The sequence below is a fragment of the Turicimonas muris genome, from assembly GCF_002221595.1.
Taxonomy (GTDB): Bacteria; Pseudomonadota; Gammaproteobacteria; order Burkholderiales; family Burkholderiaceae_F; genus Turicimonas; species Turicimonas muris.
This window is the reverse complement of the sequence record NZ_NHMP01000001.1, coordinates 686,752-735,968: the sequence shown is the minus strand read 5'-3', so window position 1 is coordinate 735,968 and position 49,217 is coordinate 686,752. Positions and strand designations below refer to the sequence as shown.

Below are 49,217 nucleotides of genomic sequence, written 5' to 3'. Positions count from 1 at the left end.
TTTGCTATCTGCTTCTTTCAGCCTGTACATCACTGCACACACCTTGCAGATTCGCTAGCTCTTCCCACTAGCGGGCGAGCTCGGGACTTTCACCCTTTAGATTGCACTCATGCCGAGCACACAAAAAGTCGGCGTTCAATTTAAACCCGGTATTTACCAGATCTACGGCGGTCTCTGGCCGCGCTGCAGAAATCCGGTCGGTCAAAGCGGCGGTGATTATATTAAAGCCTGTACACAGTATGCCAAGAAGATTGGCCTGCCAATCCTAACTTCTCATAAGGTCACTTCGATTATTCGTGAAAAACCTGACTCCGGCCGAGTCCTTGGTGTGGAAGTTGACTTAGGGAATGGTAAAAAAGAATACTGGAAAGCTAACAAAGGTGTAGTTGCAGCTGCCGGCGGCTTTGCAGCAAATCCGGAAATGTGCGCTTTCTTTGATCCGAGATTAACAAAGCTGAATACAACAAATCAACCCGGTTCAACCGGCGAAGTCCTTAAAGCAATTCAAGGCATCAATGGTTTAGCGGTCGGAATGGACTACATCCAGTGTATCCCTTGGACCGCACCGGGGTACAAGCACACCGCCGACATCTTCCAGGCTATCGAATACACTGTCTTCCTCAATAAAGAAGGAAAACGTTACGTTGCTGAAGATGCTCGCCGAGACGTGATCAGAGATGCAACTTTGGCCCAAACAGATCAAACCGTTTTTCCGGTCTGCGACGCAGATGGTTTCGACAAGAACAATGAGTATTACAACGAGATGAATCACCGCGCATTAGAAAACGGTACTCTTTTCAAAGCCGATACTATCGAAGAACTGGCTAAGCTTATTAACTTGCCTCCGAAGGAAATGGCTCAGACCATTAAGGAATACAATGAAATGGTTGATTCCAAGAAAGATCCTCTCGGCAGAAGCGAGTTAATGCTGAGCCACAAGATTGTAAAAGCACCGTTCTACGCAGGTCCTATCGGCATGTGCAGACACCACACTATGGGCGGCGCCAAGATTAACACTAAAGCTCAGGTAATCGACCGCGACGGTCAAGTGATACCGGGTCTTTATGCAGCCGGTGAAATTACCGGCGGAATTCACGGGTCTAACCGTGTCGGCGGAAATGCCATTGCTGATATCTTTACATTCGGAAGAATTGCAGGAGAAAATGCAGCAACCGGAAGTTAATTAGCACCATAGGCTGAATATGAATGGGCAAGAAGTTTTTCCTCTTGCCCATTTTCTTATTAAAAATATTTGAGTTAACCGTGTTAGAACAAAAGACCGGTGTTTCCTTGTTCTTCAGAAGTCAAAACAAAATCATCGAGCTGTTTATCAGCGTCAGTTTTGCCTGTTTCCTTCTGCTCTTTTCCAGAAATAGTCTGTGAATTTGAGTCAGCAGATACAGTCGGTTTCTCATCGGCTCTAGTGTCGGTGTTCTCGGAAACGCCGCCCTCGCCTTCGTTGGCACCCGGAACCTCTAGCTTCTCGTCAAACTTAGAAGGAAGCAGATCGTAGTAATTCCACTTGTTCGGGAGTTGTTTTCCTTTTCTTGCCCGCTTCATCTTGAAGGTCTCAATTAAGCGAGGTCCGATCGGATAAGTTTGTTCTTTGTTTCCTCGGCCTAAGCCGCAAGCAATCACTCCCTTAGAAGAAGACGGTAAAGCAGCAGCCAAGCGGTCGCCTTCTGCCAAAGAAATAAGAGCAACACCTCGGCCGCCGTTGGGTAAACTTCTCAATTCATCGATTTCGAAATCTAAGAATCTTCCGGCTTGAGTCAAAACGGAAACTAAAGTCTGTGCGTCGGTAAACATTCTCAACGGCAGAGGCTTGACTGTTTCGTCATTGAGCGTAAAGAACGTCTTGCCGCTCTTCTGACGAGAAACCATGTCTCCAAGTTTGCACCAGAACCCATAACCGTCACTGCTAGCCAAAAGAACTTTGAAATCAGAATCTCCGCAGACATAGCTGAAGGGGGCATCTTTATCCTGGAACTGGACAAAAGCACTCACATGCACACCGTCTCCTCGGCCGTTAGGCAGCTGAGACACCGGTACGGAATAAACTCGTCCGCTGTGAGCCATCACAATCAAATTATCAACAGTACGGCATTCGAAAGACGCCTTCAGAGAATCTCCAAGTTTGAACGAGAGATTAGCAGCATCACAACCGTGGCCTGTTCGAGCTCTCAAGAAACCTTTTTCACTAATGATGACAGTGACGGGTTCATCGGCAACTTTCTTGATGAGAGTTGCAGTTTGAGCCTGTTCAATTAAGGTTCTTCTTTCATCTCCGTACTTCTTGGCATCGCTTCTGATTTCTTTGCAGACCAAAGCCCTAAGTTTGGAATCATTATTGATGACATCCAACAAGGCGGCTTCTTCAGACTTCAGCTGATCAATTTCTTTTTGAAGCTTAATTTCATCAAGATTTGCCAACTGTCTTAATTTCAATTCCAAGATGTCTTCGGCTTGAGCATCCGTCAAACCAAAGGTCTTCATCAAGGCCGCTTTAGGATCTTTTGCCTCACGAATCAGTCGAATGACCTCTTCGATATTGACGATAATCAGCATTCGGCCTTCTAAGACATGAATTCTGCCTTGGACATCGTCCAAGCGTGTCTGAGAACGTTTGAGAACGGTTCCGAGCCTGAAGGTGCACCATTCGGAAAGTATTTCAACCAATCCTTTTTGTCTTGGCTTACCGTCAATACCGATAGCAACCAAGTTGAATTTACATCCGCACTCGAGACTTGTCTTGGAGAATAAGATGTTGACGAACTCATTTCTGTCGACTGCCTTGGATTTCGGTTCAAATACGATTCTTACCGGATTATCCGTATCGGATTCATCTCTTACGGTATCTAAGATACTCAAGAGGAGAGCTTTATCCTGCTGCTGTTTAGCCGACAGTGTCTTTTTGCCCGCCGGGGCTTTCGGATTTGTCAAAGAATCGAGTTCTGCAAGAACCTTAGCTGCGCCTACCTTATAAGGCAGTTCGGTTACGACTAATTGCCATTGGCCTCGGGCAAGTTCTTCGAACTCATAGCGTGCTCGCAGAAGAAGAGAACCGTAGCCGGTGGAATAAGCACTCTTGATATCTTTTTCAGAAGAAATAATTTGGGCGCCCCCTGGGAAATCAGGCCCGGGGATAAACTGCATCAATTCATCCAAAGTAATCTTCGGATTCTTAATAACGGCTTCAGCCGCATTAGCAACTTCAACCAAGTTATGCGGAGGAATTTCCGTGGCCATACCAACGGCAATACCGCTGGCACCGTTAAGCAAAATGAACGGCAGACGAGCCGGCAAAGTAACCGGTTCTTTAAAGGCACCGTCATAGTTCGGAACAAACTTAGTTCCTCCCTCATCAATTTCTTCAAGAAGCAGCTCCGAGTACTTACTCAGTTTTGCTTCCGTATAACGCATATGAGCCGGGCTGTCGCCATCCTGCGAACCGAAGTTTCCTTCGCCGTGGACCAACGGGTAACGCATGGTGAAATCCTGGGCCATACGGACCATAGCATCGTATGCTGCCACGTCGCCGTGAGGATGAAATTTACCGAGAACGTCACCTACGATACGAGCACTCTTAACTTGCTTAGCTTCGGCTACGAGTCCCATTCTTCTCATGGCATAGAGAATTCTTCTCTGCACCGGCTTTTGTCCGTCGGAAACTTCAGGAAGAGCTCTGCCTTTAACCACGGAAATAGCGTATTCCAAGTAAGCGCGGCTGGCAAAATAAGCTACCGTTAATTTGTCGCCGCCATCGTCATCATTGGTTAAAGCTTGCTCGACAATATCCGTCGGATCATTTGTCGGGACAATAGAAACCTCTCCGAGAGTCTTATCGATTTCTTCCAAAACTTCGGGGTCAGAGGTTTCGGCTTCGAAGTCTTTGAGTTCTTCAGTGCCGTCTGCCGAGGAGATTTCCGTTTCTTTAATATCTTCCTTGAGAGACTGCACTTCTCCTGTTTTTTCTTCTTCCTTGGTCATTTCTTCTTCGATGACTGGTATCTCTTGGGCTACTTCTTCAACGGCTGTCTGAGACTCTTGAGGCTCAGTTTCAGGATGTTCAGCTTCATCTTCGAAATCGAAGAGAAAACCGCTTCCATTGTCCGGAATGTCTTCTTCCTTAACCTCAATGACATTGGCTATCAGCTCTTTATCAGCCTTCTTTTTGCTCTTTGAATTATTTTTATCTGTCGATGCCATGATTAAATATCCGGTTCAAATTGATCACCATGGCGTTCAATCCAGCGTCTTCTGGATTCAGCCTCTTTTGCTGCCATCAGAATATTCATGGCAGATGTTGTGAGCTCTCTGCTGATGCCACCCAGACTCAAGGGCAACAGGCGTCTGGTTTCAGGATCCAGAGACGTTTCCTTGAGCTCTTTTTCGTTCATTTCGCCCAAACCTTTAAAGCGGGAAATTTCGATTTTGCTTTCAGGAACCTTTTCTTTCTTGAGCTTCTCTAAAGTCTTATTTAACTCTGCCTCGTCCAAGCAATAAATTCTTCTCTCTTTCTGCCTCCCAATCTTCGGAACGATAACTTTAAAGAGCGGCGAGACTGCGATATACACATGTCCTTCATCAATAAGTTTCGGAAAATGCTTATAGAAAAGAGCCGTCAGCAAAACTTCAATGTGAGATCCGTCAACGTCCGCATCGGCCATGAAGCAGATTTTGCCGTATCTCAGAGAAGACAAATTCGGAGTGTCGTCCGGACCGTGAGGATCAACTCCGATGGCCACTGAAATATCATGAATTTCTTTATTGCCGAAAAGAAGATTACGATCTACTTCCCACGTATTTAAAACCTTTCCTCTTAAAGGCAAAATCGCTTGGAACTCTTTATCGCGAGCCTTTTTAGCCGAACCGCCGGCGGAATCACCTTCCACCAGGAAAAGTTCATTTCGAGAAATGTCTTCACTCAAGCAATCAGTCAGTTTGCCGGGAAGAACTGCCACTGAAGAGCCTTTTCTCTTAGCGACTTTAGTGATGGACTTTTGACGAACCTGAGCTTGTTTAATAACCAACTCAGCTAACTTCTTGCCGTCTTCAATGTGGCTGTTAAGCCAGAATTCCATTTGAGGACGGACGAAAGCAGAAACGAGCTTTAGTGCATCACGGCTGATTAACTTTTCCTTAACCTGACCTTGGAATTGCGGATCCAAGACCTTAGCGTTCAATACAAAACTTGCACGCGTGAAAATATCGTCGCCGATGAGTTTTACACCCTTCTGAGAGAGGCCATGCTGTTCGATAAAGGACTTCAAGGCTTGAAAGATACCGTCCTTGAGACCTGCTTCATGAGTTCCGCCCTGCGGGGTTGGAATCAAGTTGACAAAGCTTTCTCTTTCTAAGCGACCTTCTTCGGTCCACACCACGACCCAGCTGGCACCTTCGCCGGCGGAGAAGTTTTCATCATCGTCTGCAGCAAATCCTTCGGCTTCGAAGGGACGAATTTCAGGGGACTGATCAAGCTGCTCTAAGAGGTATTCTCTTAAGCCGTCGTTATATTTCCAACGCTGGTGAATATCTTTTTCTTCGTTGTTGTAGACCACCTCACAGCCGGGAAGCAAAACCGCTTTACTTCTGAGTAGTCTGACCAAGGCTTCCGTGGGAATTTTTGCCGAATCAAAATATTTAGGGTTCGGCCAGCAGCGCACTCTGGTTCCGGTTTCTTTCTTTAGTCGAGGAGATTTAACGCTGACAAGACTTTGGACAACGTATCCGTTTTCGAAAACTATCGTGCTTTCGAGTCCCTCACGCCAGACAGTAACTTCCAACTTGTCGGATAAAGCATTGGTAACGGAAACACCGACACCATGCAAACCACCGGAGAATGAGTATGCTCCGCCGCTAGTCTTATTGAACTTACCGCCAGCATGCAAGCGAGTGAAGACAACTTCGACTACCGAACATTTTTCTTCCGGGTGGATACCGATAGGAATTCCTCGGCCGTCATCTTCTACCGAAACCGAACCGTCAGCGTGCTGAGTCAAAATAATCTTAGTTCCGAAACCGGCGAGCACTTCATCACTAGCGTTATCAATAACTTCCTGGATGATGTGCAGCGGATTGTCGGTTAAGGTATACATTCCCGGCCGCTGTTTTACCGGCTCAAGTCCCTTCAGAACTCTAATGGAAGACTCGGAATAATCTTGGTTTGTCTTATTAATTTCTTCTGCCATGCTTTAAAGGAAGTGGTTATGGTCAACTACTTTCGAACCTGTTATTTTACCTCGCAAATCAAATTTACAGAGGCCTAGAAATTCGGTTAGAATTGCGAGACTTGGCTCCCCATAGTTGAATGGATACAACGCGGTCCTCCTAAGACTGAAGTACAGGTTCGATTCCTGTTGGGGAGGCCATGACATGTTGACATTGCGAGCTTATAAGAGAATCAAGAAACAAGCTCTACAAAAAGCACCACTTACTCATCTGTGGATTTCTGCGCAGAATTTAACAACTCTTAGAGTTCTTTCGAGCGCGTCCCGAAATCTGACTCCAAACGAGGAAGAGACATCGATTACGCTCTTGATTGGCTCGCTTTAAGCTTTTCGTTCAAGCTCTGAGAGCTGACCGCGCATCCGGTCAAGTTCAGTACGGCAAGCAGACTCATCAACGCAAAGCTGGACCAGAGTAACCGTGTCGCTCGTCAAAGTTTATCTAATGTTTTCCTCTGAGCTTAGCCATGTTGGCCCTGTCTGTTATGCCTCTTGCTCTCATGTACTTAATAGCCCTAGCATCGGTTTCTCTGCTCTACTCAACGTAGTTCAGTCAAGCCTCTTCGGTAAAACCAGACTCAGAAAAGCTTAAGAACATCTTGAACTTACCTCTTCTGTGTCGGGCTTTTTGAACCTGTTCAGCAAAAGTAAAAGAAGGGGGGGGGCAAACAAAACCCGTACATCGTTGCTCATCTCTACGCCGCAAGTGTGGGAGACGATAGAGTAAATGAAGCGAACCCACTGGGAGAATGGGCGAAATGGCGAAGGCAAACTTTTGGGGACAGCGTTCCCATCAAGAAGATAGGCCTCAAATAACGGACAAACTTCTCATGCATCGGATGTCTTTGCTCAAAAGGAGTTTGTCCCAGGACTCGATGGAATACTCCCACCCATTTGAGAGATGATGCCGTTGGGTTTTAACCTCTCTTTTACCCGTCGTTTAAGTCTACTTTTTCCAACAGATTCCGACTGACATCAATCAGTATGTCGAGGTAGAGATGCCCGCTTTCATGCACTGTTCAGCAATGAACCAACGGACAATCGTTTAGGTATCCGGGAACCAATCACCCAGGTTGCTTTGTGATAGACTTTTCTTGCCGTCGTTTGACCTGGGAGCCCTCTGTCTGTCATTCGCATCAAGGTCCAACGTCCTGGTGCGTCCGATGGCTTTCTTCGCAGGTTTGGAGGAGAATCGATCCACCTCCGAGGTAACGCCATCATGGTGGACTGTCTGACTGGTACCTGCGTTTTCTCCTTTCTTCCCCAGATTTATCCCGCGGTGCTTTGTGATAAAGTGTAGCCAGAATCCAGTTTAGAAGGAAACGCCTTCTTGTAATCGGCAGGGGGGCTCACAAGAATCTCTGCTGTCTGGTTCTTTAGCTTTTCTTCGCCGGTTCTAAAGAGAATCTATCCACTTCAGAGCTAACGCCATCGTGCTGGACTGTCTGACTGGTACCTGCGTTTTCTCCTTCCTTTCCCCGATTTATTCCCATGTTGCTTTTTGATAAACTCTGCCCTAGCCCGTTTGACGGTAGATAACCTCCCGTCTTAATTCGCTCATAGGCCTGTCTAACTTGACCGTTCGGGCTTTCATCGCGAGTTCGGAGAAGAATCGATCCGACTCCGAGGTAACGCCATCATGGTGGACTATCTGAATGGTACCTACCATTTTCAGATCTCCTTTCCCAACTTTACTTGTTTGTGACAGTCTATTCTGTGGTGATATCATGTCAGCATAGGGCGGGGAGTCGATCACTTTTTGGTTGATCATCATAGCCGTATACCGTCCCTGTGGACGAGCTCGTTAAAGTAGAGAGAGGGAGGTTCCTCACGGCGGCATATTCTCCGTTCTTTTTATTTTCACTGTCTCCTCGTTAGGAAGAGAATAGGGTTTTCCCATTATGCTCATCCCCCGTCACCAGGACGGATGAACACGAGGAGATTTTCTTCTTTGCTTCCTGCACCCCCCCCTGTTTTTTTTAAATATTACTTAGGTAAGTAGAAATTGTTAGCGGCTGATGTTGATAAGGTGTTGTCGCAGCGCTTCATGTGATGGCTTGGGAAGAGAGTTATCCTGCTTTCATGCTTCGTACTGCCTCTTTCACTCGCTCAATGCCAGTTGTAAACAAAGCGAGCTGTACAGTCAGCCTGCGACATATAAGTTGTCTATACGTTGTTTAGAGTATGGACAACTCTTGCTCTTAATTAGAGTTAACATTAAAATTTTCCTAAAAGGATGGGACGACCCGTCCTTAGCCTCTGTCTTGAAAAACAGGGGTTTTTGCTTTGGGGAACTCTTTAAATCGAGAAATTTTCTTTGAAGCTTTGAGATTTGTTATTAGGAGAATAACAGCCTGATAGGAAAATCAACTTCTTGGGACTTCTTGGGAAGAATACGTTCGGCAAACTCTAAATGTCAAACATTAGTCTTGCTAAATATTTAAAAGCTATTAATTTCTATCTATTTCTGCTAACTTCCGCTATTTCACAGCTATTTATGACTTACGCTCAAAATTGACGGAATTTTGTCACCGAAATGTAAAAAATGATATTATTTGCCAACTAGAGATTTCCCTGATATCCCTTAAATGCGTCGTTCATTATTAGTCATTTTGCTTGTTGCCTTTATGCAATCGGCTTTTACTGCCGAGAGAACTGTCGTTACAGCCGGCTCTTTTGCCCAAGAGAAACTTCCCCTAAGTTTCCCAGTGGCCAGAACCTGGTTATATGAGAGAAGTGACAAGCTTAAAGCAAGATCAGCCGCGGTACGAAGCAAAGAAGAAGCTCGAGAATCTATCAAAACACTAGGCGGTCCGACCGTCAGTGTCCAGGCCGTTCAAATCGCCGGCCAAAAGAAGATTGATATTCATAAAGATATTTCTTTGCCTATGCTCGGCTCCATTCCTATTGGCCTGGACGAAAAGTATTCTTTAAACGGTCCTCGTGCCGCAGCAACGGCAACTTGGCCGATTTATACAGGCGGCAAAATAACTGCGGCACAAGAAGCAAGCAAATATGCGATTGATGAAGCTATAGCTAATAAACATCTGACTTCCGAAGAACTTGATGCACAATTAGCGGGTTACTATTTCGGACTCCAACTAGCGGTTTCTGTAGAAAAACTGCAGAAAGCCATGCTTGACCAGCAAAACAAAGAACTTCAAAAAGCTATGAAATTCGAAAAGCAAGGCATGATCAGCAAAGTTGAAAGAATGTCAGTTCAAGTCTCTCGAGACAACACACACCGAGAATACCTAAAAGCAAAGGATAATGTCAAAGTCGCCACGCTTCAGCTCTCACGACTTTTAAGAGAAGAACAGTTCGGTAAATTGACCACACCCCTCTTCGTTCTCAAAGGACCGATGAAACCTCTCAAGTACTGGGTTGACACTGCTCTGGCTTCCAACCCTCAGCTGGCCGTTATCCAAGCTCAGGCAAATCAAGCTAACGAAGGAATTAAGGCCGCCAAGAGTGCCTGGGCTCCACAAGTTTTTGCTTTCGGTCAATATAACTTTATTAAGCATTACCAGACATTAGTGGAACCGAATTGGATTGCCGGAGTTGGAGTCAATTTCACACTTTGGGATGCCAAAGACAGAAGAGCCTCGGTCAGAAGCGCAGAAGCCACTTTAGAACAAGCCGAAGCAGGTAAAGCCGAAGCAGTCAATGCCGTCAGAACAGCCATTGAAGTTGCTTGGCTGAAGACTCAAAATGCGATTGATCAATACAAGCTCAGTGCTTCCACCGTTACATTGGCTAGAGAAAATCTGCAGTTAAAAAATAAAGGTTTTGATGAAGGCCTAAATACAGCTCTTGATGTGACGGAGGCCCGCTCTCAGCTTCTTAAAGCCGAGGTAGGACGCCGTCTCGCAGCCTTTGAATTTGTCTCAAATTATGCAATGCTTCATGCAATCGCTGGAAAAATGGCAGACTTTATGAATGCGGTAAACGACAAGAACGTTATAGTTGAGCAATAACATGACAGAACAAAACAAGAATAATGCTTCTGCAGAAAATCCTCCCAGCAACTTTCAGCAGGAGATAGAAACCGATGAAAAGAAATCTTTACGTTTCGGAACCATTCTTCTCCTTGTACTATTAATTGCCTTAGTTACTTTTATTGTTTGGGGCATTTATCAGGCGGCTTTCCCGCCCAAACCTCCGCTCCAGGGTCAGATGGAATCACGCACGGTCAGCGTCTCCTCCAAGGTTCCAGGCAGAGTACAGAAAATTCTTATTCAGGAAGGGGACTTTGTCACTGCCGGACAGCCCGTGGTTGAAATGCATCTTCCCGAGTTAGAAGCAAAACTTGCTCAAGTAGAAGCCCAAGAGCGGGCAGCAAAACAAAAGCAAAGTCTTGTTGATGAAGGTGCAAGACCGCAAGAAAAAGAAGCCGCTAAGGCACAATGGCAAAGAGCCGTTGCTGCCGAAGAGTTAGCCCGCAAGACTTACAACCGCATCGCCGCTTTGTATAAGGACGGCTTAGTATCGGCTCAGAGATATGATGAAGTTAAAACCAATTGGACGGCTGCAACTCAACAAGCATTAGCTGCTAAACAGCAATATGAAATTGCTGAAATCGGCGCCCGTCAGCAAGAAAAGAATGCCGTCGCCGATTTAACTTCTGAAGCGGCAGCCGGCGTTGAACAAGTAAAATCTTTGACTGAGAGCAAGACACTTTACTCTCCGATTGACGCCCAAGTTGAGAAGATTATCTTTACTGACGGAGAATTAGCCGCTGCCGGCTATCCAATCGTTACTTTAGTTAATCTCAATGACCAGTATGCCACATTCAATATCCGTGAAGCGCAGATGCCGGGAATCGAAATCGGCAGAATTCTTCAGGCTACCGTCCCTGCTCTCGGCGATAAAAAGATTGCCTATAAGATCTACTACATCAGTCCGCGAGCCAACTATGCCACTTGGAGAAGTACACGCCAAGACTCCGGTTACGATATGAGAACGTTTGAGGTACGTGCCCGTCCCATGACAAAAGTGGACGGCCTTCGTCCCGGCATGAGTGTTTTAGTTCAAAAGTAGTCGCTTATGCGCTCTCCTATTGCCTGGCTTAACGCCGTAACCCGCACCACTTTTCGAGAAATTAAGTGTCTTGTTAAAAATCCCGGAGAAGTCTTGGTGACTTTTGTTTTCCCATTGGTATGGATGCTTGTGGTCTGGGGACTTTTGGGGAAAGGCGTAATCGAACAGGTCCCGGTTGCCATGGTTGATAACGACAACACAAGCGTATCACGCCAAGTTGCCTTGGAATTATCCTCTATCCGCGCCATCAAACCTGTAGTCATCAACACCCAAGCTGAGGCCCTCGAAGAACTGAAAAAAGGAACGGTTTATGGCATCATCTCTATTCCGTTCGGCTATATGAAAGATACTCTTTCCGGCCGAGGATCCTCAATCTCCGTCTATTTGGACGAAAATCGATATGCCGTAGCCGGAGGTATTCAAGGTGATATTTCGGGCCTGATGTCGGCTCTTAAGCTTCAGCAAACTGCAAAGTCTTCGTTAGCCACTGGAATCGGACCTGCCGGTGCGAGACGTTTAGTTGAAGTCGTTCATTCCGACTTCTATGCTCTCGGCAACATGGGAATGAACTTCAACGCCTTCTTGGGGAGCAACTTAATTCCAGGTGTTTTGTTTCTCGGCTCCATGTTTTGCTTTGTGACGGCCATTATCCGAGAAGATTACCGAAACAGCATCAAAGACTGGTTGGATAATGCAGACAACAGCATGACAGCAGCTTTAGTAGGAAAACTTGCTCCTCATTACTTCATTTATTCTCTCATTATTCTTTGGTATCTGGCTTTGTTTGCCGGCCAAGGAGGGTGGGCTCCAAGCGGTTCTTTATTTGTATGGTTTGCTTCGGCTTTAATGTGCTTGGCTGCTTTCTTAGGCGCTGCCATTCTTATCTGTGCCATTGCTCCGACCTGGCGATTTGCATTGGTCGTTGCCTCCGGTTATGCAGCCCCTGCTCTTCCGTTTACAGGATTTTCCATTCCGACGGACTCGATGAGCCCTGTTGTCCAATTCTTTGCCGAACTTCTTCCGCTTACTTGGTTTATTAGAGGGCAATCTCAGCAATGGGTAATGGGAGCTAATGTCCTTGACATGGGTGAAATTTTTAGCTCCCTAGGATTACTCATCATTATTCCATTGATTTTCGGCATCCCTTTGCTGAAAAGAAAATATTTTCGTAAAGAAAAAAATCTCAAAGCTGATCCAGTCAGTCTTCTTTCGATATTTAACAAGAAGAGGTCCTCATGAAATCTTGCGGATGGACCCACTGTTTTTTAGAGACCGTTAAGGAGTGTCTGACCAACCTCTCCTGCTTTTCGTTCTTCTTAGTCGCGATTTTCTTTTATTCTTTTTACTATGCTTGGCCGTACACGGCTCAGCTTCCGGATCATATCTCTACAGTGGTAGTGGATTTGGACAACACTCCGATTTCGAGAGAACTTATCCGAGGTTTACAAGCCGTTTCTCAAATAGATGTTAAAGGCGTCAGCAACAATCCAGATACGGCTATTCGAGATTTAAAAAACGGAAAATTTACGACTCTCATCACCATTCCGAACGGCTTTATGAAAGACGCCATTACCGGCGTCCCTACGGCCCTGGAATTAGTTTCTAACGGAGCTTTTATTGTAAAGGCTCGCTCCTCTATAGCAGGCGCAGCAGGTCCTTTGCAGGAGATAGCTTCTACCGCGATTGCCGCCCAATTGATTAAACAGGGAGTACCCATCAGCACGATTGCAGCAAGTGCAAATAAACCGCCTGCCGTGATATTTCAGCCAATGTACAACACGGTCTCGGGATACTTGAACTTTGCAGTACCAATCGTATTCTGCATTATTTTCCAAACGGTAACTTTAGCCGGGGTAGGAACACTCATTAATGAATGGTTCTGCGCCAAGCAGATGCCCTTCCCTTTAGTCCGTGCCATCCAGAGTCTTCCTTATTTGTTTGCCCTTTATCTACCGTTTTTCTGTATTCTGCTTTTCTGGACGCTGTTTATTGAAGGTGCTTCCTTTGCGTGGCATGGCATTAATTCGTTCCAGAATATTCCGGCGACATTGGCAACCTGCGTCTTTTTATCCATGGCGGTATGTGCTTTAGCTTTAGTAATTGCTTTTGCCTTTAAACGGGCGAACTATGCCGTACAAACCGTTGTTCTCACATCTCTGCCTTGCGTATTCATCACCGGCGATTTGTTCCCTCTGCAGAATATTCCTGATTACATGAACATAATCGCCTTCTTTATTCCGTCTACGCCGGCAGTGCATGCCATGCTAAGAGCTTCACAGGCCGGTGCCTCAATAGGTCAAATCATGCCGCACTTGCTTCATTTACTTGGCTTGACGGTATTTTATTTGACTATTGCTTATTTGATAGCCAGAACCTACCGCAACGACTACGAAGTCATCAGCAGCCCGTACTCTTTGAAGACGGTCAAAGGACAGACTATTCTTTCAAGCAAATAATTTAACTTACGGAGCCGAAATAATTAGGCAAAGACAAGCTCGGAAACAAACTCTCCTAACTTGAATTCTTTGTCCTCAATTATTTTTTGGGTACAGCGAAGCGCCTCGCTGAAAGCAAACATCGCCACGGAGAGAGAAGTAGGAAAAAGTTCAGGAATTGAGGACCTTTCTCTGGCATTTATCTGCCTTTTTTGTATAAGGGCTTATTTTTCATATAGTTTATTTTTTAGTTAATAGGTAAAGGAAACGGGGGTCGGTATTAAGGGAAATACGTTTGCTTTTGGGATTTTAGTATAATTTTTGTTAGCTAGTTAGAGGAGAAAAAGAACCGCTGAAGTAACGCCCTTCGGTCTAATTCTGTTCCAGTAGGATGATTTGTGAGTAAAGATATGACTATGCATTCTAAGACAAGCGCGAGCTTTCCGTCTGTAAGAAAGCCGAGTGTCTGCATTCGTCCGCTCCGTAAAGCCGTCTTTGGAACAAAACCTACTGGACTACAAAAAACTAAAACTCACGCCGTGCGCAAACATACCCCTAATAAAGAAACTAGGAAAACAATCGAAAAAGCTCTTCGAAGTGAAGATGTCTATGGTCCTTTTTCAACTGTAAAAGAACTGATGGCTTTTTTAGATGCTTAAATCCTCATGCCCCCTCAGGCCCTCCCAGAAATACATCTTAGAGCACCTGACCATTCTTCTCTGATGTTATCCTCGGCTCAACTACAGGAACTTCAAAAATGGTTAGAGACGGCCTCTTTTTAGTAAGAATATACGGTGAAAAACATAATGACCACTGGGCCTTAGTGTCTTTGGATTTTGGCGTTGCCGCACAAGGCAAAACTGTAGAAGAGGCCCTTTCACGGCTTGATGAGCAGATTAAAGAATATATTTATGACGCTACTGTGGGAGAAGATAAAGAGTTTGAAAAAGAGCTTCTGTCTCGTAAAGCTCCCTTAGAATTTTTTGTTAAATACTACTGGTTTAATATCAAGAAAACAGTTACAAGCCACCTTAAAAACAAAATCGCCTGTGTTCAACCTTTTCAGCTGGCGGCATAAGCTCTGTCTTTCCTCCCCTAAGCTGCAGAGATGTCGTAAGGATTCTAACCAACCTAGAGTTCAGTCCGAAGAAAAAGAACCTCTACGTCTCATGAGAAATGGTCTAAGACCGTTAACGGGCAGCGGTATGTTGTCACGGTAGCCCAACACGAAGAACCTTTCGATGCGTTTCTAGTTTCTTCAATGTCAAAGCAGGCCGGAGTATCTAAAAAAGATTTTTACAATGCTAGAGGCTGATTAGGCACCCTGAGGGATGCCGAAGGTAAAGACAAGCCACACTGAAATCTTTCTACTCGAGAATACTTTATTTTTTCAACGATGCGTACAAGTCGAAATCATCCGAATCCTCGACAACGACTTCAACCATGTCTCCTGGTTTAACTTCCGGCTTTCCTTCAATGTAAGTAACGCCGTCAATTTCCGGGGCTTGGAACTCAGAACGAGCGATAGCCACATGGTTTTCCTCATCGTATTCATCTACGAGGACTTTAAGTGTCTGACCAACGTGTTTCTTCTGAACTTCTCTAGAAATATCAGCTTGAAGCGCCATCAATCTTTCGCGTCTTTCTTCTCTAACTTCTTGCGGCAAAGCACCGGGCAACTCATTAGCGGCTGCTCCTTCAATCGGTGAATAGGCAAAAGCCCCCACACAATCCAACTTGGCTTCTTTTAAGAAATCGAGGAGATACTCGAACTCTTCTTCCGTTTCTCCAGGAAAGCCGGTAATGAAGGTAGAACGAATGGCTATTTCAGGACAAATCTTTCTCCATACTTCAATTCTTTCCAAGTTCTTTTCGCTGCCCGGTCTCTTCATCGCTTTCAGTATGCGAGGATGGGCATGCTGGAACGGAACATCCAGATAAGGAAGAATTTTCTTTTCCGACATCAAGCCAACCCATTCATCTGCGGAAGGATACGGATAAACATAATGCGGCCTTACCCAAACTCCAAGCTTGGCAAGCTCTTCGAAAAGCACATTAATTTTGGTTTTAACGGCTCTTCCGCCGATAAAGTCCAACTTATATTTGACATCAACCCCGTAGGCAGCCGTATCCTGAGCAATCACAATTAACTCTTTAACGCCGTCTTTAACCAAATTCTCGGCCTCACGAAGAATAGAGCCGATTGGTCTGGAGACTAATTTTCCGCGAAGAGACGGGATGATGCAGAAAGAGCAATGGTGATTGCAGCCTTCCGATATTTTCAAATACGCATAATGCTTCGGCGTTAAAAGAATTCCGCCGCCGGGAACTAAACTGTCAAACGCTTCATGCGGGGGAGGAAGGTTTTCATGAACCATAGCCAACACTTTGTCGGTTTCTTCCGGGCCCGTTACTCCCAACAATTTAGGGAACCTAAGCGCAACAAAGTTGCCTTCTTCGGTTTTCTTACTGCCTAAGCAGCCCGTGACGATAACTTTACCGTTTTCCGCCAAAGCCTCTTGAATAGCTTCCAGGGACTCTTGAACCGCAGAATCAATAAAGCCGCAAGTATTGACGATTACCAAATCAGAATCTTGATAAGTGGAACCAATAGCGTAGCCTTCAGCGCGGAGGACCGTGACAATTCTTTGGCTGTCTACCAAGTTCTTAGGGCAACCTAAAGAGACAAAACCAATGCGAGGAATTCTTTTTCTTATCATTTACAAGTTACTTTACCAATGGTTTGTTAAGGGTCTTAGCGACGTCTTCATAACCTCCTAAGTTCTTAACATTTTTGTATCCATTCTTCTCGAGGATGCTCTTAACAGCTTCAGCACGCCTGCCGGATCGACAGTAAACCAAGACGGTGTCGTCCGGCTTGATATTGAAACTCTTAAACTTCTGTAAAAAATCAGGAGAGTGGTAGTCATCGACGAGAGCACCTTCAATTTTTCCTGTCTGATTAACTTCAGGCAAAGATCTGACATCCAAAACATATTCTCCGGCCTGTGCGCTCATACAAATTCCAAGTGTAAATAAGACAATTGATAATTTCTTAATCATAGCTAGTCCTGCTTTGTGCAACGTATTGCTCAACTAACGTGAGCACTTGTTTAAATTCATTCTGGGTCGTAAACAGAAAGAGCTTTCCCTTCAGTCCAGCCTGTACGACAATCTTATTGAGATTAGGATTTGCTCGGACGGAAACAATATCCTTCCACTTGAATTCTCTGCTTCGAGAGGAGTGTTTGTTCATATAAAAGTTATGACGAACTCCGAACAAAGATAAAAAAAGGCTCAATACCAACTCTATCTCAGTATAGAGGGGGCACGTTGATTGTCTGAATTCAGAGTAAACACCGAATTTATCAATGCGATAAAAGATTTGACGGTGCGGCTTAAGGATCAAAATAATGGAGCAGATAAGAAATGCCAAAAAAGGCAAAATCACAAGAACCCAAGGACTGTCTAACATTAGGTCAGGATCGACTGCATATAAAAAGGCCACAGCACCGGCAAACGCTGCACTACCCAAAGCCCAGTCAATAAATTTCAGCTGCTTAAAAGCAGGCTGAACGTAATACCATTGAAATTCTTGAAAATCTTCCTGATTTGCGGCCTTATTGTTTGTAGATGACTGCGCCATGTCTTCCCGTTACTTTATCTCGCCTATAACTATAAAATCTAGCAGGATCACTGTAAGTGCTTAATCCCGAATCATAGACTTCGTTCACGCCTGCAAGTTTAAGGGTTTCGGAGGCCAAACCCGAGAAATTTAAAAGAAAACCTTTTGGATCTGAAATAAAGTATTTATCCGCAAAGGGAGCCAATTCGCTTCTAAAAAAGATATCTTTGACATCTTGCTGCACCACAAAATTCTCGACATCTAGACACGGGCCAATCCAAGCCATTATTTCGACCGCGGAAGAACTTAACCTTTCTCTCATTTTTCTGACGGATTCTTGAATCACGCCTGCGGCCAATCCTTTCCAACCGGCGTGGCAGGCACAAACGATTTCTCCGTCTTTTGAACATAAAAGAATCGGCAAGCAATCCGCGGTCATCACTACACATCCGACATTGGATTTAGTTGTAAAGCTTGCATCTGCATCTTCGGCATCAGAGATAATTTCATCAGCTTCCAACACTCTTGAGGAGTGAACTTGATTCAGGAACCTCAGATCTTTGCATCCCAGACTTTCTACGATTTCACGATTTTTTCTGACACAGTAAGGGCTGTCGCCGACATGTTTTCCTAAATTCAAACCGTTAAATCCGTCAACACCGCCATAAGCACCGGCAGAGACTCCACCGTTTCTGGAAGTAAAGAAAGCCTTAACGTTCTTCGGAGCGGGCCAATTCGGTTCGATCAGTTCAATCGAGGGTTTTTGAAAATTACTCATAGAGCTTTAATCCTTTCTCTTCTCTATTTTCCAGACGGAATAATCAGTTGAATCTTCTTCGTCTCCGAAATCAAAATCATCCCAGGAGGAAATACGTCCTACGGCTTCTTCGTTCGGTGCGAAGTCATCGGCTTCGGAATCCAAGACAACAACCGGATCGCCGAAAACTTCCGTCGGTCTATCCCAAGGACCAAATCCTAATTCATCCATAACATCGGTAAAGTCCTGTGGCGGCTCAGCAAACCATTCCATCACCTCTCCGGTTAGCGGATGAACAAGGCCTAATCTGCTGGCGTGCAATGCTTGGCGATTAAACTGCGAAACCTTAGTTCCATCATCTTTCGGAACCGGAAGTCTATTGCGATACAAAGGATCTCCGATCAACGGGAACCCGATGGATTCCATATGAACTCTGATTTGGTGCGTTCTGCCGGTCTGCAGGCGGCAGGCAACCCAAGAGTAAGGCTTACCGTTGACTTCAGTGAACTGAACGAGTTTTTCTCGGGTAAGAGCGTTCTTGGCCCGTGCAGACTTACCGACAATAAACTTAATCGGGTTTCGCGGGTCTCGTTCGATTGAAGCATCAATAATTTTATCGACTGGGGCCCGGCCTCGTGTCAAAGCCCAATATTCTCTTTTTACGGTTCTTTCTTGAAGCTGTTTAACTAAGCTCAGCTGAGCTTGCTCAGTTTTAGCAACCACCATCAAACCGGAAGTTTCTCTGTCCAAACGATGGACTACACCGGCTCTCGGCAGTTTAGAGAAAGATTCGTTATAGGCGAGCAAGCCGTTAACCAGCGTATCATTCCAATGGCCCGTTGCCGGGTGAACAACTAAACCTGCCGGCTTATTGATGACGAGGATGGAATCGTCCTCGTAGACAATGTCTAAATCCATCGGAGTCGGTGTAAACGGACAGTCCTCCGGACGGCTTTTAACCGTAACATCTACCTGCTGGCCTAAAAGCAGTTTTTGTTTCGGCTTGGAAACACTTTCACCGTCAACTAAAACGTCCCCTTCTTCGATGACGGTTTTAAGCCGTGAGCGGGAAAAATCCGGATAGCGGGAACTCAAAACCTTATCAATACGTTCTCCGTCTTCTTCTATAGAGACGACAAAAGAGAATTTTTTGTCGGTTTCTTGTTCGAGCTCCTCGACATCCTCCTCGTACTGGCTATAATCCAAGGAACTAAAATTATTATGTGGTTCTGACATATGTCATCCTTAAAATCAACTTTTAAGCGCACTCTCTTAACGATTGCGATGGGTTCCGTTATTCTAACCACTGCGTCATGCAGTTGGCTTAATTCCATTGAGGATCCGACTGAAGGCTGGTCTGCGGACAAGTTATATGTTGAAGGCAGAGACAATCTGAATGAAGGGAACTGGGAAACGGCCCGCGACTACTACCAAAAATTGGAAGCCCGCTACCCGTTCGGCAAGTATGCCCAGCAAGCTCAGATTGAGACTGCTTACTCTTATTTCCGTGAAAGAGAAATGTCTCAGGCCATTATTGCCTGCGATCGTTTCCTCAGACAGTATCCTGATCATCCGCTCTCCCCTTACGCAATGTATATCAAGGGCGTTGCCACATTGGACGAAGATGACGGATGGATGAATTGGCTGACAAAACAAGATCTCTCTAAAAGAGATGCTCAAGCTGCCAGAGATGCGTTCGATATCTTCAAAGAATTGGTTGAACGTTTCCCGCATAGCCGTTATGCCAATGATGCCAGAGAACGCATGTATGAATTGATCCATGCGCAGGCACAGTATGAAATCAATACTGCTATGTATTACTACAAGCGAGATGCATATATTGCGGCCATCAACCGCTGTCAAACCGTCCTAAACGACTTCCAGAGCACCGACCAAGCTGAAGAAGCATTACAAATTATGAAAGACAGTTACAAAGCACTCGGAATGGAAGATAAAGTCAAAGACATTGAGCGTATTATTGAAGCCAATCAAAATCGTCCCTCCAAGAAGACTGTGCAGCACATTATTCAAGCACCGCAAGTGGAGGCCCCGCAATAATTTCTTTTAGGATTGTTGATGAAGGTTAACGTCAAGGCCCTTATTTCTATTCCCTTTATCATTTCGGCAGCTGTCGCCATGACCGGCTGCCGAACAGTCCCGCAGAATTCTCAGGACATGACGTGCGAGGATCTCAATTATCTTGCCGATGAAGCTGTAGAAACCAAAGGTGTGCCGTTTTTTCTTTCACAGCTCCAATATCCCGGAGACTGGCGTACTTGTTCCGAAACACCTGAGTTCATTGATTGGATTAAAAACGAGAGCCGCAGACGCATTCATCATGCCGGCAAAGACTGGGGAGAATTAGTTATGCTCCGCTATTTTGCCAAAGATACTCATCAGGAAGAATACAAAGTGCGAGCCGTCCTTGGAGAATGTCTGAAGCCAAAGCCGACCAAAGAAATCACTCTGCATTTCATCGAACTGCATCCTGACGCCAACGATAAACCTTTTACGGTTGAAGCCAATTTAACAGGCCAAAGACCTCAGGATAAAGCCGCCCGTATTCTTTGCGGCTACGAAACTTATCCAGCCAAATCCAAGACAGATGACATGGCTGCACGTTGGAAAAGCTGTCAAATCAAAGGAAAACCAGAGTAAAGCCTAAAACTTAACTTCACCGATTTTGTCCTGTTTCTCCAGACTCATTTCTTCGAGAAATGCAAGCGCGTTTTCGAGTCTTGCGGTACGGGCAAAATCAGGAAGACTATTCCAAATCATTGCGCCATAACTCTTAGTCAGAAGACGCTTATCGCAAATAATGAGCATACCTCGGTCGTTCCGATCGCGAATAAGACGCCCCGCACCCTGCTTTAACAGAGTAATCGCTTCAGGGAGGAAAAGTTCCCGGAAATGATTCTTATTCTGACTCTTAAGCCAATTAGTCTTTCCCTTAATGACCGGATCATCCGGCGGCGGGAACGGGATCTTATCAATGATGACCATAGAAAGTGCTTCGCCTTTAATGTCCACCCCTTCCCAGAAACTCATAGACCCAACCAAAATCGCATTTCCGTGCTCTTTGAACTGGCGGATCAGTTCGTTCTTCGGTGCATCGTTTTGCACCAGAATCGGAATGGTTTCATTGGCCCTTTCAGCCTGAACTTTTAAGGAATCCGAGATCTTCTGCACTGCCCGAAGCGTTGTACAAAGAACAAAAGCTCGGCCTCGGTTTTTCTGAAGCAGAGGCCAAATCTTTTCCGCTACCTCATCGGAAAAATATGGTGCATTCGGCTCGGGAATATCCGTGGGGACGTAAAGCATGCCTTGAGAAGCGTAGTGGAAAGGACTTTCCCAGCTGTGTGTTTCCGCATCTTCTAAGCCCATGTCGTCCGTGAAGTGATGAAAATCGTTTTCAACGGACAATGTGGCAGAAGTCAAAATCCATGGCCTGTCCATCTCCTGTCGGTACTGTCTGAACTTATCGGCATAAGAGAGTTTGGTATCTGAGAAAGTCACATTCTTGGGCGTCAGATTGAACCATTTGATAGAGAACTCATCGGGCTTTCTATCTTTCTCAACAGTCTCTTTGAGGGCTTTTTCCCAATAATTAAGCTTCTCGAGAATCTCCTCTCCGGTTTTTACGGCTAAGGTAATTTCTTCGTTGTCCTGAGCGAATTTTTTCAGCGCCTCAATAAATCCTTGAAGCCCTAAAGCTAATTTTTGGATAGGCTCGGCCATTAAAAAAGCATCGGTAAATTCATCCAAAGACTTCTTTGATTCTTCTTCCGCACCAAGTATGGTCGCTTTTAAGCGAACATCGTTGCAGCGATTAAAGATTTTTGTCTGATAGTCTTTCCACTCATCTCCCTTCGGCACCAAACGAGCTGCCGTAACATAGGCGTCTTGGGCGAAGTTCTTAACTTCAGACATTGAGATGCTTTCTGAGAAGAAACTTGTTGCGATGCTAGGTAATTGGTGAGCCTCGTCAAAAATAACCATATCGAAATCAGGAAGAAAGTCCACGAAGTCTTGATCATTGAGCTCCATGTCAGCTAGAAACAAATGATGATTGATGATGAGAACATCTGCTTCGCGAGCTTTTTCTCTGGCCTTCATCACAAAACAGTTTTCGTAGTCCGGACAGTTTTTGCCGATACAGTTTTCGGAGGTACTAGTAACCGCGCGCCAAATTCCCGAGCTTTCCGGGACCGTTGTAATGTCGCTTCTTTCTCCGGTTTTCGTGATTTGCACGAATTTTTTTATTTCGAGCAAATGCGCCAGTTCTTCTCTTGTCGTGCTGGCGTTTTCGACCATCGCATGTTCGAAACGGGAGAGACAAATATAGTTGGCCCGGCCTTTTAAAACGGCAATTTTTGCCCCCACGCCGAGGGCTGTCAGCACGGCTGGAACGTCTTTCTCAAAAAGCTGGTCCTGAAGCGTTTTTCCGGCCGTAGAAATCAGCACTTTTCCTCCATGGATAATGCAGGGAACAAGGTATGCAAAAGTCTTACCGGTTCCGGTGCCGGCTTCCACAACCAGACTTTGCTTTTTTTCCAACGAATCTGCAACGGCCTTAGAGAATTCGATTTGCGATTGTCTGGGGGTATATCCTTCAGTAACATGAGCAAGACAACCGTCCGGAGCAAAGACCTTTTCAACTTCTGCTTTTAATGTTTTATCCATGGACGTCTCCTAAGAGAGGAATTTTAACATTGAGGATTTTCTGAAGTTGTCACGGTTTTTGACAGCAAAAAAGCCATGCTGAAATTTGGATTTTATTTAGTCAGCACGGCTCTTAATTGTTTGAATGCTAAGGCTTAAGAGTGTTCATAAGGCTTTTTTGATTTTGCTCTTCTCTAAGCTTTAACTGACGCTCGTATTCTTTGGCCCTCTCGGCTCTCTTCTTAGCGTTTTCAAGTTTACGTTGTTCGATGGCCTTACGGCGTTCTTCACGAGCAGCTTCTCTTTCCTGTTCATCCATAGACGGAGGCGACGGCTGATTTGCCTCACGCTCTTCTATACGCTCCTGACGCTGTTGTTCTCTTTGAGCAAAAGCATGTTCATTAGCCTGCTGCTCTTCCGGTGTAATTATTCTCGGTTTAGCCGTAGGAGCGTGCCCTGAAGACTTTCTGTCGGGCAACGGACGCTCAACCTTCGAGTCAACAGTCTGAACACCGGACAAATCGATATCACTGTCAGCATCTTCGGAAACCTTCTTGGCGGCCCGAGGATTCTTGATAATGGCTTCCTGTCGAGCGACCCATTCTTTGCGCTGCTCTTCTTTGGCGAGACGGGCAGTTCTTGCTTCGTTGGATTTTTTCACTCGAAGGAAATCGCGAGCAGTTAACCAAACGGATTTGGCTTCAACCTTCTTTTCTCTGACGAAACGACTGTTGTCAATGAGACAGGAATTAACAAAAAATTTACGGTAGCAAAGCTTATCTTCCTGTTCTTTCCATGCATCCAGATCTTTCAGTTCTTTTTTGTAGGCCTCAATCACCTCGTCAGCGATAGCTTCAGAAGTAATCGACTGAGGCGGAAAACGTTCCGAGAACGGGACAGGATTGAGTTCGACCGCATAAGAGGCCGAGGATAAGCCTGCAAGTAAAATAAAAATAATTAATTTCTGTCTCATGTTATTTATAGGTTAATAGCACCTTTATTTACAGCAAGAGCCGCTTCCTTGACTGTCTCACTGAAAGAAGGATGTGCCTGACAGATAAGGGCCAAATCTTCGGCAGCAGCACGGAAAGCCATGGCTTGCGCAGCCTGGGCGATTAATTCACCTGCGCAGACGCCGACAATATGAACACCTAACAGCTCATCCGTTTTTGCATCAGCCAAGATCTTAACAAAACCATCGGTCTCATCGGAAGCTCGGGCTCTTCCATTTGCCGCAAACGGCACTTGACCTGATTTGTATTCTCTTCCTTCATTCTTGAGCTGCTGTTCAGTCTTGCCTATCCAAGCAATTTCCGGTTCAGTGTAAATCACGGAGGGAATCAGAGTTAAATCAACGTGTGCTTTTCGGCCGATAATGCGTTCAGCTACCGCCACCCCTTCTTCTTCTGCTTTATGGGCAAGCATCGGGCCGCGTACGGCGTCTCCGATGGCCCAGACACCCGGAAGATTGGTTCTGCATTCTTCATCGACCTCTATAAAACCGCGGTCGTCTAACTTCAAACCAACTGCCGGTCCATCCAGAGCCGCGGTATTCGGAACACGTCCGATAGAAACGATAAGTTTTTCAACCCACATTTCCTGAAGCTTGCCTTCGGAATCTTTGTAAGTGACGCTGACTCGGTTATCTTCGGTTTCAACTTTTTCAATGCGGACACCAAACTGCATCTTGAGACCTTCTTTGGTGAAGATCTTCAAGGCTTCCTTAGAGACAGCAGAATCTGCCATAGAAAGCAGGGAAGGAACTGCTTCCAAGATACGCACTTCAGAACCTAAGCGATTCCAGACGCTTCCCATTTCCAAACCTATCACGCCGGCGCCGATAATACCTAAGTTCTTCGGAACTTCCGTCAAAGACAGAGCACCTTCATTCGAAAGAATAAGTTTTTCATCAAATGGCACATCGGGAAGCTGACGTGGAACACTGCCCGTGGCAATAATGACATTATGTGCAACTACGCGCTCATTAACCGGTTCCCCAACGGCAAGAATATATCCGTCATCACATTGGCTGACGAAAGATCCTCTGGCATTGAAGAATTCGACTTTGTTCTTCTTGAAAAGATAAAGAATACCGTCATTGGTCTGACGAATTACTTTTTCTTTTCTTGCCATCATCTTGGCTACGTCAATTGCGGGTTCATTGACCGTAATACCGTGGACTGCAGCTTCCTCTTTAATTTTTTCAAACAAGCCGCTGCTTGCGAGCAAAGCCTTGGACGGAATACATCCAACGTTGGTGCAAGTACCACCGGGAGCAGCTTTTCCGTCTTTTTTCCATTCGTCAATGACACAGACCGTCATTCCGAGCTGAGCAGCACGAATGGCTGCTACGTATCCGCCGGGACCGGCGCCGATAACGGCAACATCAAAAACTTTCATTTCAGACCTCCAACTCCTTAGATATCAAGCAGTAATCGCGCAGGATCTTCCAATGCATCCTTCATAGCGACCAAAGCCAAAACGGCTTCTCTGCCGTCGATAATTCTATGGTCATAAGACAGAGCAAAATAGTTCATCGGGCGAATCACAATCTCGCCGTTTTCAACGACCGGACGCTGTTTAGTGGCGTGAATGCCAAGAATGGCTGATTGCGGAGGATTGATAATCGGAGTTGAGAAAAGCGAACCGAATACGCCCCCGTTAGAAATGGTAAATGTTCCTCCGGTCAGTTCACTTAACTCGAGTTTACCGCTGGCCGCACGCTTGGCGAAATCAGCGATTTGACGTTCAATCTGTGCAAAGCTCAATTGGTCGGCGTCTCTAAGGACTGGGACAACCAATCCTCGCGGGGAACCGACGGCTACACCGATATCGATGTAGTTATGGTAAATGATGTCGCTGCCTTCAACGGAAGCATTAATAATCGGGTACTGCTGAAGAGCGTAAACAGCAGCTTTGACAAAGAAACTCATGAAGCCGAGTTTTATGCCGTATTTTTTCTCAAAGCTTTCTTTGTATTTTGCTCTGAGAGCCATTACCGGCCCGAGATTAACTTCATTGAATGTCGTCAGAATGGCAGCGTCGGACTGAGATTTAATCAAACGCTCGGCAACTCTGGCACGAAGTCTGGACATCGGAACGCGCTTTTCCTCACGCAGAGAAGAAGGCTGAGCAGAGACGATGCTTTGCAAAACGGGAGCCTGCACTTGCACAGATTTAGCTGCAGGCTGCGGATGTGTGTTTCGAACGTCTTCTTTGGTAATTCTTCCGCCTTTACCTGAACCCACAACATCAGCCGGATTCAAGCCTAAATTTGCCATCATCTTGGCTGCGGAAGGCATTACTTTAACGGACGGTGCGGCAGTTTCGGCTGCAGCAGCAACTGCAGCTGCGGCGGGTGCTGTTGGCTGAGGAGCCGATGCATGTTGGATCGGTGCCGGCTGCTGAGGAGCAGCTTGTTTCGGAGCAGAAACTTCTGCGGAAGCAGCTGCAGAGGTATCAATAGTTGCCAGCAGCTGACCGCCTGTTACGGAAGCTCCATTGCCTTGCTGAATGGAAACGAGCACGCCGGATTCCGGTGCGGGAACTTCCATCACAATTTTGTCTGTTTCAATTTCAATCAGCACTTCATCGGCGCTGACGCGGTCCCCTACTTTCTTTTTCCATTCAATTAAACTCGCTTCGGAAACGGACTCTGAAAGTTCAGGAACGACTACTTCAATAATGGCCATAAGTATTTCTCCACTAACTGGAATTCTTAAAACTGTTCGCTATTTAATTTGGATAAGACCTTTCAGAGGTCCAAAAGCATCAGAGAGCAATGTCTTAAGCTGCTCAATATGCTTGCTGGCGTAACCAACAGCAGGGGACGAAGAGGACGGACGACCGGCATAGCCCAAACGGCATCCGACATTCATAGCTGCCAAAATTCTCTGCTGAATATAGGACCAAGCACCCTGATTCTGAGGTTCATCCTGAACCCAAACAACTTCGCTCACATTCGGGTATTTCTCGAATTGGCTGTTGAGTTCCAGCTGATTAAACGGATAAAGCTGCTCTATTCTGACAATCGCTACGTTGTAGGCGGCAAGTTCCTGACGGCGTTTTGCCAATTCATAATAAACCTTGCCGGTACAAAGCAGGATGCGGGAGACAGAACTTCTATCCAGATCTTCGGTTTCTCCGATAATTTCTTTGAATTTGCCCTCGGACAGATCCTGCATCGGAGAGGTAGCAGCTTTATTCCTCAGCAGACTCTTCGGAGAGAACACGACCAAAGGCTTACGTGTTCTGCCGACCATCTGACGTCTTAACAAATGGAAAATCTGAGCAGCCGTCGTCGGCTGAGCGATAACCATGTTGTCATCGGCTGCCAACTGCAGATATCTTTCGACACGCGCAGATGAGTGTTCAGGTCCTTGACCTTCGTATCCGTGAGGAAGAAGCATTGTCAAGCCTGATTTCCTACCCCACTTAGCTTCGCCGGAACTGATGAATTGGTCTATCACAACCTGAGCACCGTTTGCAAAATCACCGAACTGTGCTTCCCAAATAGTCAGACATTCAGGAGCAGCACCTGAATAACCGTATTCAAAGCCTAATACAGCTTCTTCAGACAAAATAGAGTCGATAACAGTAAATCTGCCTTGGGTCGGAGACAAGTGTTCCAACGGAATCCAAATACCCGTATCCCAAGTACCGCGGTTTTGATCATGCCAAACAGCGTGGCGGTGCATGAAAGTACTTCTTCCGGCATCTTCACCGGAGACACGAACGGAATAGCCGCCGGTCAGCAATGTGGCAAAAGCCAAATGCTCCGCCAAGCCCCAATCGACGTTAATTAATCCGTCTTTCATAGAGCGGCGGTCCGTGAGAACTTTTTCCAGAAGCGGATGAACTTTGAAGTTTTCCGGTTCGGTCGTAATAATTTCCGCCAATCTCTTTAATTCTTGAACCGGGACAGCGGTATGAACACGATCCTGCAAAGAACCGTTATATCTTGACCAGTTGACGGTATGAGATGTTTTTGCAGAAATAGAAGGAGCAAATTCCTGGATTGTTCCCTCTTCCAGCTGTCTGCGGTAATCAGCAGCAAAAGCTTTGGCGTCGTCTTCAGTAATCACGCCTTGAGCAATCAGTTTTTCAGCGTAAACAGCCCTAGTCCCTGGGTGTGCAGCCACCTTGCTGTACATCAAAGGCTGGGTCAGTGACGGAGTATCTTGTTCGTTGTGGCCCAATCTTCTGAAGCAAACAATATCAACGAATACGTCTTTATGGAAGGTATTTCTAAATTCCATGGCAAGACGTGTAGCCATCACGACAGCTTCCGCGTCATCACCGTTGACGTGGATGACCGGAGCTTCAATTAATTTAGCAGGGTCAGTACAGTAAGTCATCGAACCTTTGTCGCGGGGATCGGATGTTGTAAAGCCAATCTGATTGTTGATAACCAAGTGAATTGTTCCGCCCGTACCGTAACCTCGAGTATCAGCAAGGTTCAAAGTTTCCATGACCACGCCTTGGCCCGCGAACGCAGCGTCACCATGAACCAATACGCCCAATACTTTCAAGCCCTTCGGGTCGTTGAGTCTGTCTTGACGGGCTCGAACGCTTCCCATAGCAACCGGATCCACGATTTCCAAGTGAGAAGGATTAAAAGCCAAGGCTAAATGAATCGGACCGTTCTTAGTAACGACATTGCTGGAGAAGCCGTTGTGGTACTTCACGTCACCTGCAGTCAAATCGCCGCTGGCGTATTTTCCTTCGAATTCTGAGAAAAGTTCTTTGGGAGACTTACCGAGTGTGTTGACCAAAACGTTTAATCGGCCGCGGTGAGCCATACCAATAACCATTTCTTCAATGCCGTATTCAGCAGCTTGCTCAACGACAGCATCCATAGACACGATGAAGCTTTCACCGCCTTCCAAGGAGAAGCGCTTCTGACCGACGTACTTGGTATGGAGATATCTTTCCAACCCTTCGGCAGCGGTCAGTTTTTCAAGAATCTTTTTCTTTTCCGGGGCCTGATAGTTCGGAGTAGAGCGAGTATTTTCAATTCTTTCTTCCCACCACTGTCTGATAGCAGGGTCAGAAACGTACATAAATTCGTAACCGACCGTACCGCAGTAGGTTTGACGCAGCGCATCCAAGATCTCGCGAAGCGTCATCTTTTCGGAGCCGAAGAAAGTATTAGCAGCGGAGAAAGTGACGTTCATATCGGCTTCGGTCAATCCGTAAAAAGCCGGCTCCAATTCCGGAACTTTCGGCAATTCTTTTCTTCTTAGCGGATCCAATACGGCTCTTCTGGAACCTAAAAAGCGATATGCACTGATTAAAGACTGAACTGCAACCTGTTTACGGGCGATTTCCAATTCACCGTCGGAATGGCCGACAACACCGGAAACTCGTTTCCGAGCCAAAGCGGCGATGATAGGTGTATGGGCTACATCATGGGTCCCGAGTTTGCCGTCAGAAGCAGGAGAATTTTGCAAGTTATCAAAGAATTGACGCCATTTATCGTCAACGGAGGAAGGATCTTCGAGATAGTTCTCGTAGAGCTCTTCAACATACGGCGCGTTGCTTCCAAAGAGATACGAGGTTTCTTGTAAATCTTTTATCAATTTTTTCACCTTTTAGGCACTTAGAAAAGTGCATTGGGTACGAGAAATAAGGCCTGCTAAATTCGATCAATTATAGACGTCAGGTAATTTAGAGAAAACTTTTTTATGATTCGTCTCTCCCATAAATTTGTCCTGAGAGGTTAGAAGCTGAGCTTGTTTTGAGAGGAAGAATACGACAAAGGAGGAAATTTGAATTTGTCTAAAGAATAGACTAAAGGAGAAAACTGATGTCTTGAACAAGAATGACTTCTGAAAACAGCTTTTTCGGAGACCGAGAACAAGTGTTTCAGCCGTTAAATCAAGACTGCAAACGTAGGAAACCTGAGGCAGAAAAGAAACCTCAGGTTTTTATGACTAAAACAATTTATTTAGAAAGGATGTGTTCCGCAGCTTTTGTTCCTGACCACATTCCATAGACCGTAGCAGTCCCTTTAGAGGCCTCGCCGACAACGTAGACATTAGGAATAATCTTTCCGTCAGTTGTTCTAGCCTGCATAAAGGAGTTTGTCTTAACACCTCCCGGAGTTGTCTGCACACCAGGAGTTGTGGAAGTTGCGTAATACGGAGGTGTGGTGAAGTCGGTCTTCATGTTGTATTTGCGGCCGAAATCTTCATCTTTTCCATTTTTTACGAACTCGGAGTACCGCTTGATAGTTTTCTCAAGGTTTTCTGCCGGAACACCAATTTTCTTGGCCAATTCCGCAACTGTCGGAGCCTCGACAAAGTAGCCTTTCTGCTTAAACCCTTGCAGTCTCTTAGAAGCTTTCATGGATTTGTCATCAATGATTACGAAGCTTTTTCCTTCAGGCTGCTTCATCATTAGGCGAGACATTGTGGTGTAGTTCGGCGTGTAGTCATCACAGAACCTTTCACCTTTGAGATTAACGATGATGCCGCCTTCCAAGCGTGCTGCGCTCATTGATACATTGTTTCCGTCCTGAGAATGCATAGAAGGATTTAAGTAAACTTCTGCCGGCTCTTCAACCAAAACTTTAAGCGGTTGTCCTAAGATAATAGCGTCACCTGTAGAACCTTTGGCCGTCGTTGTGGGAAGTCCTTTCCATTCAGGAGCATACCTTTCCATCAATGCCGGATTATTAGCAAAGCCCCCGGTTGCCAGCACAACATTATCTGCAAAAATCTTGTATTTCTCTTTGCCTTGTTCAACTTCTATACCTTTGCCTTGTTCAACTTCTATACCTTTGCCTTGTTCAACTTCTATACCTTTGACTTTGCCGTCTTCAATAATCAAAGCGACAGCTTTGGTATTCAATTTGACCGGCACACCGACTTCTTTTGCCTTTTTGCTCATGACTTGCATGAGACGAGGTCCGAGAGAAGTGCCGCCGGCAATGCCAATCTGGTAGTCACTGACTACACGCGTAAGTTCTGCTCCGTTATCGTTCAGCCACTTGACGATACCGTCAGCTGCATAAAGCTGCTCAGCTTCACGCAAAAGAGCTTCTTTGGAAAGACCTGTTTTTTCTTTTCGTTTGAGATAATCAGCGACGGTAAGAGTTTTACCTGCTTTAGTTTGCGGTTCTGTTTCGACAACAACAAAATATTGAGCTGCCAAGTTTGTCGTTCCGCCCATGAACGGCATTTTTTCTACAACAACGACATCTTTTTTAGCAGTTTTAAGGTCAATTGCGGCCTTCATTCCCGAAATACCGCTTCCTACCACCACCGTTCCCGTATGGATATCTTCGACTGCAAATGCCAAATTTACGCACAATGCTGTCATTACAAATCCAACTATCATTTTTGATTTCATTTCGTTCTCCTTGTTGATGGTCTTAAGGCCTTTTCATCATAGGTTGGCGAGAGATAGAACAAAAGGTAAATTCTCTGACATCTGACTTCAAAAAATTTGAACAATGAACCTCTTGACTTTAAAAATCTTCGAGTCGGTTCTACGGAACGGGAATTTTCTTGCTGCTTCAAAAGAAAATAACTGCTCACAATCTTCAGTTAGTTTTCACATTAAAAATCTCGAAGAATTTCTAGGCGTTCAGCTTTTTGAAAAGACCGGAAGGTACTTAAGGCCGACGGCGGTAGTTCAAGAAATCCTTCCGGACATCAAAGTGATTTTGGATGCCTATTCCTCTTTAGAAAAATTCAAATTCAAAGAAAAGGAATTGATTGGTACTTTAAAAGTCGGCTTTAACGATGCTCTGGTCAATGACAAGTTAGCTGCCGTTTTTCAAAAATTTAAAAAAAATCGCACCCAACGTCACTTTGCTCGCCGAAAGTGCCTCCACGGCTTACGAACTCAAGGATAAAGTACTAAAAAATGAACTTGATTTAGCAATCTCGTTTAACTGCGGCGACTATCCTCATCCGCTCAGTACTTATCCTCTGGACAGCGAGCCTCTCGTACTTGCTGTAGGAGGCAGCGTAAAAATCGAAGAGAACGCTTTTAAGCTCGTACACAACAAAATCAATCTTCCGTTTATTTCTGCTGATCTTTCGGGCGGACCATCGAAATTTTTTCTCAGACATCTAAGTCAGCTTGGCATTGTTTTTGAGAACCAGATGCAGGTTGGAAGTTCGGAGGCCGTGCTTTCACTGCTTAGGAATAACTGCGGCTTTGCATATGTTTTTGAGTCGCGCTGCGCTGAAGAAATTAGATCAGGCCAAGTAAAGATTCTTCCCACTCTCTTAGGAGACGTTGACCTTGGAATCTTGCTTTTGAAGAACAAAACTCATACGGAAACCCCGGCAATTAGTCTCATGTCTAAGCTCATCATCAGCACCTTACAAAATAGAAGGCTCGAACGGAACCACTTCATTGAGAGAACCTGTTTGATGAAAAGAAAGAAGTTCTAAGACTTTAAGTAGCCGTAATTAAAAAAGCCGTCTGAGAGATAGTTTCTTCCTATTCATGACTTAACGCTCGGCTATTCGGATCTAGGTAACCTTGAACTATTAAAAATCAATCCATTAATTTCTCTGTTTGTTTGCAAGCGTATCCCCAGAATACGGATTTCCTGCTCGCACAATCAACCTGAGAAATTATGATTTCCAAAGATAGGAGGAGTTTGGAATGTCTCAGCAGCTCACAGTCCGAGAATATGCACAAAAGCACAAAATTTGGGCGGCAACCATCATCTTTTTAACCGTTCTTGTGATGATTTTCTGTCTTCAAGGACTGTACCAGATGGTTTTTCTACATTCCAAACCCGTTCTTTATGCGTTTACTGCAGGAATGGTAGGATTTCTTGCCACATCCGTCGGCTCTTTGCCCGGATTTTTTTTGAATAAGCTGAGTCTAAAAACAGAAAATGTCATGCTCGGGACTTCCGCAGGCATGATGCTGGCTGCGGCTATCTTTTCTCTTCTCCTTCCAAGTATTGAAGCCAGCGACAAGCTATTTCAAAACCATACGATTGCCATGCTTTGGGTTATCTTCGGCATGTTCCTGGGCGTCTTTATGCTTTTAGGCATTCATGCAATCACACCTCACGAGCATCTCACTACCGGCAAAGAAGGCCCTGAAATGAATGTCAACGCCGGGATCTGGCTTTTTGTACTCGCTATCATTATTCACAACGTCCCGGAAGGTCTGGCCTTAGGTATTTCTTTTGCGGCTGAGGATACCGATATCGGCATTCCGTTTACAGCGGCTATTGCTCTTCAAGATATGCCGGAGGGACTTGCCGTGGTGCTTGCGTTATGCCGTACCGGCATTTCCAGACTCAAGGCTGTCAGCGTCGGTGTGCTCTCCGGGCTTATGGAGCCTATCGGAGCATTATTGGGAGTAAGCCTCACCTCTCAACTCGGCTATGTTTATCCACTTGGCTTAGCTCTTTCTGCGGGAGCCATGATTTTTGTGGTTTCCCACGAAGTCATTCCGGAAACACATAAGAGCGGCCAGCAACTGTCGGCCACATTCGGCATTATGGTCGGTTTTTGCTTATTGATGCTCGTTGAACAGATGTTTGATTAATATTTCGTTCTCCAGCCTCTTTTAAGAGGCCTTCTCTAGTGAATCATCCTCAGATTATGCCTCATATGGTTTTACAAATATTCTTCCTTACTTTCTCCTTTATAATTGTGGACACAAAATGACCATCGAGGGATAAATAATGTCTTCTACCTTTTTAAAATTGCGTCTTGATGAAGATTTGAAAAAAGAGGCAAGCGACCTCTCAAAGAGCATGGGTTTTACAATTTCCGATGCAGTAAGGATGTTCCTAGTCACTTTTGTAAAAGAGCAAAAAATTCCTTTTGATATAGAAAAACCTAACAAAGAAACGATTAAAGCATTGAAAGACGCTGAGGAAGGAAAAACTACTCGATACGCTTCGTTTGCTGATTTAGTTAATGAAGTTGACCAAGAACTAGAAAACGAAAAATGCTAAATCTGGAAATCACCAATTCTTTCAAGAAAGATTTGAAAACTTGCCGGCGAAGAAATTTAGATATTCAAAAGCTTGATTATGTTTTTCAAAAACTTCTTCAAGAGGAAGACGTCTCTCTGTTTAAAGATCATGCACTTATTGGCAATTGGATCAATCATCGCGAACTTCACATCCAATCTGACTGGCTTCTGATATACATAAAGACCTCCGAGAGCATCATTGCAGTGCGTACTGGAAGTCATGCAGATCTCTTTGAGACACAACATCATTAAGACTCTTAAATCAAACACAAAGTAGCTTGACCCATACCTCCTTTAAAAAGCAGTATTAAGCGTGCATTTTCCAACACAGCTAATTAACTTTGGGTCGGAATTCAAAAATCCTTAGGAAGCTTGACTTCGGCCTTATATTCCTTCTTTGGAACAAAAAAGAGCAAAATGCATTCTCCAAAGACAGTGCTTACCCGCCTTTTCTTAATATCTGAAAATTCGATTTATTACCAAAAAGTTGAGCATTATTGAAAAATGGTAAATTGAATAATCCAGACAGGGGAAGCTTAATTTTCTTCAGGTCGTTTTGTTTTATTGGATAAGACACGGTCGATTCACTAAACTGGAAGAACATCTTAATTAATTTATCTCAACATTCTTTTTTGATCGGATTGCGTTTTATTATTAATAGATTATCCAACGAATTTAAGAAAAAGGATGCTTCACAAATGAAAAAACCTGTCAAAGTTGTTGTGACCGGTGCTGCCGGCCAAATTGGCTACTCTCTTTTATTTAGAATCGGCGCCGGCGATATGCTCGGTATGGATCAACCAGTTGATCTGTGCATGCTTGAAAGAAACACAGAAAGTTCTATGAAAGCCGCAAAGGGCGTCAAGATGGAGTTAGATGACTGTGCTTTTCCATTGCTTAACAGCATTACTTCAACTCCTGACCTTAAAAAAGCATTCAAAGACGCCCAAATCGCTTTGTTAGTCGGCGCCCGTCCTAGAACTAAGGATATGAACCGCTCCGACCTTCTCAATGCCAACGCTCAGATTTTTATTGAACAAGGCCGAGCCATCAACAACTATGCTGACAGAAACATTAAAGTTTTAGTTGTCGGCAATCCTGCTAATACCAATGCCTACATCGCCCGCAAGTGCGCTCCGGACATCAATCCGAAAAACTTCACAGCCATGATGAGATTGGACCACAACCGCTCTTTGACTCAGTTGGCTCAAAAAACCGGCTGTAAGGTTACAGATATTGAAAAATTCTGTGTTTGGGGCAACCATGGCAATACCATGTACCCGGATATCACTAACACATTGATCGCTGGCAAGAAAGCGGAAGACTTGATCCCGACAGACTGGTATCTTGACTACTTCATTCCGACAGTTGCTTCCAGAGGAAGCGCAATTATCGAAGCCCGCGGTCACTCTTCCGCAGCTTCCGCCGCTAATGCCGCTATCGACCATATCCATGACTGGGTTTTAGGCACAGGTGACAAATGGCAGACGATGGCTGTTCCGTCCAACGGCGAATACGGTATTCCGGAAGGCTTGTGCTTCGGAATGCCTGTTACTTGCAACAACGGTGACTACGAAGTTGTGAAAGGTCTCGAATTGACAGACTTCGAACGTGAACATATCCTTCAGAACGTTAAAGCTCTTGAAGCAGAAAGAGCCGTTGTAGACGAGCTCATCGCCAAAGCTTAATTAGTATCTTGTCACGAAGCCCGGCTCAGCCCGGGCTTTATTGTTGATGAGGATTTCAATAAAGGCAGAAACAAAATGAATGTAGTTTTAGACTCAAACTTTATTCTGGATGTTTACTTCTTTAAGAACGAAACCGCTGTCAGTTTATTTCATCAACTGAAAAAAGCCGGAGCTAGTTTCTACCGAACCTCTGCCACTTTTAACGAGCTCAAACACGTCTTAGATAGAGAGGAATTTTCCAAAGGAACTGCTTTCCAGGAAGAAATCTTGGACAGTTGGTCTGCCAACAGTATTAATTTTGAATCACCTTCACCATCCACACTAAAGTGCCGTGATCCTTTAGATCAAAAGTTCATTGACTTGGCAAGCTCGGTTGCTCCGAGTTATCTCATCAGCAAAGACAAAGATATTCTGAAACTTCGAAGAAAAGCCTCCAAACTAAGAATGAAGTTTAGGAGGCCTGATGAATTCACAACTTTCCGTAACTTGTCAGATTGATTGATTTGAATCTTTCTTGGCTAATTCAGCGTTAAAGTCATTGATAAGTTTTACGCAAGCCTGATAGTTAGAGCTCAGTACCAACCCCTCTCTGCTTGGGAACTTACCTTTAGGCTGCAGGCGTCCGAGTCTTTCATCGAAGAGCTTGGTTCTAATCCAACGCTGGTTATTGAGCACCTTAGAAACACCTTCCGGGTCATTGCAGATAAGAACCATATCGCATCCGGCAGATAAAGCAGCTTCACAGCGCGCCGTAATATCTCCGACTTCTGCAGCCCCCTTCATGGAAAGGTCATCGCTGAAAATCAATCCATTAAAGCCTAATCTCCCTCTTAACTCGTCTTTGAGCCATTTCTTAGAGAAACCCGCAGGCGAAGAATCTACTTGCGGATACACCACATGTGCCGGCATAACGGAAGTCAAAAGCGTACCTAAAGACTGATAAGGAGCTTCGTCGTTGCTTCTGATATCGGAAAGAGGTCTATCGTCTTCAGGCAATTCAATGTGGGAATCGGCTTTTGCATAGCCGTGGCCCGGGAAATGCTTGCCGCAATTAGCCATGCCGGCTTCTGCCATGCCGCAAATCAAAGCCGTGGAAAGAATGGAAACAACCTTCGGATTTCTGTGGAAAGAACGGTTGCCGATAACGGTGCTTTGTCCGTAGTCCAAATCCAAACATGGAGCAAAAGTGAAGTCAACTTCGCATGCACGAAGTTCAGCTGCCATAACCAGACCGCAGGCACCTGTCAATGCATGGGCTCTTTGCGAATCGGTATCATAGAGCTCACCTAAAGACTTCATGGACGGAATCTGAGTAAATCCTTGACGGAATCGTTGGATTCTTCCTCCTTCATGATCCACTCCAATCAACAGTGGAGGATTTCTTAAAGCATGAATATCATGGGTTAAAGTTCGAAGCTGCTCGATATTTTCAAAGTTACGGGTAAATAGAATGACCATCCCGACAAGAGGGTGCTGAAGTGTTTTAATTTCATCGTTAGTCAGCGTCGTTCCGCTGATATCGACCACTAACGGACCTAACGGTCTTTCAATTTTATCCATTATTTTTCCTTTCACACACGGCGACAGCCATGCAGACTTTATCAGTATCACTGAGCGAAATGAAGCAGTCGAGCCCCATTTTCTGCACTAACTCTTTAAGCTCTCCTGAGAAAACCAAATAAGGAGCGCCGAGTTCGTTATTCTTTACAGAAATGTCCGTGAGCCTAACCTGGTCACGTATCCCCGTACCCAGAGCTTTGGAAAAGGCTTCTTTTGCAGCCCAACGGGAAGCAGCAAAAGCCAAACCTCTCTTGGAATTTCCGGCCTTTCTTTTATGGTAGGTCTCAAGCTCGGAAAAGCTAAGGACCTTATCTAAGAAAGCCTTTTCGTGTCTTTGCAGAACTTTCTCAATCCTTTCAAGTTCCACAACATCACATCCAATGCCGGTTATCAATTGAACTCCTTCAGCACATCCATGCTGTCATTGCACGGGTTACCGTATTTATTTGCTTTTTTCTCGCCCGGCAACGACATAAAGATCAACGGAATAACGGACATTGCCACCACGGCCAAAGTAATCGGAAGCGCCGGAATTTCTTGGAATGCCACGCAAATGGTCATAAAGAAAGTGCCGAACTGAGGAAATACAGACAAAAAGCCGGGCTTACCCATATCGTGAAGGCGTCTGACGCCAATAGAAACACAGGGAATCGCGACGTAAAGCCAGCCGATAAGGAGAAGCGAAAAATACACGATAACTGTCGTGGCAAGTTTTTCGCAAATCCAGTAAACGATGCCTAGAAAAATAAACGAAAAGATATACATCGCCCAGAAGCGAGAGACACCAGTGCGTCCTTTTAATTTAAAGAAATCACGGTTGAGATCGATGTAGAGCCATTGAAAAACTAAAGGGAAACGGTCAATGTAAGAACCAAGTTCAAATGGATTTTTTCCGGGAGTCGGGTTACGCATAAATTTAAAACTTCTTCAGCTCGCTTAATATTTTGCGAGTATTTACGGGTTTATCGTCTAAGTAAAAAGAAATCACGTCCCGAATAATACCCTTAACTTCTTTTTCTTGGGCTCCTTCTTTAATCCTGCGTTCCCGCATTGCTGCCAGCGTATACCATGCAACCCCTGTAGACTCAGGGGTTTGCGTGTTTTGAATCCAATCGCCGCGGACAAACTGGTAATTAGTGCCTTCCCTAAGCTCAGGTACTCCGTAGCCTAGAGTTTCCAACAAATCCAGCTCAAAAATTCGCAGACTCACATGCGGTTTATTTTTGTCCGCTAAGTTCCTTAAGGTTGTGAAATAAGAATGAAACAGCTTTGGAACCGGTTCCCTCTTGGGCAGAAGACGCACAAGAATTTCATTCATGTAGAAAGCCGACATCAAAACAGTGTCCGGAAGCATAAGCGTCCCGTGCCACTCGCACTTCGTCAATATTTTAATATCGCCTTTTCCGCTGAAAGAAACAGCAAGAGGGCAAAAAGGACACAACATACCGCGATATTGCGACATAGGTCTTTTTGCCCCTCTGGCCACTAAAGAAAGCCGGCCGTAATCTCTGGTCAGAACATCAACAATTAAACTAGTCTCCTTCCACGGGTAAGTGTGGAGAACAAACGCAGGCTGATGGCTGACTCGATTATCCGGCTCTCTTTGATTATTCATATCCCAATGATTTCAGTACGGCTGCGTCGTCACCCCAACCTTTGCGGACGCGCACCCATACTTCAAGATATACCTTTTTACCTAACATTGCAGAAATGTCTTCTCTGGCAAGTCTGGAAATTTCCCTAAGTTTGGAGCCTTTTTCTCCAATGACGATGCCCTTGTGGCTTTCACGGTTAACGATCAACGTAGCGAAGATTCTTGCACCTTGATCGTTTTCTTCCCACTTATCGATCATGACGGCAACACCGTAAGGAAGTTCATCGCCGAGCAAACGGAAAGCCTTTTCACGAATAATTTCAGCCGCCAAGAAGCGTGGGGACTTATCGGTATAGATATCGTCTTCGAAGAGCTTATCGCCTTCCGGGAGGAATTTCCTAATGACTTGAAGAAGAACATCGAGCTGGTGATTCTTTTCAGCGCTAACAGGAACGACGTCAGCGAAGGCGAATTTCTTCATTGACTCTTGAATCAATGGCAAAATCACTTCGCTTTCCTTGACTTCATCGGTCTTGTTAATGGCAAGGATTACATTCTTAGCATCGTGCGGAAGCAACTTCAAAACTTCTTCATCTTCCGGTCTCCAGCCGGTAGATTCAATGACCATGACAACTGCATCAACGTCGGACAAGCTGCTCTTAACAGACTTATTCATTCTGTCGAGAAGTTCGGAAGAATGCTTGGTCTGAAATCCCGGCGTATCCACGAAGATGTACTGGGCATCTTCCGTGGTCAGAACACCCATAATTCTGTCTCTGGTGGTCTGAGGTTTCTTGCTTGTAATGCTGACCTTCTCACCGACAAGAGCGTTAATTAAAGTACTCTTGCCGACATTTGGGCGTCCGATTACTGCAACATATCCACTGCGAAAGTCTTCAATTTTTTCTGTCATAACTTAAAGCCTTTATAAATTTTTAATAGCTTCGGTCGTTAGAGCTTTCTGGGCGGCCTCCTGTTCTGCTTGGCGACGTGATCTTCCCACTCCGGTAGTAACAACGCCCAGCTTGGAAATCACAGCCTCAACCACAAATTCCTGTTCGTGGGCTGCGCCTTTGACATCAACGACTTCGTATGAAGGAAGACCAAGATGCTTGCTTTGCAAAACCTCCTGAAGCATTGTCTTCGCATCTTTACCGAGAGTCGCTGCAGTTAATTGGCTTAACATCGGCTCATACAATCGAATAATGACAGTTTGCGCCTGTTCGAAGCCCCCGTCGATGAATATTGCCCCAAATATGGCCTCAACTGCGTCAGACATGGTTGACGGACGTCTGTTTCCTCCTTGGTGCATTTCACCCTCGCCTACGCAGAGGAATTCCCAGACACCGATTTTCTCTCCGATTTCGGCTAGGGTCTGCATTTTGACTAAATTGGCTCTAACCCTTGAGAGAGAACCTTCATTGAAGTGATCCTCTTTCTGAAAAAGCGCATAACCAATGACGCATCCAAGAACAGAATCTCCTAAAAACTCCAGCCTTTCATTGTGTTCGGAGGAAAAGGAGCGATGGGTTACTGCCCGTTTCAAGTATTTTTTATTTTTGAACGTATACCCAATTCTCTTTTCCAATTCTTCTAATGGAAGCATTTTCTTCCTCCTTAGTCAAAGAATCCAATTCTGCTTGGTTTAGAAACATTGAGCCAAACTATAAAGGCTTTACCTACGAGATTTTTTTCCGGTACAAAGCCCCAATAACGGCTGTCCTCAGAATTATCTCGGTTATCGCCCAAGACAAAGTACTTGTCTTTAGGTACGGTACAGACCAATCCACCCGGGACATACTCGCAAGCCTTCGGATCAGTATGGGTCGGAAGAGCGTAGGCACCTGACGGCGTGTATTTGTCTGTCAGAATCTTATGTGTTGTCTCTCCGAGCTTCTCTTCGCTCTGGATAAGTTCCTGCATCTTATGTTCGTCAAAATATGTACCGTCATCCTTCAATGGAACGGGAACACCGTTGACTTCCAATTTTTTGTTGATATAAGAAATCTTATCGCCGGGCAAGCCGACTACACGCTTGATGTAGTCAATATCCGGGTTAGGCGGATACTTGAACACGACGACATCGCCTCTCTGTGGTTCACCCACGTCCAAAATCTTGGTATTCAGGACAGGAATACGCAGACCGTAGGTGTATTTGTTGACCAGAATCATATCTCCTGTTTCCAGTGTCGGCATCATGGAGCCGCTCGGGATTCTGAACGGTTCAAAGAGGAAAGAACGGAGGACAAAAATAAAGAAAATAATCGGGAAAAATCCTGCTGTGTATTCCAACCAGCGAGGACGTTCCTTGGCGCGAATCAAAATCGCATTTCTTGCAGCCTCTACCGTTTTTTCACCTCTTCTTAAGGCCTCAGCATTATCAGCATCAAAAGCTCTCAATTCGTCCTGAGCCTCTTTTTTTCTGGTCGGAGCCAGTACGAATACGTCAAGCAACCAGAAGCAGCCAGTGACTACTGTCAAAACAAATAAAATCAACGCAAAATTCATTTCTTAACTCTTACTATTTGTCGTCTTGTTGAAGGATGGCAAGGAAGGCTTCCTGTGGAATTTCCACCGTACCGACCTGCTTCATACGTTTCTTACCGGCTTTCTGCTTTTCAAGCAATTTACGCTTACGGGTAATATCGCCACCGTAGCACTTAGCCAACACATTCTTTCTTAGAGCTTTAACATTCTCACGGGCAATGACATTAACACCGATGACAGCTTGAATTGCCACGTCATACATCTGACGAGGAATGATGCTGCGCATCTTGGAAACGATTTCACGGCCTCTGGCCACCGAGTTGGCTCGATGAACGATGGAGGACAACGCATCGACTTTGTCTCCATTAATCAAAATATCAATCTTCACAACGTCTGCCGCACGGTACTCCTTGAACTCATAGTCCATGGAAGCGTAACCGCGGGTCAAGGATTTGAGCTTATCGAAGAAATCGAGGACGATTTCTGCCAAAGGCAAATCGTAATGAAGATGCACTTGTCTACCGTGGTAGGCCAAATCGAGCTGAACACCTCTCTTTTGGTTGCAAAGAGTCATCACAGGACCCACGTATTCATCCGGCACAAAAATCGTGACAGCATCGATTGGCTCACGGATTTCAGCAATTTTTTCTACAGGGGGCAGCTTGGACGGGTTTTCAACGTGGATAACGTCGCCGTTTCTCATCAGTACCTCGTAGACTACGCTAGGCGCCGTTGTGATGAGATCCATATTGTACTCGCGCTCCAATCTCTCCTGCACAATATCCATGTGCAGCAAGCCCAAGAAACCTGCGCGGAAGCCGAACCCCAAAGCCTGAGAAACCTCAGGCTCAAAATGCAAAGCAGCATCATTGAGCTGAAGTTTGGTCAATGCATCGCGCAAAGCTTCGTATTGATTGGATTCAACAGGATAGAGACCGGCAAACACCTGGCTCTTGACTTCTTTAAAGCCAGGAAGAGGCGCAGAAGCCGGTTTTTGAGTCAACGTCACGGTATCACCCACACGGGCATCTTTCAGCTCTTTGATGCCAGCAATAACAAAACCTACCTGCCCTGCCGTCAATTCACTTTTTGTCTGAGACTTCGGAGTGAAAACACCGACCTGTTCAACCAAGTGATTAGCGTTAGTAGCCATCAAGTTGATTTTATCCTTAGGTTTAATTGTGCCGTTAACGACTCGGACTAGCATAACCACACCGACGTAACTGTCATACCAGGAGTCGATAATCAAAGCCTGTAAAGGAGCTTCCGGGTCGCCCTTAGGAGCAGGTACTCTCTCGACAATTCTTTCTAAGATTTCATCGATACCCATGCCGGTTTTAGCCGAAGCCTCAACGGCATCAGTAGCATCGAGACCGATCACTTCTTCGATTTCTTCTTTTGCCTCGTCAGGATTCGCACTTTGCAAATCCATCTTGTTGAGGATCGGCAAAACTTCAACACCGAGTTCAATGGCGGTGTAGCAGTTAGCTACGGTCTGAGCTTCCACGCCTTGGGTAGCATCCACCACCAATAAAGCGCCTTCACAAGCAGACAAGGATCTGCTGACCTCATAGCTGAAGTCAACGTGTCCCGGGGTATCAATCAGGTTTAGCTGATAAGTATTGCCGTCTTTAGCTTTGTAATTTAACGAAGCCGTTTGAGCTTTAATCGTAATTCCACGTTCTTTTTCCAGGTCCATCGAGTCGAGAACCTGAGATTCCATCTCTCTGTCTGAGAGTCCGCCGCATCGCTGGATTAAGCGGTCAGCCAGTGTAGATTTCCCATGGTCGATATGAGCAATGATGGAAAAATTTCTAATATTTTGCATATCTCTCTATTCGGTTGAGCCACTTGTCCGGATGGCTCCAAAACGGATTGAATCCATATGGACAAGTTGTTCGAAAAATGCGAAAGGGTACGTCGTAAAAACGTACCCCAACAAACTACATTTTTGTAATTAAGTTATACGGAACCAAGCACCAAAGAACCATTCGTTCCACCAAATCCGAAAGAATTTTTCATGGCATAACGGATCTTCATATCTCGAGCCGTATTAGCGCAATAATCCAAATCGCACTCAGGATCCTGCTCAAAAATATTAATTGTCGGAGGAGAAACCTGATTTTTCAGCGCGAGCAAAGAAAATACGGTTTCAATCCCGCCAGCACCTCCGAGAAGGTGACCGGTCATGGATTTTGTCGAATTGACAACCATGTTCTTAGCGTGGTCACCGAAAGCTTCCTTAATCGCCTTTGTTTCGTTGATATCTCCCACCACGGTAGAAGTACCGTGAGCGTTCAAGTAATCAATTTCATCGGGATTAACACCGGCTTGTTTAATGGCGTTGAGCATGCAGCGGCGAGGACCGTCGGAGCTTGGCGTGGTGATATGGTGAGCATCTGCGGTGAGGCCGTAGCCTAAAATTTCACCGTAGATAGCTGCACCGCGTTTCTTAGCAGATTCGTAATCTTCAAGAACCACCACACCGGCACCTTCACCGAGGACAAAACCGTCTCTATCCTTATCAAAAGGTCTGGAAGCCGTTTCAGGGCTGTCATTTCTTCTGGATAAGGCATGCATGGAATCGAAACCGCCGACTCCTAATACACAAACGGTAGATTCGGCGCCGCCGGCGATCATGACATCGGCATCTCCGCGCTTAATCATCCAGGCTGCCTCTCCGATACTATGAAGACCGGTGGTGCAAGCTGTAGAGTAAGCTACGCTCGGGCCCTTCAAGTTCTTCATGATGGAAAGCTGCCCGGAGACCATATTAGCGATACTGCCGGTAATCAGGAACGGGGAAATTCTTCTGGCGCCTCTATCAATGTACATCTGATAGTTGCGGCAGATTTCCGGCAAACCACCGATTCCGCTGCCAATAGCACATCCGGCCCGCAAAGCCAACTCATCGTCGATAACAAGTCCGCTGTCTTCAAGAGCCATCAAACCGGCAGCAACGCCGAAATGAATGAATCTGTCGAAACGTCTTGCTTCCTTTGCGGGAAGGTATTTTTCTACTTCAAAGCCTTTAACTTCACCGGCAATCTGAGAGCCGAAAGCGGAGGCATCAAATTGAGTGATCTTTGAAACGCCGGATTTTCCGGCAAGAGCATTTTCCCAGCTGGTTTTTGCATCATTTCCCAGCGGGCTGACCATGCCGATGCCGGTTACGACAACTCTACGCATTCAACTCTCCTTGAGGTGCTTCTAATAATTAGGCCTTCTTGTTGGCCTTGATGAAGTCAATAGCGTCTTGAACTGTCTGGATTTTTTCTTGTTGTTCGTCAGGGATTTCGATACCGAAGTTGTCTTCCAAAGCCATAACGAGTTCAACTGTGTCGAGAGAGTCAGCACCGAGGTCAGCGATGAAAGCGCTGTCATCTTTGATGTCTGCTTCGTTAATGCTCAACTGTTCTGCAACGACTTTTTTGACTTGTTGTTCGATATTGTCCATTTTTTACCTCTATTGGTTTATAAAAAAAATATGGTTTGCCTTCATAAGGCCTAATTTTGTTATTTTACCAGAGCCTATTTAGCTTTGTACTACTCAAAAAGGCCATTCTTGTTTACACACCGATCGGCCTTTCTGCAATTACAACCATCCTTTTACGAAATCGGGTACGGCCAGACCACAGGCGCCGGATTCTTTAAATTTTTTACATGCGCATTCCGCCGTTAACTTCAATCACTTGTCCGGTAATATAGGAAGCGGCATCAGAAGCGAGAAAAACGGCTGCATTAGCGATATCACCGACCGATCCGAGTCTGCTCAAAGGAATCTGTGCAGACAAAGCTTTCTTCTGATCGTCAGAAAGGGCGTCGGTCATATCGGTGGCGATAAATCCCGGAGCAATGCAATTGACGGTAATGCCGCGGGCACCGAGCTCACGAGCGATAGACTTACTCATAGCTATCAAGCCGGCTTTTGCAGCGGCATAGTTAGCCTGTCCGGCATTGCCCATCATGCCGACGATAGAAGAGAGGTTAATAATCTTGCCTTTACGGGCCTTCATCATGCCTTTCAAGAAGCAGCGGGTCAGACGGAAAGTGCCGGTAAGATTCGTTTCGATAACGGCATCCCACTGTTCGTCTTTCATTCTAAGGGCAAGAGTGTCTCTGGTAATACCGGCATTATTGATAAGCACGCTGACCGCGCCGAATTCTTTTTCGACTTCGGCAGCAAAGGCATCGGTTTGGACTCTATCGGCAATATTTAAAACCTTACCGCAGCCCTTTAATCCAAGCTCTTTGGCTTTGGCGGTGATCTTTTCAGCTCCGGGTTCGGATGTCGCGGTCCCAATAACGGTAGCTCCCGCTTTCAGGCAAGCTTCAAAAATTGCAGCTCCGATACCTCTGGAAGCACCGGTTATTACGACCGTTTCCCCTTCTAATGCATTGGGTGTAAAAATAGATTTTGTCATTTTAGTTTTGTTCCTTTGTTTGTTCTGCTGCTTCAGCCAAGGCCTTTTGGCTGTTTAAAGCCATTGCCTTGACGTCAGGAGTAATTCTCTTGACCATGCCGCTCAAAGCAGCGCCGGGACCGCACTCATAAACCATAGTGACTCCCATTTTCGCCATTTCTCTGACGGTTTCAGCCCAGAGAACGGCGCTAGCAGTTTGCGCTGCCAAAGCTTCTTTTATGTCTTTTGCTTCAGCTCTTGTTTTAACGTCAATATTGTGCAAAACCGGAATACTCGGAGCCTTTACTTTCACTTCTTCCAAGCGAGCTTTGAGCGCATCGGCAGCCGGTTTCATCAGGCTAGAATGGAATGGTCCGGAAACTTTCAATTGAAGCGCACGTCTTGCACCGACTTCGGCCGCAAGCTGCATAGCTTTTTTAAGAGCTTCGATTTCGCCCGCAATAACAACCTGGCCCGGTGTATTGAAGTTGACCGCTTCGACAACGCCGAGGTCAGAAGCTTTTGCGCAGATATCTTTAACTACTTCATCGGCCAATCCCAGAACGGCGGCCATAGAACCTTGTCCGACCGGAACAGCTTTCTGCATTTGTTCTGCGCGGTAGCGAACCAATTTCAGAGCTTCTTTGAAATCCAAAGCACCGGCTGCAACAAGAGCAGTGTATTCACCGAGGCTGTGTCCGGCCATTACTTCAGGCTTTTTGCCGCCCAAGGACAAATAATAACGGTACATTGCAATACTTGCGGCTAAAAGAGCAGGCTGCGTATTGACGGTTAAATTTAAATCTTCAGCAGGTCCTTCTGCGATTAATTTGTTCAAATCAAATCCGAGGGCCTCGTTAGCTTCCTGCATAGTTTCTTGGACGACAGGTTCGTCCTTTAAGGAATCCAACATTCCCACTGCTTGACTTCCCTGTCCCGGGAATACAAATGCAAATTTTGTACTCAAGTTATTCTCCTTAGTATTTCAACAGAACGCTGGCCCAAGTAAATCCGCCGCCAACGCCTTGAAGCAACAGAATGTCGCCTCTCTTGATTCTGCCTGAGGAAGCAGCTTTATCTAAAGCTAACGGGATGCTGGCTGCGGAAGTGTTTCCATGAGAATTGACGCTCACCATCATATTCTCAGAGTTGATTCCCAGCTTATCGGTAACCATGCTCATGATTCTCAAGTTAGCCTGATGAGGGACGAACAGAGAGACATCTGCCGGCTTTAAACCCACTTTTTCCAGTACTTCCCTACCGCTTTCGGTCATTTTTTCGACGGCAGCCTTAAAGACGGCTTTACCGTTCATGAAAATGTACGGATTTCCAACGAGTTTTCCGTTTTCAATTCTCCCGTCTGCGCGGAGAACTTTTTCTCCCAGGACACCGTCGGCCTTCATAGTGTAAGAAAGGATCCCCGGTTCAGAGGAGGCTTCCAAAATAACTGCACCTGCTCCGTCACCGAACAGGACGCATGTAGTACGGTCCTGCCAATCCAAGATACGAGATAAAGATTCGGAACCGATAACCAAGACTTTTTTGAAGTTCCCACTTTTAATCATGGAATCTGCAGTGCAGAGAGAATAAGCGAACCCGGAGCAGACAGCCTGCAAATCAAAAGCGGCGGCATTAGTGCATCCGAGAGCCGCTTGAACCTGGCAAGCACAACTCGGAAAGATATTATCCGGGGTTGTCGTAGCAACTATGACTAAATCGATATCTTCAGGAGAAAGACTTGTTCTAGACAACGCTAACTTTGCAGCTTCGACCGCAAGAGTTACCGTCGTTTCTCCCTCAGAGACGAGGTAGCGCTGTTCAATTCCGGTACGAGTTTTAATCCACTCGTCGCTTGTTTCGACACCTTCGGCATTTAATCTTTCAGCGAGTTCTTTATTAGACACGCATTGCTTAGGCAGAGCGCTGCCGGTAGAAAGAATTCTTGAAAAAACTGTTTGTTCCAATTTGGAAATCCTATTAAATCGTTGGCCGTAAGGTTACAACAATCTTTGCCCTGAAAAGAAGCTCAAAAAGCCCAATTTGCCATTGCACTCAAACAATTGAGAGAAGTTAACGTTAAATTAGTGCAGCTGTTGCTAACTTGACTATAACTTCGCAAAACGGCCTAAAAGTCGCTAAATTTAAATTGCTAAATAAAGTAACAAAGCCGATAACAGACAGAAATATCCGTCTGTGACGAGATATCTCTACCTCTTCAAAGCTCATCCTTTAGTAGAGCAATTGGAGTCACTTGTTTGACTTATTTCTACCTTGCTAGACATTTTTCGTCGAAGAGCACAGTGCCCAAGAAAGCCGAAATAAACTAATGGCAGTAGTAGAAGATCTTCTACTACTGCCACTTTTTCAGTTAATTAGCTTAACTCAATGAGTCTCAAACTCTCCGACGTGGGGCCGAGCGAGTGCTAATTAAGGAACTTATTCTTCGTCGCCAGCCTTAGTTGCAACTACTTTCTTACCACGGTAGAAACCTGTGGCAGAGATGTGATGACGACGATGAACTTCACCAGTTGTCGGTTCGACAGCCAGTGGAGGATTTGTAAGGAAATCATGTGCACGATGATTTCCGCGCTTGTTTGTTGACTTTTTATTTTGCTGAACAGCCATGGTTAAACCCCACGAATTAAAAATAATTTTTAAGCGAGTAAAGAAAACCTTTTTCGCCCGTACGAAAGTTGCGGATTTTACATCAAAAATAGCTTTTAAACAACTTAATATTCAGAATAGTTAATGAGTCGAAATATTTTCTGCAAAAAGAAGAAAGTCCTTTTAATTCAACAGTAGCTGCTGAAACACATTTAGTTAGCGGTAACTAAGTTTTTAAACTCATAAGTGAGAAGAACCTCAAGCAACAAATTTAAGCTTCTCAGATACAACGTAAGGTTCCCATGGCTCGATAAGAGCCGCGGATTTTCCGGCATTAGCTCTCTGCTTGCAATTGTTTGTAGGTAGACGGAAGCCATGGCTTGAGGTCGTAATCTTCCAGTCCGTGCTTGAAGTCCAAGGAACCTATCTTCTTGGTTTTATCGTGTCCGTCTTTTAACGCTTCCGTCCAAGCCTTATCGAGGACGTGACCATAGACGCTCCGACAGTACTTTTTCAAATATTCCACTGGGGCTATGCCGTTGAGTTCGAGCGTCTTAAAGATAGAGGAGATGTCGCACATATCCACCGCATACTCAACCGATTGTTTATACCAAATGTTTTTCCTCAGAACTGTCACCGGCCTCAAGCGGCTTTCTACCAGATTAGAGTCAGCCGGTACTTTGAAGTCATCGATAAAGACCTTAAATTCATTGCGCAAATTCATATAATAAGCGAATGCCGCTGAGTACAACCCGCCTCCGACTCCTTTCTTATATAAACCCGATTGAGTTTTTATACAGATTTTGTCGGCTTGGTAGGACATTATTTTGTCTACCGCCGTTAATAAAGAGTTCTGGCGCCTGCGGTATTCCTCCTGCTTCCTCTGCGAGACTTCCTTCGATATTGCCTCTTGCAGGTTATACAGCTTTGATAGTGCCTCAACACAGATAAGCACGCAGCTGCCCGGCTCAGCCTGTTGGACTCTTATCTTCATCTGCTTGAGCTTTTCTTTTTCACCGAGCGCTGATTGATGAAGTTCTTTTAAAAGACTGCTGCTTAACAGAGCACTGAGAAGTTTGCGCCGGTAGTGAATTAAACAGCTTTGATGCTTTCTTTCCCCGCCTAGTGCCTGAAGAACTGTTTCATAGGCGCTATAGCCATCGGTTACTA

44 protein-coding genes and 1 tRNA gene (1 of these 45 running past the window's edge) are annotated in these 49,217 nt (G+C 45.3%); 17 read left to right on the top strand and 28 right to left on the bottom strand.

The window, feature by feature from the left end; translation table 11 throughout:
• The first annotated feature begins 109 nt into the window (after positions 1 to 109).
• Positions 110 to 1,183: a flavocytochrome c gene (locus tag ADH67_RS03325; protein ID WP_236578470.1), complete on the top strand. Its 1,074-nt coding sequence runs from the start codon at positions 110 to 112 to the stop codon at positions 1,181 to 1,183.
• Between the two features lie 83 nt (positions 1,184 to 1,266).
• On the opposite strand, the gene parC is transcribed toward ADH67_RS03325, so the two are convergent.
• Positions 1,267 to 4,209: a DNA topoisomerase IV subunit A gene (gene parC / locus ADH67_RS03320; RefSeq protein WP_066591650.1), complete on the bottom strand. Its 2,943-nt coding sequence runs from the start codon at positions 4,207 to 4,209 to the stop codon at positions 1,267 to 1,269.
• A gap of 2 nt (positions 4,210 to 4,211) precedes the next feature.
• A complete protein-coding gene (locus ADH67_RS03315; protein WP_066591646.1) occupies positions 4,212 to 6,191 on the bottom strand; it encodes a DNA topoisomerase IV subunit B in 1,980 nt (659 codons plus the stop codon).
• A 105-nt stretch (positions 6,192 to 6,296) separates the two neighbouring features.
• On the opposite strand from ADH67_RS03315, the gene ADH67_RS03310 reads away from it, so the two are divergent.
• The 7 genes from ADH67_RS03310 (at position 6,297) to ADH67_RS03275 (ending at position 14,780) form a co-directional block, all read left to right on the top strand.
• Positions 6,297 to 6,371: transfer RNA gene (locus tag ADH67_RS03310), tRNA-Arg, on the top strand.
• 2,444 nt (positions 6,372 to 8,815) lie between these two features.
• Positions 8,816 to 10,204, top strand: a complete 1,389-nt coding sequence (locus ADH67_RS03300) for a TolC family protein (RefSeq protein ID WP_236578469.1) — start codon at positions 8,816 to 8,818, stop codon at positions 10,202 to 10,204.
• A 1-nt stretch (position 10,205) separates the two neighbouring features.
• Positions 10,206 to 11,267, top strand: coding sequence for an HlyD family secretion protein (locus ADH67_RS03295; RefSeq protein WP_066591642.1), 1,062 nt, complete (start codon positions 10,206 to 10,208; stop codon positions 11,265 to 11,267).
• A 6-nt stretch (positions 11,268 to 11,273) separates the two neighbouring features.
• The gene (locus ADH67_RS03290) at positions 11,274 to 12,506 is read left to right on the top strand and encodes an ABC transporter permease (RefSeq protein ID WP_066591639.1); all 1,233 of its coding nucleotides are present in this window, start codon (positions 11,274 to 11,276) and stop codon (positions 12,504 to 12,506) included.
• Positions 12,503 to 13,723, top strand: a complete 1,221-nt coding sequence (locus ADH67_RS03285) for an ABC transporter permease (RefSeq protein ID WP_066591636.1) — start codon at positions 12,503 to 12,505, stop codon at positions 13,721 to 13,723. The genes ADH67_RS03290 and ADH67_RS03285 overlap by 4 nt, the downstream gene beginning before the upstream one ends.
• Positions 13,724 to 14,100: 377 nt before the next feature.
• Positions 14,101 to 14,361, top strand: coding sequence for a hypothetical protein (locus ADH67_RS03280; RefSeq protein ID WP_143597716.1), 261 nt, complete (start codon positions 14,101 to 14,103; stop codon positions 14,359 to 14,361).
• 98 nt (positions 14,362 to 14,459) lie between these two features.
• Complete coding sequence (locus ADH67_RS03275) at positions 14,460 to 14,780, top strand: type II toxin-antitoxin system HicB family antitoxin (RefSeq protein WP_066591629.1); 321 nt, start codon at positions 14,460 to 14,462, stop codon at positions 14,778 to 14,780.
• A gap of 304 nt (positions 14,781 to 15,084) precedes the next feature.
• Here the strand turns inward: ADH67_RS03275 and rimO are convergent, their stop codons facing one another.
• The 5 genes from rimO to ADH67_RS03250 are packed head-to-tail and all read right to left on the bottom strand — an operon-like array spanning position 15,085 to position 19,320.
• On the bottom strand, positions 15,085 to 16,422 hold the full coding sequence (gene rimO, locus ADH67_RS03270; protein ID WP_066591626.1) for a 30S ribosomal protein S12 methylthiotransferase RimO: 1,338 nt from the start codon (positions 16,420 to 16,422) through the stop codon (positions 15,085 to 15,087).
• A 7-nt stretch (positions 16,423 to 16,429) separates the two neighbouring features.
• Positions 16,430 to 16,765, bottom strand: coding sequence for a rhodanese-like domain-containing protein (locus tag ADH67_RS03265; protein ID WP_066591623.1), 336 nt, complete (start codon positions 16,763 to 16,765; stop codon positions 16,430 to 16,432).
• Entirely contained in the window at positions 16,758 to 17,348 is a 591-nt protein-coding gene (locus ADH67_RS03260) for a hypothetical protein (protein ID WP_066591620.1), read from the bottom strand. The genes ADH67_RS03265 and ADH67_RS03260 overlap by 8 nt, the downstream gene beginning before the upstream one ends.
• A complete protein-coding gene (gene pgeF, locus ADH67_RS03255; RefSeq protein WP_066591617.1) occupies positions 17,323 to 18,105 on the bottom strand; it encodes a peptidoglycan editing factor PgeF in 783 nt (260 codons plus the stop codon). The genes ADH67_RS03260 and pgeF overlap by 26 nt, the downstream gene beginning before the upstream one ends.
• A 6-nt stretch (positions 18,106 to 18,111) precedes the next feature.
• Positions 18,112 to 19,320: an RluA family pseudouridine synthase gene (locus ADH67_RS03250; protein WP_066591614.1), complete on the bottom strand. Its 1,209-nt coding sequence runs from the start codon at positions 19,318 to 19,320 to the stop codon at positions 18,112 to 18,114.
• Here ADH67_RS03250 and ADH67_RS03245 point away from each other — a divergent pair, their 5' ends adjacent.
• Entirely contained in the window at positions 19,321 to 20,142 is an 822-nt protein-coding gene (locus tag ADH67_RS03245) for an outer membrane protein assembly factor BamD (protein WP_066591611.1), read from the top strand.
• Between the two features lie 18 nt (positions 20,143 to 20,160).
• Complete coding sequence (locus tag ADH67_RS03240) at positions 20,161 to 20,742, top strand: hypothetical protein (RefSeq protein ID WP_066591609.1); 582 nt, start codon at positions 20,161 to 20,163, stop codon at positions 20,740 to 20,742.
• 3 nt (positions 20,743 to 20,745) lie between these two features.
• Here the strand turns inward: ADH67_RS03240 and ADH67_RS03235 are convergent, their stop codons facing one another.
• The 6 genes from ADH67_RS03235 to ADH67_RS03210 form a co-directional block, all read right to left on the bottom strand.
• Positions 20,746 to 22,767, bottom strand: coding sequence for a DNA repair helicase YoaA (locus ADH67_RS03235; RefSeq protein ID WP_066591606.1), 2,022 nt, complete (start codon positions 22,765 to 22,767; stop codon positions 20,746 to 20,748).
• Between the two features lie 127 nt (positions 22,768 to 22,894).
• On the bottom strand, positions 22,895 to 23,719 hold the full coding sequence (locus ADH67_RS03230) for a hypothetical protein (RefSeq protein ID WP_066591603.1): 825 nt from the start codon (positions 23,717 to 23,719) through the stop codon (positions 22,895 to 22,897).
• 5 nt (positions 23,720 to 23,724) lie between these two features.
• Complete coding sequence (lpdA, locus tag ADH67_RS03225; protein WP_066591601.1) at positions 23,725 to 25,146, bottom strand: dihydrolipoyl dehydrogenase; 1,422 nt, start codon at positions 25,144 to 25,146, stop codon at positions 23,725 to 23,727.
• 17 nt (positions 25,147 to 25,163) lie between these two features.
• A complete protein-coding gene (odhB, locus tag ADH67_RS03220) occupies positions 25,164 to 26,438 on the bottom strand; it encodes a 2-oxoglutarate dehydrogenase complex dihydrolipoyllysine-residue succinyltransferase (protein ID WP_066591598.1) in 1,275 nt (424 codons plus the stop codon).
• Positions 26,439 to 26,477: 39 nt separating this feature from the next.
• Complete coding sequence (locus ADH67_RS03215; protein ID WP_066591595.1) at positions 26,478 to 29,327, bottom strand: 2-oxoglutarate dehydrogenase E1 component; 2,850 nt, start codon at positions 29,325 to 29,327, stop codon at positions 26,478 to 26,480.
• Between the two features lie 364 nt (positions 29,328 to 29,691).
• Complete coding sequence (locus ADH67_RS03210; RefSeq protein ID WP_066591593.1) at positions 29,692 to 31,101, bottom strand: FAD-dependent oxidoreductase; 1,410 nt, start codon at positions 31,099 to 31,101, stop codon at positions 29,692 to 29,694.
• Between the two features lie 103 nt (positions 31,102 to 31,204).
• On the opposite strand from ADH67_RS03210, the gene ADH67_RS03205 reads away from it, so the two are divergent.
• The 7 genes from ADH67_RS03205 (at position 31,205) to ADH67_RS03175 (ending at position 35,897) form a co-directional block, all read left to right on the top strand.
• The gene (locus ADH67_RS03205; protein WP_066591592.1) at positions 31,205 to 31,609 is read left to right on the top strand and encodes a LysR family transcriptional regulator; all 405 of its coding nucleotides are present in this window, start codon (positions 31,205 to 31,207) and stop codon (positions 31,607 to 31,609) included.
• On the top strand, positions 31,566 to 32,156 hold the full coding sequence (locus tag ADH67_RS03200) for a substrate-binding domain-containing protein (protein ID WP_066591590.1): 591 nt from the start codon (positions 31,566 to 31,568) through the stop codon (positions 32,154 to 32,156). The genes ADH67_RS03205 and ADH67_RS03200 overlap by 44 nt, the downstream gene beginning before the upstream one ends.
• 217 nt (positions 32,157 to 32,373) lie before the next feature.
• Positions 32,374 to 33,276 (top strand): ZIP family metal transporter, encoded by a 903-nt coding sequence (locus ADH67_RS03195; protein ID WP_066591588.1) that lies wholly within the window; start codon positions 32,374 to 32,376, stop codon positions 33,274 to 33,276.
• Positions 33,277 to 33,415: 139 nt separating this feature from the next.
• Positions 33,416 to 33,691 carry a type II toxin-antitoxin system RelB/DinJ family antitoxin gene (locus tag ADH67_RS03190; RefSeq protein ID WP_084081438.1) on the top strand — a complete coding sequence of 92 codons (276 nt, stop codon included), beginning with the start codon at positions 33,416 to 33,418 and terminating at the stop codon, positions 33,689 to 33,691.
• Positions 33,685 to 33,963 carry a type II toxin-antitoxin system RelE/ParE family toxin gene (locus ADH67_RS13750; protein ID WP_066591574.1) on the top strand — a complete coding sequence of 93 codons (279 nt, stop codon included), beginning with the start codon at positions 33,685 to 33,687 and terminating at the stop codon, positions 33,961 to 33,963. The genes ADH67_RS03190 and ADH67_RS13750 overlap by 7 nt, the downstream gene beginning before the upstream one ends.
• A gap of 446 nt (positions 33,964 to 34,409) precedes the next feature.
• The gene (locus ADH67_RS03180) at positions 34,410 to 35,399 is read left to right on the top strand and encodes a malate dehydrogenase (protein ID WP_066595652.1); all 990 of its coding nucleotides are present in this window, start codon (positions 34,410 to 34,412) and stop codon (positions 35,397 to 35,399) included.
• Between the two features lie 75 nt (positions 35,400 to 35,474).
• Positions 35,475 to 35,897, top strand: a complete 423-nt coding sequence (locus tag ADH67_RS03175) for a putative toxin-antitoxin system toxin component, PIN family (RefSeq protein WP_066591571.1) — start codon at positions 35,475 to 35,477, stop codon at positions 35,895 to 35,897.
• Here the strand turns inward: ADH67_RS03175 and nagZ are convergent.
• The 15 genes from nagZ to ADH67_RS03100 form a co-directional block, all read right to left on the bottom strand.
• On the bottom strand, positions 35,889 to 36,959 hold the full coding sequence (gene nagZ / locus ADH67_RS03170) for a beta-N-acetylhexosaminidase (RefSeq protein ID WP_066591570.1): 1,071 nt from the start codon (positions 36,957 to 36,959) through the stop codon (positions 35,889 to 35,891). The genes ADH67_RS03175 and nagZ overlap by 9 nt on opposite strands.
• Positions 36,952 to 37,353, bottom strand: coding sequence for a holo-ACP synthase (gene acpS / locus ADH67_RS03165; RefSeq protein WP_066591568.1), 402 nt, complete (start codon positions 37,351 to 37,353; stop codon positions 36,952 to 36,954). The genes nagZ and acpS overlap by 8 nt, the downstream gene beginning before the upstream one ends.
• Positions 37,350 to 37,871: a DUF805 domain-containing protein gene (locus tag ADH67_RS03160; protein ID WP_066591567.1), complete on the bottom strand. Its 522-nt coding sequence runs from the start codon at positions 37,869 to 37,871 to the stop codon at positions 37,350 to 37,352. The genes acpS and ADH67_RS03160 overlap by 4 nt, the downstream gene beginning before the upstream one ends.
• A 4-nt stretch (positions 37,872 to 37,875) precedes the next feature.
• Positions 37,876 to 38,574, bottom strand: a complete 699-nt coding sequence (gene recO, locus ADH67_RS03155) for a DNA repair protein RecO (protein WP_066591565.1) — start codon at positions 38,572 to 38,574, stop codon at positions 37,876 to 37,878.
• Positions 38,567 to 39,466: a GTPase Era gene (gene era / locus ADH67_RS03150; RefSeq protein WP_066591562.1), complete on the bottom strand. Its 900-nt coding sequence runs from the start codon at positions 39,464 to 39,466 to the stop codon at positions 38,567 to 38,569. The genes recO and era overlap by 8 nt, the downstream gene beginning before the upstream one ends.
• Before the next feature lie 12 nt (positions 39,467 to 39,478).
• Positions 39,479 to 40,159, bottom strand: coding sequence for a ribonuclease III (gene rnc, locus ADH67_RS03145; protein WP_066591558.1), 681 nt, complete (start codon positions 40,157 to 40,159; stop codon positions 39,479 to 39,481).
• An 11-nt stretch (positions 40,160 to 40,170) separates the two neighbouring features.
• On the bottom strand, positions 40,171 to 41,061 hold the full coding sequence (gene lepB / locus ADH67_RS03140) for a signal peptidase I (RefSeq protein WP_066591555.1): 891 nt from the start codon (positions 41,059 to 41,061) through the stop codon (positions 40,171 to 40,173).
• Between the two features lie 13 nt (positions 41,062 to 41,074).
• The gene (gene lepA / locus ADH67_RS03135) at positions 41,075 to 42,868 is read right to left on the bottom strand and encodes a translation elongation factor 4 (protein WP_066591552.1); all 1,794 of its coding nucleotides are present in this window, start codon (positions 42,866 to 42,868) and stop codon (positions 41,075 to 41,077) included.
• 134 nt (positions 42,869 to 43,002) lie between these two features.
• A complete protein-coding gene (gene fabF / locus ADH67_RS03130; RefSeq protein ID WP_066591550.1) occupies positions 43,003 to 44,229 on the bottom strand; it encodes a beta-ketoacyl-ACP synthase II in 1,227 nt (408 codons plus the stop codon).
• A 28-nt stretch (positions 44,230 to 44,257) separates the two neighbouring features.
• A complete protein-coding gene (acpP, locus tag ADH67_RS03125; RefSeq protein ID WP_066591548.1) occupies positions 44,258 to 44,497 on the bottom strand; it encodes an acyl carrier protein in 240 nt (79 codons plus the stop codon).
• A gap of 202 nt (positions 44,498 to 44,699) precedes the next feature.
• Positions 44,700 to 45,464 (bottom strand): 3-oxoacyl-ACP reductase FabG, encoded by a 765-nt coding sequence (gene fabG, locus ADH67_RS03120; protein WP_066591546.1) that lies wholly within the window; start codon positions 45,462 to 45,464, stop codon positions 44,700 to 44,702.
• Between the two features lies 1 nt (position 45,465).
• Complete coding sequence (gene fabD / locus ADH67_RS03115; RefSeq protein WP_255202379.1) at positions 45,466 to 46,410, bottom strand: ACP S-malonyltransferase; 945 nt, start codon at positions 46,408 to 46,410, stop codon at positions 45,466 to 45,468.
• A 10-nt stretch (positions 46,411 to 46,420) separates the two neighbouring features.
• Positions 46,421 to 47,407: a beta-ketoacyl-ACP synthase III gene (locus tag ADH67_RS03110; protein ID WP_066591543.1), complete on the bottom strand. Its 987-nt coding sequence runs from the start codon at positions 47,405 to 47,407 to the stop codon at positions 46,421 to 46,423.
• 472 nt (positions 47,408 to 47,879) lie between these two features.
• Entirely contained in the window at positions 47,880 to 48,068 is a 189-nt protein-coding gene (rpmF, locus tag ADH67_RS03105; RefSeq protein ID WP_066591541.1) for a 50S ribosomal protein L32, read from the bottom strand.
• A 313-nt stretch (positions 48,069 to 48,381) separates the two neighbouring features.
• Positions 48,382 to 49,217: the 3' portion of an IS66 family transposase gene (locus ADH67_RS03100; protein WP_066591538.1), read on the bottom strand. 1,186 nt of this gene lie beyond the right edge of the window; only the last 836 of its 2,022 coding nucleotides appear in the window; its start codon lies beyond the right edge, outside the window — the gene reads right to left on this strand; it ends in the stop codon at positions 48,382 to 48,384.

Bases quoted from the DNA above. Each gene is read 5' to 3' on its own strand.
- ADH67_RS03325 (WP_236578470.1), top strand. From the start codon at position 110: ATGCCGAGCACACAAAAAGTCGGCGTTCAATTTAAACCCGGTATTTAC.
- parC (WP_066591650.1), bottom strand. From the start codon at position 4,209: ATGGCATCGACAGATAAAAATAATTCAAAGAGCAAAAAGAAGGCTGAT.
- ADH67_RS03315 (WP_066591646.1), bottom strand. From the start codon at position 6,191: ATGGCAGAAGAAATTAATAAGACAAACCAAGATTATTCCGAGTCTTCC.
- ADH67_RS03300 (WP_236578469.1), top strand. From the start codon at position 8,816: ATGCGTCGTTCATTATTAGTCATTTTGCTTGTTGCCTTTATGCAATCG.
- ADH67_RS03295 (WP_066591642.1), top strand. From the start codon at position 10,206: ATGACAGAACAAAACAAGAATAATGCTTCTGCAGAAAATCCTCCCAGC.
- ADH67_RS03290 (WP_066591639.1), top strand. From the start codon at position 11,274: ATGCGCTCTCCTATTGCCTGGCTTAACGCCGTAACCCGCACCACTTTT.
- ADH67_RS03285 (WP_066591636.1), top strand. From the start codon at position 12,503: ATGAAATCTTGCGGATGGACCCACTGTTTTTTAGAGACCGTTAAGGAG.
- ADH67_RS03275 (WP_066591629.1), top strand. From the start codon at position 14,460: ATGGTTAGAGACGGCCTCTTTTTAGTAAGAATATACGGTGAAAAACAT.
- rimO (WP_066591626.1), bottom strand. From the start codon at position 16,422: ATGATAAGAAAAAGAATTCCTCGCATTGGTTTTGTCTCTTTAGGTTGC.
- ADH67_RS03265 (WP_066591623.1), bottom strand. From the start codon at position 16,765: ATGATTAAGAAATTATCAATTGTCTTATTTACACTTGGAATTTGTATG.
- ADH67_RS03260 (WP_066591620.1), bottom strand. From the start codon at position 17,348: ATGGCGCAGTCATCTACAAACAATAAGGCCGCAAATCAGGAAGATTTT.
- pgeF (WP_066591617.1), bottom strand. From the start codon at position 18,105: ATGAGTAATTTTCAAAAACCCTCGATTGAACTGATCGAACCGAATTGG.
- ADH67_RS03250 (WP_066591614.1), bottom strand. From the start codon at position 19,320: ATGTCAGAACCACATAATAATTTTAGTTCCTTGGATTATAGCCAGTAC.
- ADH67_RS03245 (WP_066591611.1), top strand. From the start codon at position 19,321: ATGTCATCCTTAAAATCAACTTTTAAGCGCACTCTCTTAACGATTGCG.
- ADH67_RS03240 (WP_066591609.1), top strand. From the start codon at position 20,161: ATGAAGGTTAACGTCAAGGCCCTTATTTCTATTCCCTTTATCATTTCG.
- ADH67_RS03235 (WP_066591606.1), bottom strand. From the start codon at position 22,767: ATGGATAAAACATTAAAAGCAGAAGTTGAAAAGGTCTTTGCTCCGGAC.
- ADH67_RS03230 (WP_066591603.1), bottom strand. From the start codon at position 23,719: ATGAGACAGAAATTAATTATTTTTATTTTACTTGCAGGCTTATCCTCG.
- lpdA (WP_066591601.1), bottom strand. From the start codon at position 25,146: ATGAAAGTTTTTGATGTTGCCGTTATCGGCGCCGGTCCCGGCGGATAC.
- odhB (WP_066591598.1), bottom strand. From the start codon at position 26,438: ATGGCCATTATTGAAGTAGTCGTTCCTGAACTTTCAGAGTCCGTTTCC.
- ADH67_RS03210 (WP_066591593.1), bottom strand. From the start codon at position 31,101: ATGAAATCAAAAATGATAGTTGGATTTGTAATGACAGCATTGTGCGTA.
- ADH67_RS03205 (WP_066591592.1), top strand. From the start codon at position 31,205: ATGAACCTCTTGACTTTAAAAATCTTCGAGTCGGTTCTACGGAACGGG.
- ADH67_RS03195 (WP_066591588.1), top strand. From the start codon at position 32,374: ATGTCTCAGCAGCTCACAGTCCGAGAATATGCACAAAAGCACAAAATT.
- ADH67_RS03190 (WP_084081438.1), top strand. From the start codon at position 33,416: ATGTCTTCTACCTTTTTAAAATTGCGTCTTGATGAAGATTTGAAAAAA.
- ADH67_RS13750 (WP_066591574.1), top strand. From the start codon at position 33,685: ATGCTAAATCTGGAAATCACCAATTCTTTCAAGAAAGATTTGAAAACT.
- ADH67_RS03180 (WP_066595652.1), top strand. From the start codon at position 34,410: ATGAAAAAACCTGTCAAAGTTGTTGTGACCGGTGCTGCCGGCCAAATT.
- ADH67_RS03175 (WP_066591571.1), top strand. From the start codon at position 35,475: ATGAATGTAGTTTTAGACTCAAACTTTATTCTGGATGTTTACTTCTTT.
- nagZ (WP_066591570.1), bottom strand. From the start codon at position 36,959: ATGGATAAAATTGAAAGACCGTTAGGTCCGTTAGTGGTCGATATCAGC.
- ADH67_RS03160 (WP_066591567.1), bottom strand. From the start codon at position 37,871: ATGCGTAACCCGACTCCCGGAAAAAATCCATTTGAACTTGGTTCTTAC.
- recO (WP_066591565.1), bottom strand. From the start codon at position 38,574: ATGAATAATCAAAGAGAGCCGGATAATCGAGTCAGCCATCAGCCTGCG.
- era (WP_066591562.1), bottom strand. From the start codon at position 39,466: ATGACAGAAAAAATTGAAGACTTTCGCAGTGGATATGTTGCAGTAATC.
- rnc (WP_066591558.1), bottom strand. From the start codon at position 40,159: ATGCTTCCATTAGAAGAATTGGAAAAGAGAATTGGGTATACGTTCAAA.
- lepB (WP_066591555.1), bottom strand. From the start codon at position 41,061: ATGAATTTTGCGTTGATTTTATTTGTTTTGACAGTAGTCACTGGCTGC.
- lepA (WP_066591552.1), bottom strand. From the start codon at position 42,868: ATGCAAAATATTAGAAATTTTTCCATCATTGCTCATATCGACCATGGG.
- fabF (WP_066591550.1), bottom strand. From the start codon at position 44,229: ATGCGTAGAGTTGTCGTAACCGGCATCGGCATGGTCAGCCCGCTGGGA.
- acpP (WP_066591548.1), bottom strand. From the start codon at position 44,497: ATGGACAATATCGAACAACAAGTCAAAAAAGTCGTTGCAGAACAGTTG.
- fabG (WP_066591546.1), bottom strand. From the start codon at position 45,464: ATGACAAAATCTATTTTTACACCCAATGCATTAGAAGGGGAAACGGTC.
- rpmF (WP_066591541.1), bottom strand. From the start codon at position 48,068: ATGGCTGTTCAGCAAAATAAAAAGTCAACAAACAAGCGCGGAAATCAT.